Annotated in this window: 66 protein-coding genes (2 of these 66 running past the window's edge); 1 reads left to right on the top strand and 65 read right to left on the bottom strand. The window is 46.6% G+C overall.

The window, feature by feature from the left end; translation table 11 throughout:
• The 60 genes from KNQ02_RS03940 to smc form a co-directional block, all read right to left on the bottom strand.
• Window positions 1-1,024 carry the 5' portion of a 1-deoxy-D-xylulose-5-phosphate reductoisomerase gene (locus tag KNQ02_RS03940; protein ID WP_214765126.1) on the bottom strand. It extends 131 nt beyond the left edge of the window, so only the first 1,024 of its 1,155 coding nucleotides appear in the window; the start codon lies at window positions 1,022-1,024; its stop codon lies off the left edge, out of view.
• A gap of 12 nt (window positions 1,025-1,036) precedes the next feature.
• On the bottom strand, window positions 1,037-1,837 hold the full coding sequence (locus tag KNQ02_RS03935; protein ID WP_214765128.1) for a phosphatidate cytidylyltransferase: 801 nt from the start codon (window positions 1,835-1,837) through the stop codon (window positions 1,037-1,039).
• A gap of 19 nt (window positions 1,838-1,856) precedes the next feature.
• The gene (locus tag KNQ02_RS03930; protein WP_029330752.1) at window positions 1,857-2,594 is read right to left on the bottom strand and encodes an undecaprenyl pyrophosphate synthase; all 738 of its coding nucleotides are present in this window, start codon (window positions 2,592-2,594) and stop codon (window positions 1,857-1,859) included.
• 84 nt (window positions 2,595-2,678) lie between these two features.
• Window positions 2,679-3,236, bottom strand: a complete 558-nt coding sequence (gene frr / locus KNQ02_RS03925) for a ribosome recycling factor (RefSeq protein ID WP_029330759.1) — start codon at window positions 3,234-3,236, stop codon at window positions 2,679-2,681.
• A gap of 1 nt (window position 3,237) precedes the next feature.
• On the bottom strand, window positions 3,238-3,957 hold the full coding sequence (gene pyrH / locus KNQ02_RS03920; RefSeq protein WP_088837351.1) for a UMP kinase: 720 nt from the start codon (window positions 3,955-3,957) through the stop codon (window positions 3,238-3,240).
• 110 nt (window positions 3,958-4,067) lie between these two features.
• The gene (gene tsf / locus KNQ02_RS03915) at window positions 4,068-4,949 is read right to left on the bottom strand and encodes a translation elongation factor Ts (RefSeq protein ID WP_214765130.1); all 882 of its coding nucleotides are present in this window, start codon (window positions 4,947-4,949) and stop codon (window positions 4,068-4,070) included.
• Window positions 4,950-5,031: 82 nt separating this feature from the next.
• Entirely contained in the window at window positions 5,032-5,766 is a 735-nt protein-coding gene (gene rpsB, locus KNQ02_RS03910; RefSeq protein ID WP_012370721.1) for a 30S ribosomal protein S2, read from the bottom strand.
• A gap of 129 nt (window positions 5,767-5,895) precedes the next feature.
• The gene (locus tag KNQ02_RS03905; protein WP_214768583.1) at window positions 5,896-6,327 is read right to left on the bottom strand and encodes a hypothetical protein; all 432 of its coding nucleotides are present in this window, start codon (window positions 6,325-6,327) and stop codon (window positions 5,896-5,898) included.
• 11 nt (window positions 6,328-6,338) lie between these two features.
• Window positions 6,339-7,112, bottom strand: a complete 774-nt coding sequence (locus tag KNQ02_RS03900) for a FliA/WhiG family RNA polymerase sigma factor (RefSeq protein ID WP_029330769.1) — start codon at window positions 7,110-7,112, stop codon at window positions 6,339-6,341.
• A 13-nt stretch (window positions 7,113-7,125) separates the two neighbouring features.
• A complete protein-coding gene (locus tag KNQ02_RS03895) occupies window positions 7,126-7,608 on the bottom strand; it encodes a chemotaxis protein CheD (RefSeq protein WP_029330771.1) in 483 nt (160 codons plus the stop codon).
• Window positions 7,601-8,209 carry a chemotaxis protein CheC gene (locus KNQ02_RS03890; protein ID WP_029330772.1) on the bottom strand — a complete coding sequence of 203 codons (609 nt, stop codon included), beginning with the start codon at window positions 8,207-8,209 and terminating at the stop codon, window positions 7,601-7,603. Before KNQ02_RS03890 ends, KNQ02_RS03895 begins: the two co-directional genes overlap by 8 nt.
• Entirely contained in the window at window positions 8,202-8,630 is a 429-nt protein-coding gene (locus KNQ02_RS03885; RefSeq protein ID WP_029330774.1) for a chemotaxis protein CheW, read from the bottom strand. Before KNQ02_RS03885 ends, KNQ02_RS03890 begins: the two co-directional genes overlap by 8 nt.
• A gap of 11 nt (window positions 8,631-8,641) precedes the next feature.
• Window positions 8,642-10,639: a chemotaxis protein CheA gene (locus KNQ02_RS03880; RefSeq protein ID WP_088837354.1), complete on the bottom strand. Its 1,998-nt coding sequence runs from the start codon at window positions 10,637-10,639 to the stop codon at window positions 8,642-8,644.
• A gap of 21 nt (window positions 10,640-10,660) precedes the next feature.
• Entirely contained in the window at window positions 10,661-11,512 is an 852-nt protein-coding gene (locus KNQ02_RS03875; protein WP_034800809.1) for a MinD/ParA family protein, read from the bottom strand.
• Complete coding sequence (locus KNQ02_RS03870; protein WP_214765138.1) at window positions 11,512-12,558, bottom strand: flagellar biosynthesis protein FlhF; 1,047 nt, start codon at window positions 12,556-12,558, stop codon at window positions 11,512-11,514. The genes KNQ02_RS03875 and KNQ02_RS03870 overlap by 1 nt, the downstream gene beginning before the upstream one ends.
• A gap of 3 nt (window positions 12,559-12,561) precedes the next feature.
• On the bottom strand, window positions 12,562-14,586 hold the full coding sequence (gene flhA / locus KNQ02_RS03865; RefSeq protein WP_214807326.1) for a flagellar biosynthesis protein FlhA: 2,025 nt from the start codon (window positions 14,584-14,586) through the stop codon (window positions 12,562-12,564).
• Between the two features lie 14 nt (window positions 14,587-14,600).
• Window positions 14,601-15,692 (bottom strand): flagellar biosynthesis protein FlhB, encoded by a 1,092-nt coding sequence (gene flhB / locus KNQ02_RS03860; protein ID WP_029330781.1) that lies wholly within the window; start codon window positions 15,690-15,692, stop codon window positions 14,601-14,603.
• A 1-nt stretch (window position 15,693) separates the two neighbouring features.
• Window positions 15,694-16,461 carry a flagellar biosynthetic protein FliR gene (fliR, locus tag KNQ02_RS03855; RefSeq protein ID WP_029330783.1) on the bottom strand — a complete coding sequence of 256 codons (768 nt, stop codon included), beginning with the start codon at window positions 16,459-16,461 and terminating at the stop codon, window positions 15,694-15,696.
• Entirely contained in the window at window positions 16,458-16,730 is a 273-nt protein-coding gene (gene fliQ, locus KNQ02_RS03850) for a flagellar biosynthesis protein FliQ (RefSeq protein WP_012370733.1), read from the bottom strand. Before fliQ ends, fliR begins: the two co-directional genes overlap by 4 nt.
• Before the next feature lie 11 nt (window positions 16,731-16,741).
• Window positions 16,742-17,410, bottom strand: coding sequence for a flagellar type III secretion system pore protein FliP (gene fliP / locus KNQ02_RS03845; RefSeq protein ID WP_029330785.1), 669 nt, complete (start codon window positions 17,408-17,410; stop codon window positions 16,742-16,744).
• Window positions 17,407-17,829 carry a flagellar biosynthetic protein FliO gene (locus tag KNQ02_RS03840; protein WP_239456731.1) on the bottom strand — a complete coding sequence of 141 codons (423 nt, stop codon included), beginning with the start codon at window positions 17,827-17,829 and terminating at the stop codon, window positions 17,407-17,409. The genes fliP and KNQ02_RS03840 overlap by 4 nt, the downstream gene beginning before the upstream one ends.
• 65 nt (window positions 17,830-17,894) lie before the next feature.
• Complete coding sequence (locus tag KNQ02_RS03835) at window positions 17,895-18,260, bottom strand: response regulator (RefSeq protein WP_029330789.1); 366 nt, start codon at window positions 18,258-18,260, stop codon at window positions 17,895-17,897.
• 12 nt (window positions 18,261-18,272) lie between these two features.
• On the bottom strand, window positions 18,273-19,439 hold the full coding sequence (gene fliY, locus KNQ02_RS03830; protein WP_214807325.1) for a flagellar motor switch phosphatase FliY: 1,167 nt from the start codon (window positions 19,437-19,439) through the stop codon (window positions 18,273-18,275).
• Between the two features lies 1 nt (window position 19,440).
• Window positions 19,441-20,424, bottom strand: a complete 984-nt coding sequence (gene fliM, locus KNQ02_RS03825) for a flagellar motor switch protein FliM (protein ID WP_088837358.1) — start codon at window positions 20,422-20,424, stop codon at window positions 19,441-19,443.
• Between the two features lie 9 nt (window positions 20,425-20,433).
• Entirely contained in the window at window positions 20,434-20,883 is a 450-nt protein-coding gene (locus tag KNQ02_RS03820) for a flagellar basal body-associated FliL family protein (RefSeq protein ID WP_029330792.1), read from the bottom strand.
• Window positions 20,858-21,094 carry a flagellar FlbD family protein gene (locus tag KNQ02_RS03815; RefSeq protein WP_088837359.1) on the bottom strand — a complete coding sequence of 79 codons (237 nt, stop codon included), beginning with the start codon at window positions 21,092-21,094 and terminating at the stop codon, window positions 20,858-20,860. The genes KNQ02_RS03820 and KNQ02_RS03815 overlap by 26 nt, the downstream gene beginning before the upstream one ends.
• The gene (gene flgG / locus KNQ02_RS03810) at window positions 21,091-21,987 is read right to left on the bottom strand and encodes a flagellar basal body rod protein FlgG (protein WP_088837360.1); all 897 of its coding nucleotides are present in this window, start codon (window positions 21,985-21,987) and stop codon (window positions 21,091-21,093) included. The genes KNQ02_RS03815 and flgG overlap by 4 nt, the downstream gene beginning before the upstream one ends.
• Window positions 21,987-22,454 (bottom strand): flagellar hook capping FlgD N-terminal domain-containing protein, encoded by a 468-nt coding sequence (locus KNQ02_RS03805; protein ID WP_029330801.1) that lies wholly within the window; start codon window positions 22,452-22,454, stop codon window positions 21,987-21,989. The genes flgG and KNQ02_RS03805 overlap by 1 nt, the downstream gene beginning before the upstream one ends.
• A complete protein-coding gene (locus KNQ02_RS03800) occupies window positions 22,447-23,553 on the bottom strand; it encodes a flagellar hook-length control protein FliK (RefSeq protein ID WP_214807324.1) in 1,107 nt (368 codons plus the stop codon). The genes KNQ02_RS03805 and KNQ02_RS03800 overlap by 8 nt, the downstream gene beginning before the upstream one ends.
• A 15-nt stretch (window positions 23,554-23,568) precedes the next feature.
• Entirely contained in the window at window positions 23,569-24,087 is a 519-nt protein-coding gene (locus tag KNQ02_RS03795; protein WP_239456732.1) for a MotE family protein, read from the bottom strand.
• Window positions 24,088-24,122: 35 nt separating this feature from the next.
• Entirely contained in the window at window positions 24,123-24,557 is a 435-nt protein-coding gene (locus KNQ02_RS03790) for a flagellar export protein FliJ (protein ID WP_088837363.1), read from the bottom strand.
• Between the two features lie 12 nt (window positions 24,558-24,569).
• Window positions 24,570-25,883: a flagellar protein export ATPase FliI gene (gene fliI, locus KNQ02_RS03785; protein ID WP_088837364.1), complete on the bottom strand. Its 1,314-nt coding sequence runs from the start codon at window positions 25,881-25,883 to the stop codon at window positions 24,570-24,572.
• Entirely contained in the window at window positions 25,876-26,601 is a 726-nt protein-coding gene (locus KNQ02_RS03780) for a FliH/SctL family protein (protein WP_204251400.1), read from the bottom strand. Before KNQ02_RS03780 ends, fliI begins: the two co-directional genes overlap by 8 nt.
• Window positions 26,585-27,592 carry a flagellar motor switch protein FliG gene (gene fliG / locus KNQ02_RS03775; RefSeq protein ID WP_029330812.1) on the bottom strand — a complete coding sequence of 336 codons (1,008 nt, stop codon included), beginning with the start codon at window positions 27,590-27,592 and terminating at the stop codon, window positions 26,585-26,587. Before fliG ends, KNQ02_RS03780 begins: the two co-directional genes overlap by 17 nt.
• Before the next feature lie 4 nt (window positions 27,593-27,596).
• The gene (gene fliF, locus KNQ02_RS03770) at window positions 27,597-29,165 is read right to left on the bottom strand and encodes a flagellar basal-body MS-ring/collar protein FliF (protein ID WP_088837366.1); all 1,569 of its coding nucleotides are present in this window, start codon (window positions 29,163-29,165) and stop codon (window positions 27,597-27,599) included.
• A 28-nt stretch (window positions 29,166-29,193) separates the two neighbouring features.
• Window positions 29,194-29,484, bottom strand: coding sequence for a flagellar hook-basal body complex protein FliE (fliE, locus tag KNQ02_RS03765; protein WP_088837367.1), 291 nt, complete (start codon window positions 29,482-29,484; stop codon window positions 29,194-29,196).
• Between the two features lie 15 nt (window positions 29,485-29,499).
• A complete protein-coding gene (flgC, locus tag KNQ02_RS03760; RefSeq protein ID WP_029330818.1) occupies window positions 29,500-29,898 on the bottom strand; it encodes a flagellar basal body rod protein FlgC in 399 nt (132 codons plus the stop codon).
• Window positions 29,899-29,900: 2 nt separating this feature from the next.
• On the bottom strand, window positions 29,901-30,263 hold the full coding sequence (gene flgB / locus KNQ02_RS03755) for a flagellar basal body rod protein FlgB (protein ID WP_088837369.1): 363 nt from the start codon (window positions 30,261-30,263) through the stop codon (window positions 29,901-29,903).
• Window positions 30,264-30,507: 244 nt separating this feature from the next.
• Window positions 30,508-31,287 carry a GTP-sensing pleiotropic transcriptional regulator CodY gene (gene codY, locus KNQ02_RS03750; protein ID WP_029330822.1) on the bottom strand — a complete coding sequence of 260 codons (780 nt, stop codon included), beginning with the start codon at window positions 31,285-31,287 and terminating at the stop codon, window positions 30,508-30,510.
• Window positions 31,288-31,303: 16 nt separating this feature from the next.
• Window positions 31,304-32,683 (bottom strand): ATP-dependent protease ATPase subunit HslU, encoded by a 1,380-nt coding sequence (hslU, locus tag KNQ02_RS03745; RefSeq protein WP_029330824.1) that lies wholly within the window; start codon window positions 32,681-32,683, stop codon window positions 31,304-31,306.
• On the bottom strand, window positions 32,670-33,221 hold the full coding sequence (gene hslV, locus KNQ02_RS03740; RefSeq protein WP_029330826.1) for an ATP-dependent protease subunit HslV: 552 nt from the start codon (window positions 33,219-33,221) through the stop codon (window positions 32,670-32,672). Before hslV ends, hslU begins: the two co-directional genes overlap by 14 nt.
• Window positions 33,222-33,234: 13 nt before the next feature.
• Window positions 33,235-34,113: a tyrosine-type recombinase/integrase gene (locus tag KNQ02_RS03735; protein ID WP_214807323.1), complete on the bottom strand. Its 879-nt coding sequence runs from the start codon at window positions 34,111-34,113 to the stop codon at window positions 33,235-33,237.
• A 171-nt stretch (window positions 34,114-34,284) separates the two neighbouring features.
• Window positions 34,285-35,589, bottom strand: coding sequence for an FADH(2)-oxidizing methylenetetrahydrofolate--tRNA-(uracil(54)-C(5))-methyltransferase TrmFO (gene trmFO, locus KNQ02_RS03730; RefSeq protein WP_088837372.1), 1,305 nt, complete (start codon window positions 35,587-35,589; stop codon window positions 34,285-34,287).
• A 3-nt stretch (window positions 35,590-35,592) separates the two neighbouring features.
• Complete coding sequence (gene topA / locus KNQ02_RS03725; protein WP_088837373.1) at window positions 35,593-37,689, bottom strand: type I DNA topoisomerase; 2,097 nt, start codon at window positions 37,687-37,689, stop codon at window positions 35,593-35,595.
• Between the two features lie 47 nt (window positions 37,690-37,736).
• Entirely contained in the window at window positions 37,737-38,564 is an 828-nt protein-coding gene (gene dprA, locus KNQ02_RS03720) for a DNA-processing protein DprA (protein WP_214768595.1), read from the bottom strand.
• Between the two features lie 64 nt (window positions 38,565-38,628).
• On the bottom strand, window positions 38,629-39,546 hold the full coding sequence (gene sucD / locus KNQ02_RS03715) for a succinate--CoA ligase subunit alpha (RefSeq protein WP_088837375.1): 918 nt from the start codon (window positions 39,544-39,546) through the stop codon (window positions 38,629-38,631).
• A gap of 13 nt (window positions 39,547-39,559) precedes the next feature.
• Window positions 39,560-40,720 (bottom strand): ADP-forming succinate--CoA ligase subunit beta, encoded by a 1,161-nt coding sequence (gene sucC, locus KNQ02_RS03710; protein WP_029330843.1) that lies wholly within the window; start codon window positions 40,718-40,720, stop codon window positions 39,560-39,562.
• A gap of 88 nt (window positions 40,721-40,808) precedes the next feature.
• Entirely contained in the window at window positions 40,809-41,069 is a 261-nt protein-coding gene (locus KNQ02_RS03705; protein WP_088837376.1) for an EscU/YscU/HrcU family type III secretion system export apparatus switch protein, read from the bottom strand.
• Window positions 41,066-41,947, bottom strand: a complete 882-nt coding sequence (locus KNQ02_RS03700) for a flagellar hook-length control protein FliK (protein ID WP_214765157.1) — start codon at window positions 41,945-41,947, stop codon at window positions 41,066-41,068. Before KNQ02_RS03700 ends, KNQ02_RS03705 begins: the two co-directional genes overlap by 4 nt.
• 13 nt (window positions 41,948-41,960) lie before the next feature.
• On the bottom strand, window positions 41,961-42,713 hold the full coding sequence (locus tag KNQ02_RS03695) for a ribonuclease HII (RefSeq protein WP_088837378.1): 753 nt from the start codon (window positions 42,711-42,713) through the stop codon (window positions 41,961-41,963).
• Between the two features lie 61 nt (window positions 42,714-42,774).
• The gene (gene ylqF, locus KNQ02_RS03690; protein ID WP_088837379.1) at window positions 42,775-43,641 is read right to left on the bottom strand and encodes a ribosome biogenesis GTPase YlqF; all 867 of its coding nucleotides are present in this window, start codon (window positions 43,639-43,641) and stop codon (window positions 42,775-42,777) included.
• Window positions 43,642-43,885: 244 nt separating this feature from the next.
• Window positions 43,886-44,425, bottom strand: coding sequence for a signal peptidase I (gene lepB, locus KNQ02_RS03685; protein WP_088837380.1), 540 nt, complete (start codon window positions 44,423-44,425; stop codon window positions 43,886-43,888).
• A gap of 100 nt (window positions 44,426-44,525) precedes the next feature.
• Entirely contained in the window at window positions 44,526-44,879 is a 354-nt protein-coding gene (rplS, locus tag KNQ02_RS03680; RefSeq protein WP_088837381.1) for a 50S ribosomal protein L19, read from the bottom strand.
• A gap of 112 nt (window positions 44,880-44,991) precedes the next feature.
• Window positions 44,992-45,720, bottom strand: coding sequence for a tRNA (guanosine(37)-N1)-methyltransferase TrmD (trmD, locus tag KNQ02_RS03675; RefSeq protein WP_214807322.1), 729 nt, complete (start codon window positions 45,718-45,720; stop codon window positions 44,992-44,994).
• Window positions 45,717-46,226: a ribosome maturation factor RimM gene (gene rimM / locus KNQ02_RS03670; RefSeq protein ID WP_214768599.1), complete on the bottom strand. Its 510-nt coding sequence runs from the start codon at window positions 46,224-46,226 to the stop codon at window positions 45,717-45,719. The genes trmD and rimM overlap by 4 nt, the downstream gene beginning before the upstream one ends.
• Window positions 46,227-46,312: 86 nt before the next feature.
• Window positions 46,313-46,588 (bottom strand): 30S ribosomal protein S16, encoded by a 276-nt coding sequence (gene rpsP / locus KNQ02_RS03665; protein ID WP_012370770.1) that lies wholly within the window; start codon window positions 46,586-46,588, stop codon window positions 46,313-46,315.
• A gap of 93 nt (window positions 46,589-46,681) precedes the next feature.
• A complete protein-coding gene (gene ffh, locus KNQ02_RS03660) occupies window positions 46,682-48,034 on the bottom strand; it encodes a signal recognition particle protein (protein ID WP_214765163.1) in 1,353 nt (450 codons plus the stop codon).
• A gap of 12 nt (window positions 48,035-48,046) precedes the next feature.
• A complete protein-coding gene (locus KNQ02_RS03655) occupies window positions 48,047-48,367 on the bottom strand; it encodes a putative DNA-binding protein (RefSeq protein WP_088837385.1) in 321 nt (106 codons plus the stop codon).
• Window positions 48,368-48,468: 101 nt separating this feature from the next.
• A complete protein-coding gene (gene ftsY / locus KNQ02_RS03650) occupies window positions 48,469-49,473 on the bottom strand; it encodes a signal recognition particle-docking protein FtsY (protein WP_214807320.1) in 1,005 nt (334 codons plus the stop codon).
• Entirely contained in the window at window positions 49,470-53,039 is a 3,570-nt protein-coding gene (gene smc / locus KNQ02_RS03645; protein WP_214807318.1) for a chromosome segregation protein SMC, read from the bottom strand. Before smc ends, ftsY begins: the two co-directional genes overlap by 4 nt.
• A 126-nt stretch (window positions 53,040-53,165) precedes the next feature.
• On the opposite strand from smc, the gene KNQ02_RS03640 reads away from it, so the two are divergent.
• Window positions 53,166-53,366: a DUF1128 family protein gene (locus tag KNQ02_RS03640; RefSeq protein WP_029330856.1), complete on the top strand. Its 201-nt coding sequence runs from the start codon at window positions 53,166-53,168 to the stop codon at window positions 53,364-53,366.
• Between the two features lie 59 nt (window positions 53,367-53,425).
• On the opposite strand, the gene rnc is transcribed toward KNQ02_RS03640, so the two are convergent.
• The 5 genes from rnc to plsX all read right to left on the bottom strand — a co-directional run.
• Window positions 53,426-54,196 (bottom strand): ribonuclease III, encoded by a 771-nt coding sequence (gene rnc, locus KNQ02_RS03635; RefSeq protein WP_088837388.1) that lies wholly within the window; start codon window positions 54,194-54,196, stop codon window positions 53,426-53,428.
• Between the two features lie 57 nt (window positions 54,197-54,253).
• Window positions 54,254-54,493, bottom strand: a complete 240-nt coding sequence (gene acpP, locus KNQ02_RS03630; protein ID WP_012370777.1) for an acyl carrier protein — start codon at window positions 54,491-54,493, stop codon at window positions 54,254-54,256.
• Between the two features lie 68 nt (window positions 54,494-54,561).
• Window positions 54,562-55,293 carry a 3-oxoacyl-[acyl-carrier-protein] reductase gene (gene fabG / locus KNQ02_RS03625; protein ID WP_214807316.1) on the bottom strand — a complete coding sequence of 244 codons (732 nt, stop codon included), beginning with the start codon at window positions 55,291-55,293 and terminating at the stop codon, window positions 54,562-54,564.
• A complete protein-coding gene (fabD, locus tag KNQ02_RS03620) occupies window positions 55,290-56,213 on the bottom strand; it encodes an ACP S-malonyltransferase (protein WP_214768601.1) in 924 nt (307 codons plus the stop codon). The genes fabG and fabD overlap by 4 nt, the downstream gene beginning before the upstream one ends.
• 19 nt (window positions 56,214-56,232) lie before the next feature.
• Window positions 56,233-56,881 carry the 3' portion of a phosphate acyltransferase PlsX gene (plsX, locus tag KNQ02_RS03615; RefSeq protein WP_029330860.1) on the bottom strand. It continues 338 nt past the right edge of the window, so the window shows 649 of its 987 coding nt (coding positions 339-987); its start codon lies off the right edge, out of view — the gene reads right to left on this strand; its stop codon occupies window positions 56,233-56,235.

Here is a 56,881-nt window from a genome sequence, read left to right as displayed (position 1 = left end):
AAAAGCTGATTTCCCCTTTTAAAAAGCGGTCAACGGCTTGTTCGTTCGCGGCATTAAGTACTGAAGGCATCGAACCCCCCGCACTACCCGCTTCAAAAGCGAGGCGTAATAAGGGATAGCGTTCAAATGAAGCTTCAGCAAAGTTCAAGCGTCCGATTTCTTTTAAGTTTAACCGTTCTCCCCCTTTGATTTCAAGGCGGGACGGATATGTAAGGGCATATTGAATCGGTTCACGCATATCCGGCATACCGAGCTGTGCCATGACGGCACCATCATTGAACTCGACCATCGAGTGAATGATTGACTCTCGGTGAATGACGACATCGATTTCTTCATACGCAACATCAAACAACCAGTGGGCTTCAATGACTTCGAACCCTTTATTCATCATCGTTGCAGAATCAATCGTAATTTTCGCCCCCATCGACCAGTTCGGATGATTCAGCGCTTGCTCGACCGTAACATCCGCCAATTGATCGCGCGTCATGTCACGGAAACTACCGCCAGATGCCGTTAAAATAATTTGACGGACATCTTCACGTCGTTCTCCATTCAAACATTGGAAAATCGCTGCATGCTCACTATCGACAGGTAAGATAGCAACACCTTTTTCACGTGCTTTTTTCATGACAAGATGTCCAGCAGTAACCAAGGTTTCTTTATTCGCGAGACCAATCGTTTTTCCTGCTTCAATCGCTGCGAGCGTCGGACGGAGACCGACTGCACCGACGACTGCCGTGATGACAATATCTGCTTCTTCCATTGTTGCGACGTCAATCAAGCCTTGATCGCCCGTCAAAATTGTCGGACGATAGTCGAGTAGCTTTTGCAACTGTCCGCGCGTCACTTCGTCCATGACGGAGACAAGCATCGGACGTAAACGATTCAACCATGGAACTGCAACGTCAATATTTTTCCCGAACGCAAAACTGACGAGTTGAAACTGTTCAGGATTGGCGGCAATGACGTCCAGCGTCTGTGTCCCGATCGAACCTGTTCCCCCAATAATACTGACTTTCTTCATGTAACTTCCTCCTCAACTGAAGATGCCGAGTGTGATCAATACCGTAAAGACGATTAACATGCTATCAAAACGATCAAGAATCCCACCGTGCCCCGGAAGTAAACTTCCGGCATCTTTCACGCCATAATGTCGTTTGTATGCTGATTGTACGAGATCACCCAGTTGACCGACGACAGCCACGATCAGTGCTAATAAAACGACTTCCGCATACCCGATTGTCGGTGTAATCGCTTCAAAAATCACACCAAGAAGTACCGCGAGTAAAATTCCGCCTGCCGCCCCTTCAATCGTCTTATTTGGACTGATTGCCGGCCATAGTTTTGTTTTGCCGAAACGTTTCCCGACAAAATAGGCACCTGAATCTGTGAACCAAATCAAAAGAATGATTAACAGCGATAACGTCAGGCCATTATCCAGTAAACGGATAAACGCGAACGATGCAAAACCAACACCGACATAAACACTCGTTAGTAGCAAAAAAGCCACGTCGTCAAACGTGAACACATTTTTTGAAAATACAGTCCAAAATAGACCGACTAAAATAATCAGCATTCCCCAAGCAAGTGGAGATAATCCGCTTACCACTGTTTGTTCACTCGTTAATTCATAGACACGAATAAAGGGAAGCAATGTCCCAATCCCGAACAAGAGAACGGGAATCGACGAAAAGCTCAGTTGTCTCATCTTGACGAGTTCTGTATAACCGACCACTGTTAAGATTGCCATGAAGGCAAGAAATGGAAGACCACCCAAGTAAAGTAACCCTAAAAAGATGGCACCTGCCCAAATCCCTGTAATAATACGCGTTTTCATAAGCTATGTCCTCGTTTAGTCAGACGCCGCCGAATCGGCGTGTCCGTTGATTGTAATCCTCGATTGCTGTCAAAAATTGTTCCCGTCGAAATTCCGGCCACAAGACATCGGTGAAGTAAAACTCCGCATAGGCTGCTTGCCATAACAAGAAATTCGATAACCGCTGTTCTCCGCTCGTTCGTATGACGAGATCGACATCTGTCATGGAACCCGTCATCAATTCGTGTTCGATGACCTCATTTGTAATCTCAGTCGGAAGCAGTTGTCCGGCTTGTACTTTTTCAGCAATCTTTTGCATGACTTGAACGATTTCATCTCGCCCGCCATAATTTAATGCAAAAATTAACCGTAGTCCAGTATTGTCAACTGTATCCTGTTTCGCTTGTTGAACTGCCTCCCGTGTATAGACGGGTAAACGCGATATTTCACCAGCGACTTCTACTTTGACATTGCGTTCATTCAAGTCTTTTAAATCCGACTCTAAAAATTGAGCCGGTAACTTCATCAAGAAACTGACTTCTTCTTCAGGACGCGTCCAGTTTTCAGTCGAGAAAGCGTATAAGGTCAGACTCTTTACCCCTAACTCATTAGCGACACGGACGACTTCGCGAACTGATTTCATCCCTTCACGATGCCCCATGATGCGGGGAAGTCCTCGTTTTTTTGCCCAACGTCCATTTCCATCCATGATGATCGCGATGTGATCAGGTACGTGTTGTTCGATCACTTCTTTTGTCTGGTTTAACCATTGAAACATGTACTTCTTCCTCCCCTCATTCATTTATAAGAAGAAGGGGACTCTTCGTGTGACAAAGAGTCCCCAACATGACGACGATTCGCGTCATACTTCCATAATTTCTTTTTCTTTATCCGTCGCTGTTTGATCAAGCGCTTTGACGAATTTATCCGTCAATGTTTGGACATCTTCCGTATAACCACGTAAGTCATCCTCTGTTAGCGCTCCATCTTTTTCTTCTTTTTTCAGTTGCTCGTTCGTATCACGGCGAATGTTACGTAATGCAACTTTTCCTTCTTCCGTATACTTCTTGACGAGCTTAACAAGTTCTTTTCGGCGATCTTCCGTAAGTGGCGGAATCGCTAAGCGAATGACCGTACCATCTGAAGATGGGGCTAATCCTAAATCTGCACGCTGGATTGCTTTTTCGATTTCTGTAACCATCGATTTATCCCAAGGTGTGATTAAGATGAGGCGCGCTTCCGGTGTATTCACGTTCGCGACTTGATTAAGTGGTGTCGGTGAACCGTAGTAATCGACATGAACAGGGTCAAGGATTGCAACGTTCGCACGACCCGCACGGAGTGTCGCAAGTTCTTTTTTAAGTGAAAGATGCGCTTTTTCCATCCGATCTTCGGCTTGTTTCATGATTTGCTGTGACATATTATTTCCCCCTTACGAGTGTTCCAATTTCGTCGCCAACGACGACGCGTTTAATATTTCCTTCTTCCATCAATGAGAAAACGATGAGCGGAATATCATTATCCATGCAGAGTGACGTTGCAGTCGAATCCATGACTTGCAAGCCGTCTTTTAATACATCGAGGTAAGACAATGTCTCGAATTTTTTCGCATCCGGATCTACGTTCGGATCGGCCGAATACACACCATCGACATTGTTTTTCGCCATCAAGATGACTTCAGCTTCAATTTCAGCGGCACGAAGCGCTGCTGTCGTATCTGTCGAGAAGTACGGATTTCCCGTTCCGGCCGCAAAAATGACGACCCGACCTTTTTCTAAGTGACGCATCGCACGACGACGAATGTACGGTTCAGCAACTTGTCGCATTTCGATTGAAGTCTGAACGCGCGTTTCAACGCCTACTGACTCTAAGCTATCTTGTAATGCGAGCGAGTTCATGACCGTCGCAAGCATCCCCATATAATCGGCATTTGCCCGGTCCATTCCAAGTTCTGCCCCTGTTTTACCACGCCAAATGTTACCTGCACCTACAACAACGGCAACTTGTACATTCAATTCTACCAATTCGCGAATCTGTTGAGAAATTGAATTGACGATTGCGGGGTTGATTCCGAACCCTTGATCACCTGCGAGCGCTTCTCCGCTCAATTTTAACACAATCCGGTTATATTTCGGTTGCATGACTACGTCCTCCTTGCTAAATTCCGTAAAAAAGGAACACGAACCACTTCCACACGAAAGTGGATTGAAGCATACGTGTTCCTTCTCTTGTCATCAGGAAATCCTGATTCTTATTTTTTAAGTTGGTTCATAACTTCTTCAGCGAAGTTTTCTTCACGTTTTTCCATACCTTCTCCAACTTCGAAGCGTACGAATGAAACGACTTTTCCGCCTTTAGATTCTACGTATTTACCAACTTTGAAGTCTGGGTCTTTAACGAATGTTTGGTCGACGAGGCAAATTTCCTCGAAGTACTTGTTCATACGTCCAGCAATCATTTTTTCAACGATGTTAGCAGGTTTGCCTTCGTTGATTGCTTGCTCTGTCAAGACTTTTTCTTCACGTGCTTTTTCTTCTTCTGTTACAGAAGAACGATCGACGTAAAGTGGGCGTGCCGCTGCGATGTGCATCGAAACATCTTTTGCAACTGCTTCGTCTGTTGTTCCTTCGATGACGACGACAGAACCGATACGTCCACCCATGTGGAGGTAAGAACCGAACGCTGCGTTGTCTTCTTTCGTGAAGAGTGCTACACGGCGGAGTGAAATTTTCTCTCCGATTGTAGAAGCTTCTTCAGAAATATACGTTTCGATTGTTTTACCCGCTTCGTATTCAGAAGCAAGAGCTGCTTCAGCCGTTTCAGAACCGTTACGGAGAACTGCATCCGCGATGTTTTGAACGAGTGATTGGAAACGTTCGTTTTTTGCAACGAAGTCTGTTTCTGAGTTGATTTCGACGAGTGCTGCTTTGTTTCCGTCAACTGCGACTGCTGTCAAACCTTCTGCTGCGATACGATCGCCTTTAGCTGCTGCTTTTGCGATCCCTTTTTCACGCAAGAAATCAACTGCCGCGTTCATATCCCCATCCGTTTCAACGAGCGCTTTTTTGCAGTCGAGCATACCTGCACCTGTTTTTTCACGAAGTTCTTTTACCATTGCTGCTGTAATAGCCATTCGATATTCCTCCTTATAACGTCCTTATTTTCAAAAAAAAGGTGATAAAAGGTCAATTCCCTTTATCACCTGGCATCACGAATTACTCAGCGTCTGCTACTACTTCTTCAGTAGTTTCAGGTGCTACGTTATCTTCGCCTTGTTTAACTTCGAGGATTGCGTCAGCCATTTTACCAGTGAGCAATTTGACTGCACGGATCGCATCGTCGTTCGCTGGGATGACGTAGTCGATTTCGTCTGGATCACAGTTAGTATCAACGATCGCAACGATTGGGATGTTGAGTTTGTGTGCTTCTGCAATCGCGATACGCTCTTTGCGTGGGTCAACGATGAAGAGTGCATCTGGAACGCCTGGCATATCTTTGATACCGCCGAGGAATTTCTCAAGACGAGTCATTTCTTTTTTAAGAATGATGACTTCTTTTTTAGGAAGAACTTCGAACGTACCGTTCTCTTCCATTTTTTCGAGTTGTTTCAAACGGTTAATCCGTTTTTTGATTGTAGAGAAGTTCGTGAGTGTTCCACCTAACCAACGTTCGTTGATGAAGTATTGACCAGCACGGATCGCTTCTTCTTTCACAGTGTCTTGAGCTTGTTTTTTCGTACCAACGAAAAGAACGTTTCCGCCTTCAGACGCTACTTCACGGATGAAGTTGTAAGCTTCGTCTACTTTTTTAACCGTTTTTTGTAGGTCAATGATATAGATTCCGTTACGTTCTGTGAAGATGTATTTTGCCATTTTTGGGTTCCAACGGCGTGTTTGGTGACCGAAGTGTACACCAGCTTCTAACAATTGTTTCATCGAGATTACTGCCATGATGAATTCCTCCTTTTGGGTTTTGGATGTCCTCCGCGATGATCGTTGTCCCAGCTAACCTATTAAAGGCACCGCAGCCGGCGATACATGCGTGCGTAATTAACACCGTAGACTAATATAGCATAAACTTTACCGTCGGGCAACCTTCGTTTTTGAAGAAAGTTTCGCAATCAATGCCACTTCACCCGTTCCTCGATTTAAAGAACGCGCGAGTTGATCCAGATCGGCCCCTGCTGCAAGTTGATCTTTCACATCTGTCAGTACTGGCTGAACGGATTCAGCCGATTCTTCCTGCGCCTGTTCGAACTGTGGGAGTTCTGTTACATCAGGACTGACGACCGTTTCATATGAGGACTGGGTAGGAGCAGCCTCAGCAGTCGGTTGCTCCTCGCGTTCTGCCAATCCGTTCACTTGTTCCATGAAGCGAAGCAAGATTTCTTCCGTCTCTTGTTTTTGACGTTCAAGATCGGTCACACGATCTTTTAACAATGCTTGTTGTTTAAATAGAAGCAACAGACCATAACTAACGACCGCGGCCAGTAAAATATAAAAAATTGTCATAGTAGTTCCTTTCACATCGCGACACGATCAGACAAATAGGCACTTCCTAGCGCTTGCTTTAATTTACGTAACGCCTTCGAGTGGATTTGTGAGATACGTGAAGTCGACAGTCCTAGCACTTCTCCGATTTCCGTTAACGTCAGTTCTTCAAAGTAGAAAAGGGACACAACATATTGCTCTTTTTCCGATAGTTGCTCGACTTCTTCTGCAAGCTTCGAAATCAATTCACGCATCAGTAACGTATCTTCCGGCGTCGCTGCTTCCGGGTCGAGATACGATACGGCCATTGCTTTTCCCTCATCTTGGAGCGTCACCGCCTCGTCGATCGAGAGGACATTCGCAAAGTAACTTTCTGCAAGCGCCGTCTTGACTTCGTCCGGACTCATTTCGACGATGGACGATACTTCATCAAGCGTCGGCGTCCGTTGTAAGCTCTGCTCGAGAATTTCGACGGCCGCCTCGACACGTTTTGATTTTTCACGCAAAGAGCGTGGCAGCCAGTCAATTTTTCTTAATCCATCTAAAATGGCTCCACGAATTCGAAAGGCTGCGTATGTATCGAATTTATTGTTATGATTTTGATCGAACTTTTGCAGTGCGTCGTAAAGACCCATCATACCAAGACTTTTTAACTCATCACGATCGACACTTTTCGGAAGTGTCGCACTAAGACGTTGAACGTGGTATTGAACTAGAGGTTCATAATTCAGAAGTAATAGGTCAGCTACCGCTATATCGCGCGTCGATAGCCATTTATCCCAAAGTTGTTGTAGTTCCTCACGCATGACCATTCCTCCTCTAAATTTCCAGCGTTCCGACGTTGACCGTCCGAATGACGAGACGACCAGAGCTTGAATGGAACTCGATCGTCCGACCGTTCGTTCCACCAACATCTTCCGCGACGAGTGGGATTTTCGCTTGTTGCAATGCTGCTTTAACAGCAGCGATGTTCCGTTCACCGATACGCATCGATTCATGTTCATATTTGAATTGAAACATTTGCGCTCCCCCGGCAATCTTTGCCCGTAACCGAATCGCGCCACCTTGTCGTAAGCGCTTTACAAGCTCAGTTACTGCAGTATCTGCGAATTTCCCGACTTCAACGGTGATATCGCGACTGATTGCCGAGTCTGGAAGCATGACATGTGCCATGCTCGATAGACCACGTTCTTGATCATAAATGATGACGCCGACACAGGAACCTAATCCTGCAGTACGAAGGACGACCGGTTTTCGACTAACGGCATATTCCGCTATTCCAATCCGAATGACTTCATCCATCAACTTCCACACCCAATCGTTGAAAGACCGCTGCAAAAGCATCTGCTTCTGGCAATAATAATAAATGACCGTTTAAGTCGTTGCCTAAACTTGAAAGACGCGTATCGATGTATACTGCCATGTTACCAAATTTTGTCGACTCAAGTAAGGCAACTTCCAAAATTGCTCCAACCATATCAAAAGCGGAGGCAGGAACCGTCACATGAACGGATAAATCCAGCCAGTCAGAAATCGCGCGAGCGTAAGCGCCGATTAAGATATTGCCGATTTCTTCCCAAGCGGAAACACCGATTGCATGATGTTCCGAAAAAAACTGAAACGGCTGTTGCATCAACTGAGAAATCAGTTTTTCCGCATCTTGGAGCGGCATCAAAAAGAGTAGAGACGCCTTGATATCTCCTGTAAAGCGAAGTAAGGCTCCGGCAGTGTAAGCTTCCGCTCCGCCTACACGATCAATAATCGTCGAAAAGTGTTCGAGTTCTGCTGACGGTACTTCAATTTCAACAGGCTGTCCAAGAAGTGTCGATAATGCCGTAGCTGCATGCGCTGCCCCGATGTTTCCGACTTCCTTGAAAATGTCCTGTTCCATCCGATTAAGCATGAACGATGTCCTCGAATAAACGGTTCGGCTCAAGTAAGGAGAACAATTGATCTTCCCCTTTAGCGATTGCTGTCAAATAATTGGTTTCTTCTTGTTTTTGATCAGTCAACGGTTCAATCCGGACATCGATTGCTTCGACGACTTCATTCGCCCGATCGACGATGAACCCGGCATCTCCATGTTCGAGCGTCGCGATGATGATTCGTGTTTCTTCCGTTCCTTCGATTTCCTCAAAACCAAGACGTGTCCGTAAGTCAATCACCGGTGTCACGACCCCGCGCAAATTGATGACGCCTTTTACGTAAGGTGCAGCGTTCGGGATTCGTGTAATCGGAATCACGCGTTCGATGGAGCGGACAGATTGAACATCAATCCCGTAAGCATTTTGTTCCAGTTGAAAAACGACCCATTTTTGTTCCATTATCTATTCCCTCACTTTCGTAGCAGTGCATTGCTATCGATGATTAACGCGACTTGACCGTCCCCAAGAATCGTTGCGCCAGAAATCGCGCGAATTCCTTCCAAATAACTTCCGAGCGGCTTCATGACGATTTCCTGTTGACCAATTAATTCAGTGACCATCAATCCGGCTAATTTTTCACCACTTCGAACGACGACAACTGAGTAGGCTTCTGCTTCTACTTGTGGAAGACCATACACTTCATTCAACGAAATCAATGGAACGAGTTGTCCACGGAAATCAAACACCTTTTCACGATGCGCTTGTAAGATGGCATCTTGTCGAAGCGATGTCGTTTCGATGATTGCCGTCAGCGGAATCGCATACGTTTCTTGACCGAGCTCAACAAGCATCGCGGAAATGATTGAGAGCGTCAATGGAAGACTGATTCTAAAGATTGTCCCTTCGCCACGTTTCGTCTCGACGAAAACTTCGCCACCGAGCGACTCAATCTTCGATTTGACGACGTCAAGACCTACGCCACGTCCCGACAAGTCGGTTACTGTTTCTGCCGTTGAGAAGCCTGGTGCAAATAGTAGCATCGACGCTTCTTCCGGTGTTAAGACAGCAGCTTCTTCTTCCGTTAGCAACTCTTTCTCAATCGCAATCCGTGTGACCCGCTCATGGTTGATTCCTGCCCCGTCATCTTCAATCTCAATGAAGACCCGGTTTCCAGAATGATAAGCACGTAACGACAGATTGCCTTCGACTGGTTTCCCGGCTAAAATTCGATCCGTCTTGCTTTCAATGCCATGATCGACGGCATTACGGATTAAGTGAACGAGGGGATCACCAATCTCGTCAATCACTGTTCGATCAAGCTCCGTCTCTGCACCCGTGATATGCAATTTAATATTTTTACCGACATCTTTTGAAACCGATCGGACCATCCGTGGGAAACGATTGAAGACCTGTTCAATCGGCATCATGCGTAACGTCAAGACCAGCGATTGTAATTCATTCGTGCCGCGTTTAATGCGTTCGACGGTTTCCGTCAATTCAGATGAACCGACTTCGGCAGCAATTCGTTCTAAACGACCACGATCAATGATGAATTCTTCGAATAAGTTCATCAAACGGTCAATTCGTTCCAAGTTGACACGAATCGTTTTCGAGGCGACTGGTGCTGTTACGTCTGTTGTTTCGCTGACGACTTTCGTTTCTGACTCGACTGTTGATTTAGGTTCAACTAACGTGGATGTCGCAACTTCGGCTTCTATCGTTGTTTCAAAAGGCTGAATCGAGACATGTGCCACTTCCGACACTGACTGGATGCCTTCAGTCACTTCTTCCTCTGATTTCATCGTGACGAACAAGACATCGAAGCTTGTTTCAAATTGTTCTTGCTCTAATTCATCTGAAGTCGGATTCGAAAGGATGACATCGCCTAGACTTTGAAGACGGTCGAACACCATGTAGACACGCGCCGCTTTTAAAATGACATCTGCCGATAGTTCGACCGTGATGACGTATGCATGGTAACCGGACGCAATCGATTGTTTAACGACAGACTCTGAATAGACATCACATTCAAAATTACGTTTCGTCGCCACAGCCGTCGCTTCTTCAGTCGTCTCTACAGCAGTTTCTTCTGCTTGAATGAATCGTTTTAATCGTACGACCGTTTCTTTCACGTCGAGCTTTCCGGTTCCACCTTGACTGATGTCCTCAACCATCGTTTCGAGTTGTTCCGCCGCGATGAACAAAACATCAATCAGCTCTTGTGTAGCAGGTTGCGTCTTTGAGCGCACTAAGTCAAGCGCACTCTCCATTTCGTGTGTTAAATCCGCGATGGCATCGTACCCCATCGTACCGGACATTCCTTTTAATGTATGGGCAGAGCGGAAAATCTGATCGATGACGGCTTCATCATCGAGACGCTGTTCAAAAATGAGCAGACTTGAATTGATAGCTTGCAAATGTTCAATCGATTCGTCTAGAAACAATCCTAAATATTCATTTAAATCCATTGGTGATACCCTCCTTCATGATTAGCGCACACGATTGTTTCGATTTTTCAAGCGACTTACCAATCGATCTAAAAATTTCCGTTCCTGCACGCGAAGACCTGTTAATGCGGTGGTAATATGATCGAGTCGCCAGCTAACATCACTCGTCCGATCAAAAAGATAGAACGGTTTTTGTGCTTTGACGGCTCTGACGACTGTTGGGTCATCTGGTAAAAACCCAGCGAATCGTAAAGGTTTGTTCAAAAATTGTTTACTGACCAGTTCGAGACGATCAAATGTTTCGAGTGCCTCTTCACCGTTCATCGCACGATTGACGATGACCCCGATCGGTAACTCCGTTGCATGATGGTGCGACAATTTAACGAACGCATAACCATCCATGATCGATGTTGGCTCTGGTGTAACAACGAGCCAGGCTTCATCGGCACTACTAATGAAATCGAATGTCTGGTGTGTTGCTCCAGCACCCAGGTCGAGGATGACAAAGTCGTATTCATAGAAAAAACGAAATTCTTTCATCATGAACGCAACATCCGGATCCGTTAAATTCGTTAATTCAGTAAAACCACTTCCACCATGGATGAAATGTAAGGTTGGTGAAACTTCAACCACTGCATCTGCCAAGGATTCACGACGCTTGACACAATCCATGAGCGACGTCTTCGATGATTTTCCTAACAGCACCCCGACGTTCGCCATCCCGATATCAAGATCGATGATGAGGACACGTTTTTCTTGAAGCGATAAGGCGACACCCAAGTTTACGGCGACATTCGTTTTTCCAACGCCCCCTTTACCACTGACGATCGCAATCGTTTTTGTTTCTTTGACTGACACTTTTGAACGTAAGACACGCGCTTGATCATCTCGCATCACCTGCCCCCTCTTTCTACAATCATTCGAGACATGTCGGATTGATCGACCCACGTGATATCTTCTGGTACTTCTTGACCCGTCGTGATGCAGAGCACGGGCAGCTTCGCTTCGACGGCTAGACCGTAGATGGACCAAAACTCCGTCGTTTCATCTGCTTTCGTAAAGATAAACCCGTTGAGTGGAACTTGTTCAAAACGTCGTCTAATCTGCTCTAAGTCCCGGTATTTTGCCGTTAAGCTTAAAACAAGAAAAACATCCGTATTTGAAAAATCATGACGTGATTCAAGCTGTGTGATATAACCTGCGTCCAAGAAGTTCCGTCCAGCTGTATCGATCAAAACGATGTCACAATCTGCTAATTGTTCTTTCGCTCGTTCAAACTCTGCTAAATCGTAGGCGATATGTAGCGGAACATCGATGATTTCAGCATAGGTTTGCAACTGTTCGATTGCCGAAATCCGGTACGTATCCGTTGTAATCAATCCAACCGTCTTACCTTCCGTCAATCGGTAGTAAGCAGCAAGTTTAGCGATTGTCGTCGTCTTGCCGACCCCTGTCGGTCCTGTCAACATCACGTAACGTGATGTCACGGTCGTTACTTGTAACTCATGTTCAATCGTTTTGGCGAACGCTTGTTGAACTTGTTCAAGATCGTCTGTTTTGTAATACGTCGATAACAAAACGTCGTGCAATTGCTCCACCCGTGCCTGTAAAGCCGGTTCGGACAAAATCGCTTCATATGCCCCTAACTCTTCCGGTAAACGTCGAGAGGAAAACGAAATGATTTTCGGGACTGGCATTTCAATCGTTTTCTTAAGCTGCGGGGTCCGTTTAGGAGCCGGTTGCTGGACATCTTTTTCATGAATGATTGGATGTTCGTCAACAGAAGCAACGAGTTCGACCTTTTTTTGTGCAAACAATCCGAAGAGTCCACCCACTTTGATATGTCGTGTGTTTAAAATAATCGCCTCTTCGCCTAAATCACGTTTGACAAGTTCCATTGCTTCACTGACTGAATTTGCAATAATTTTTTTAACCATCATGTGTTAAATCACCCCAATGCTCTTGACTTCAATCGTCGGAATTAATTCGTTGTATGACAGGACAGGTACATCTGGGAAATAGCGCTCCGTCAACTGACGAACAAACATCCGAATGCTTGGTGAGGCCAAGATGATCGGTTGTACTCCATAACGTTCGAACTCTGACGACAGTTCATTAAACGACTCGATGAACCGTGTCGCTTTTTCCGGGTCAAGCGCAAGATAATTTCCGAACTCTGTTTTTTGAATCGCGGACTGAATATCGATTTCCATTTCACTCGATACCGTCACGACGTGTAAGACATCCCCTTGCAGCACCTGTTCCGTAATTTGCCGTGATAAGGCTTGGCGGACGTATTCAGCAAGCAATTCGCTATCTTTCGTCACGGCCGCATAATCAGCTAGTGTTTCAAAAATCAATGGCAAATTGCGAATCGATATTTTTTCTTTTAGTAATTGAACGAAGACTTTTTGCAGTTCTCCAATCGTTAAGAGTTGCGGCGTGACTTCATCGACTAAAATTGGATGTGTTTCTTTCAAGTGATCAACGAGTTGCTTCGTCTCTTCTCGTCCCAGCAAGTCTGCAGCATGTTTTTTAAGCAGCTCCGTTAAATGCGTTGCGACGACCGATGGTGGATCGACGACTGTATAACCAGACATTTCTGCCCGACTTCTCGTCTTTTCATCAATCCAAAGCGCCGGCATTCCAAATGCCGGTTCGACCGTTTCGATGCCTTGGATTTCAGGATCATCGACTCCGGGACTCATTGCTAAATAATGATCGAGCAAGAGTTCGCCCGTCGCCATCTCACTGCCGCGAATCTTAATCCGATAATGATTCGGCGGGAGTTGTAAGTGGTCGCGAATCCGAACGGTCGGGAGGACGAAACCAAGTTCCAATGCTAACTGGCGACGAATCATGACGACACGGTCGAGTAAATCGCCACCTTGTGCTTCGTCAGCAAGTGGAATCAATCCATAACCGAATTCAAACTCAATCGTATCGACATTTAAAAGCGAAATGACCGATTCACTTGAGCGTAGGTTTTCCGTCGATTCTTTTTCGACGGCGACTTCTTCCGTGGTCGCTTTTGGCGTCCGTCTCAGTTGCCAAGCAAAGAAGCCGGCTGCTGCTGCGACAGGAATTGTCACATAGTCTGGAATCGCCGTGAACAGACCAAGTAGGAAAATCGCGCCTGCACCAATCATGACGAGCAATGGCGTCCGCGTTAACTGACCGATGATGTCTTCACCTAGATTGCCGTCCGACGTCGAGCGTGTGACGATAATCCCGGTTGCGACAGAAATCAACAGCGCTGGAATCTGACTGACTAATCCATCTCCGACTGTCAAGAGCGTATATAAGTTGATTGATTCTGTCATCGGTAACCCTTGTTGGACGACTCCGATGACCATCCCGAAAATCAAGTTAATGATGACGATGATGATGCCGGCGATTGCGTCTCCTTTTACAAACTTTGACGCCCCATCCATCGCCCCGTAAAAGTCGGCTTCGGATTGAATTTTTTGCCGGCGTGTCCGTGCCTGGAGTTCATCAATCATGCCGGAGTTCAAATCGGCATCAATCGCCATCTGTTTCCCTGGCATCGCATCCAGTGTAAATCGGGCCGATACTTCCGAAACCCGTTCCGACCCCTTTGTAATGACGAGAAACTGGATCAAGACGAGAATCAAGAAGACGACGAACCCGACGAGTGCGTTCCCGCCGACGACGAAGCTCCCAAATGCTTCAATCACTTCGCCCCCATTCCCGTTCGAGAGAATCGAGCGGGTCGTCGAGACATTTAATGCGAGACGAAACAGGGTGACGATTAACAATAAAGTTGGGAAAACTGAAAATTCCAATGCTTCTTTGGCATTCATCGAAACGAGTAAGACCATCAAAGCAATCAAGATGTTGATGATGATTAAAAAGTCGAGTAAAAAGCCTGGCAGTGGAATGACCAGCATGAAGACGATCATGATGACGCCTAGCAGTACGGAAAGATCTCTTGTTGAAATAGTCATGATGCTTCATCCTTTCATTTTGCTTGTTTCATTTGGTAGACAAAGGCGAGTGTTTCAGCGAGTGCCTGATAAAATGATTCATCCACTGCCATACCTATCTCTGATTTTGCGAACAAGGCCCGCGCGAGCGGACGATTTTCGATGATTGGGATGTCAGCTGCTGTCGCCTTCTCCCGAATACGGAATGCGACAGCATCCACACCTTTTGCGACGACGATTGGTGCCGCGTGTTTTCCATCATCGTATTGAATGGCAACTGCATAGTGGGTCGGGTTCGTAATGACGACGTCTGCATTCGGTATTTCTTGCATCATCCGCCGCATCGCCATCTCCCGTTGTTGCTGTTTGATTTTACCTTTGATTTGAGGGTCACCCTCCGTGTTCTTATGTTCGTCTTTTAAGTCCTGTTTACTCATCCGAATCGATTTTTCAAAATCAAACTTTTGATAGGCAAAGTCTAAAACGGCAAGTGCAATCAACGCGATGCTGACCGAGAGACCCAGTAAAAAGGTCAAATGACCAATGATGGCTAACGCATCTCCAATCGGCTCAGACGTCAAGCGTGAGATTTCGACCTTGTTGTTCCATAAGATCGTCCCGCTCGTCATTCCGATGACAAGTAACTTAAAAACAGACTTTAAAAATTCGATCAGTGCTTTCATACTGACGATGCGCTTGACCCCTTGGAGTGGATTGATTCGATCTAACTTTGGTTGAATCGATTCTGCACTGAGTAAAGCACCAATCTGGACGAAGTTTCCTAAAATCCCGATGGTGACAGCCGTTAAAAAAAACGGGGCGACGAGAATCGCCATTTGCCCTAACATCTCAATTAATATCTGCTCGACACGCCCTTCCTCTACTGCAACAAGGACGGTCCTTGCACTCAATCCATTTTCTAAAACCAAGACGAAACGTTTGCCGAGAAACGGTCCAAAGAAAAACAAGACGAGGAACATCGCGAATAACATTAAACTACTCGTTAAATCAGCGGATTTTGCGACTTGCCCTTTTTTTCTTGAATCATCCCGCTTACGCGGTGAGGCTTTCTCTGTTTTTTCACCAGCGAAGTACTGGAGGTCGAGTTTTAAACGATATGTATTCATCTCAACCTCCCAGTAATCGAATGGCATCCGCTAAAACGTCTTGCAGTAGCGGAATGAACTTTGAAATCCCGGTAATCGTCGAACCGGCAAGTAAAAATAAAATCGCATAGCCCATTAGTAATTTGACTGAAAAACCAATCGCAAAAATATTGAATTGCGGTGCTGTCTTTGCTAAAAATCCAAGTGCAAGATCGACCAGGAACAAGGACACGATGAGCGGCATCGCCATTTGAAGTGCCGTTAACATCGCCAGACCGACGACTCGAACGACAAGACTCATACCCGCCTCGCCTGAAACTGCAATCGAACTGCCGGGTGGAAAGATTTGAAAACTGGTGTAAATGCCATCGAGTAAAATCAAATGCATGTCAGAGGCAAGTAACACGAGTAGTGTCAACATGTAATAAAACCGGCCAATGATTGGTGATTGACCACCGAACATCGGATCATAAGCTGATGCCATTGCGAGTCCCATCTGTAAATCGATGATGGAACCGGCGATTTGTGGGGCAAATAAAAGGAAGCTAGCTAACAAGCCAAGCGATAATCCAACAATGACTTCCGTACCCATCCGAAAGAAAAAATTGAAATCATCGACTTCAACGGTCGTTTTGACGGCATAGCTCGCAAAATAGGCAAGACCGGCAGCTAATGCTAATTTATGTTGGGCCGGCAGTTGTTTTGATGAAAACAACGGTGCCGCGACCAAAAATCCGACGATGCGACCAAATACGAGTAAAAATACGCTGACAAAAGACAATAACGTCATTTCCTTGAAACCTCAGCAATCTGTTTAAAGATTTCAATCGTAAACGTTTTTAATTCTTCCATGATCCATGGTCCGAAAAAGACGAGTGCTAAAAATACAGCAACGATTTTCGGGACGAACGAGAGGGTCTGCTCTTGAATTTGTGTCGTCGCTTGTAAAATACTGACGAGCAGACCAACAACGAGTGAGACGAGCAAGAGCGGTGCCGATACCTTTAACAAGGTCCAGACGGCCGAACTCGCTAGTTGAATAATCATTTCCTGCGTCATATCGTTCCTCCCTACTTCATGCTGACAAGCAATGACTCGACAATTAAATGCCAACCATCGACGAGGATGAATAGTAATAATTTAAACGGTAAAGCAATCATGACAGGCGGTAACATCATCATCCCCATCGACATCAACACACTTGAGACGACCATGTCGATGACGAGAAATGGAATGAAAATCATGAACCCAATCTGAAAAGCCGTTTTCAACTCACTGATGGCATAAGCAGGAACTAACGCGACAAGCGGGATGTCTTCGACTTTTTCCGGCTTATCGTAATTTCCATACTTCAAAAATAATTCTAAGTCATTGGTACGTGTATGTTTTGACATAAAACGTTTCATCGTTCCACCTGCTCGATCAAACGCTTCGTCCTGACTAATTTTTTCACCCATGTATGGTTGAAGTGCCGTCGTGTTGAGTTCCGTCAGCACCGGTGACATGACGAATAATGTAATGAATAAGGCAAGACCGACTAGCAACTGGTTCGGTGGTGTCTGTTGCGTCCCGAGCGCCGAACGTACAAAGGATAAGACGACGACAACGCGCGTAAAACATGTCATCAAAATCAATAACGAGGGTGCTAAGGATAATAATGTCAACAAGACAAGTAACTTAACTGATGTCGCTGTTCCTGATGGTGTGTCTAAAGAAATCAGACTTTCAATCGTTGTCATGAACGACCTCGTTTCTTCTGGAATTGATCAAGTTGTTGCTTGAACGACTCCAAGAAAGGCGATTCGCTCGTCGACTGTTTCATATCATGCATCTCTTCAGTCGACCATTCCGTATCCGCTTCGAGCGTGTCGAGTAGCTCAATGTTTTGCCCGACACCGACGACGTAAACTTTATCGTGGACGCGTACGAGTTGCACCGATCGATCTTTTCCGAGCGGCACACCTCCGAGATGGGAAAGTTGATTGGATTGGCGGACACCTCGCGTCCGATCATTGATCAATCGGACAGCCAGGAGAAATCCCCCGATTAAGACCACGAGCGTGACGATGACTTTAATGACCGTCACAATCGTCGACGACCCATCGACCTGTTGAGTTGTTGGTTCACTCTTCTTAGATGGATTCAAATTCTCTTCCACTGTTTCTGCCCCAACTTGTGCTGAGAGCAGAAACAACAGGAGACAGGTCAAAAAGGTCAGTCTTTTCATGACGAAACAGTTTTCGAAACGGCTTCAAGCACACGGTCTGCTTGGAACGGTTTAACGATGAAGTCTTTTGCACCGGCTTGAATCGCATCGATAACCATCGACTGTTGTCCCATTGCCGAACACATGATGACTTTTGCTGCTGGGTTAAAGGCTTTGATTTCTTTTAGTGCTGAAATGCCGTCCATTTCTGGCATCGTGATATCGAGCGTTACGAGATCCGGTGTTAATTCTTTGTATTTCGCTACGGCTTCGCGACCATTTTCTGCTTCACCGACGACGTCATATCCATTCTTCGATAAAATTTCCTTAATCATCATTCGCATGAAAGCTGCATCATCTACGATCAATACTTTTGCACTCATCTTATTTCCTCCTTAGAACATCCGAAGACGTTCTTTTGTATTTACGATTTCTGTAATTCGTACTCCAAAGTTTTCTTCAATGACTACGACTTCACCTGTCGCAATCAATGTATTGTTGACAAAAACATCAACCGGCTCTCCAGCCAACTTATCGAGTTCGATGATTGAACCTTGTGTCAATTCCAATATGTCGCGTACAGAGCGACGTGTTCTGCCAAGTTCGACGGTTACATTCAGTGGTACATCATACAACATCCCGATGTTACCCGGTACGCCTTCTTGTTGCACTTCTTCAAATTGACCAAACTGGACCGGGCTGACACCTACCGGTTCCTTCTTCGGTGCAACAGGCGTTTCATAACGTTGTTCCTGCTGTGGCATTTGTTGCGTTTGTTGCGTTTGTTGCGTTTGTTGCGTTTGTTGCGGTGCTACTTGTGGCGACGGTTGAACCGGTTCATGCGTCGCACCTTTTGCTTCTTCAGTCGTCGTCGTACTTGCGCTGAATAATTTCTGAATCAACTGCTTTGAAAATTCGAGTGGTGCAAGCTGAACGATTTTCGAATCGATCAACGTCCCGATTTTTAAATCGAATTCGATGATGACCATGCTTTCCCATAAAGAAAAGCTGTCGACAATACTTTTCTCTTGCGAAAAGTCGAAAATTTCAACGGCTGGTGGCGAAATATCGATTCGCATCGAGAAGACCGTTGACATCGACGTCGCCGCTGCTCCCATCATTTGGTTCATCGCTTCTTGAACGGCAGAAAGGGCGATTGGCTCCATTTCATGGTCTTCCTCGACCATCCCGTCGCCGCCCATCATCAAGTTCGCGATGACAGATGCGTCACGTTGCGTCAAGATTAAGACGTTTTCACCTTTGAAGCCTTCTGTGTACCCGACGCGCAAAGCAACGTGCGGAATCGGATAGCGACTGCGTAATTCGTCCATCGTGATCATCCGCACATGTGGCGTCGTGATCTCGACCTTTTGGTTGAGTAATGCAGATAACGCTGTTGCTGAATTCCCGAGTGAAATATTCCCTACTTCACCTAAGGCATCAATTTCCATCTCGTCTAATTCTTCTAATCCATCATCCGAACTTGTATCAGTCGGCTCATCATCCGACGGGGTCCCGCGTAATAACGCATCGATTTCATCTTGCGAAAGCATATCGCTCATGTTATTCCTCCTCAATTCGTTGTATGACTTGTAAAGCGAGATGCTTCCCATTCAGACCAGGTCGCGCTTTGAACATTTTCCGATCATCAACAAACAATTCAACCGGGTCGGATGTACGTGTCTTCAGGGACAGGCAGTCGCCTACCTCGAGGTGTAACAATTCTCCAAACGACAATTCCGTTTGGCCGAGCACAGCTTTTAAATCGACGATTGACCCCATCAACTGAGTTTGCATCTGTTCAGATTCTTGGTTATCGACCGCTTTACGTTTTTCTTGTTGCATCCAAAAATGACTCGATAGCTTCGGAATGATCGGTTCGAGTGTGACGAACGGAAGACAGACATTGAGCGTCCCACTGACTTCTCCAACCGTCACATAAATCGAGACGAGGATTACCGTCTCATTCGGCGAAACGAGTTGAAGGAATTGCGGATTGATTTCTAAATCGTCATACTCTGCTTCTAGTTCTGTGATTGACTCCCAAGCTTCGCCATATTGTACGAATGCCCGCTTAAACAATTGTGTCAAAATGCGTGTCTCGATTTCAGTCAAATTTTCAATCTTATTCATCCCTTCGCCAGGACCACCGAGGAGACGATCGAGCATTGCATAGGCGATGTTCGGGTTGACTTCAAAGATAACTTTACCATCAAGCGGTTTCAGGTTAACTAGATTGATTAAGGTCATGTTCGGAATGGAATGGATGAATTCATCGTATGGCAACTGTTCGACCGTATTGACCGTGAACTGGACGTACGTTCTCAGCTGCGCTGAAAAGTGTGTTGTCAGTACACGTGCGAATTGCTCATGAATTCGAGTCAAGTTCCGCATTTGATCTTTTGAGAAACGAAGTGCCCGTTTGAAATCATACACTTTGACACGCCGTTCCTCTTCTTGACTTCGTATCTCCTCGACTTCCATATCTCCGCTCGAAATGGCTGATAGCAAGGCGTCAATTTCATGTTGTGATAATACTTCGCTCATGCTGCCACCTCACTGGATGATTTTTTTCGTCGTATAGACGCGTTGAACATCGCCTTCTTGAAGAAGTTTTTTGAATTGACCACGTAATTTTTCTTCAAGCTTTGCCATATCTTGTTTTGAATCCAAGTCCTGCTTTTTCATCGATGCTAAATCACCAAGAATGATGTTGTTGATTTGAAACTTACGTAGTTCTAACTCTTCCTTCGTTTTCACATCATCCGTGACAATCGTAAACTGAACATTCAAAAACCGTTCGTCTGCGATGTTCGTCGTCAAGTCATCTGTTTGAAAACTTCGTTCTTCGAGCTCGGCACCTGTCGGTTGTTCAACTTTTGCTTCCGTTTCATCTCCGACTAACCAATACTTCGTGAGCATATACCCTGCGCCGATCATCATGAGGGCCACGATAACCATGATCAACGGTATTTTTAACTTACTCTTCTTCTTTTCTTCTGCCATCTTCGAGCCTCCTAATGCTGTTCAAGCCCGCTAGTCCGACTTGTCGGTAAAAATCGATTGTTGCCGCTTTTACCTCTTCTAACGATTCTTTGACGATGTATGTCTGCCCTCCAACGAGTTGAATCGTCGTATCTGGTGTCGATCGAATCGATTCGATTAATATAGCATTCAATACGAGCGGTGCTTGACGTAACGTCGTCAGTGTAATCATCGTTTCAAGTTAACGAGTTCTTCTAAGATTTGGTCGGATGTCGTAATAATCCGTGTATTTGCCTGGAATCCACGTTGCGCGATAATCATTTCCGTAAACTCTTCCGATAAGTCGACGTTCGACATTTCGAGCGTCCCAGACGTCAGTTGCCCAAGTCCGTTCGTGCTTGGCGTCCCTGTTGCTGGAATCCCTGAGTTCTGTGAGGCTGAAAAGAGGTTCACCCCTGATTTTTCAAGTCCACCCGGGTTCGCAAAGTTTGCCATCGAGACGTAACCGACGCGTTGCAACGCACCTGTCGCATCAACGAATGTGACCAATCCATCTTTTCCGATTGCTAAGTTCTGCGCGCCAGTCGGAATTTGGAGTTTCATGTAGCCATCATTCACTTTTGTCGTAATTTGTCCTTGTGCATCGTACTGGTTTGCCGGTAAGTTTGCTTGGTTCGCTGGTGGCTGTCCTGGATTCGCTGGTGGCGGATCAGATAGTCCGACGAGGTAGTTCCCGTCTCCCGTGACGATATTCCCTTGCAAGTCCGTGTAAAAGTTTCCTGAACGCGAGTAACGAACGCCATCTGCTGTAAGCACTTGATAGAACCCTTCGCCTGAAATCCCGACATCGAGTGTTCGTCCCGTGTTTTGAAGTGCGCCTTGGTTGTAGACGTTATCGACCGTCGACATCGATGCCCCGAGTCCGACTTGTTTCGGGTTTGTACCACCGACACCGCCACCTGCTCCTGAAGCTGAACCGACTGATTGGTTAACGAGATCTTTAAAGGTAACCCGCCCTTTTTTGTAACCGAACGTATTGACGTTTGCGATGTTATTCCCGACGACGTCAAGCTTTGTCTGGAAGTTCTTTAACCCACTGATTCCTGAATACATTGAACGTAACATTATTTTTCCTCCTTTGTTTTAATCTCCGTTAATTCATAGACACTGACTTGCTTCCCGTTCGAGAGTTCCGCGATGACGTCAATTCCGTCTCGCTTGACGCTTATGACATTCGCTGTCTCCTTGACCGTCGCGCCCGTCGCCGTTCCCGTCGCATCCTCAACCGTTCCATCTGTTTCGTAACTAACTGATTTCCCGATTAAATTACTGTATGTCAGCAAGGAATTCGCATGTTGATTCAAGACCATCGTGTCCATTCCTTTTCCAATCGCTTGCATTTGTTCAAGGGAAGAAAATTGTGCCATCTGTGAGATGAACTCTTTATCTTCCATCGGTGCAGTCGGATCTTGATTCGATAACTGGGCAATCAAGATTTTCATGAACATGTCTTTGTCCATCGAATTATTCGGCACAGCTGTCGTTTTATCCGGCAACTGGTAGGACGATGCCGCATTAATGGAATCAGTCATCTTCTTCCTCCTCTAACTCCTCATCTTGAGGTTTCGGTTGTTCCTCTTGCGCTGTCTCTTGCCGCTCTTGTGGTGTCGATGTATCAAACTCTTTTACGGTCGAGGCCAGTAATCCCGTCTCGATTTTAACGAGCGGTGCTTGATGTTGCAGCGAACCTTGTAATTTACCTAGCTGTTGCTCAATCAGTTGTTTCGCCTGCTCAGTGCCCGCAAACAACTTCACTGTCAACACACCTTCTTTGCGCTCGAGTTGAACGACGACTTCACCTAGCTGTTCTGGGTATAAACGAATCGACATTCGTGTCGAACCGTCTGCTCCTTTTAAGAACGGGGCTTGCTGGAGTGCTGCTTCGATTCGTTTTGCCAATTGTTCATCGACATTACTTTGCGGAATGAGGGAAGGCATCGTAACGGTACGATCGCTTTTCACAAACAGCGTCGAAGAAAAGGCGAGCGGTAACGCCGTCCCTTCCGAATCAACTGTTCCTTTCAACGGCTCGCTACGCGTCAAGCCTTCGCCTAACTTCATCGAAGCCGGTAAGGTTTGAGCCAGGGCGACTTGTCGTGTCACCGGAAGAACCGTCTGCACGACCCTCCCCGTCTTCAATTCACCTTCCGCTGTCTTAACACCTTTTCCGACGGGCGTATCTGCTACTGGTTGCTGTTGACCTGCTACCGGTTTTGTAACACCAAGAATAGACACGATTGTCGCCGTAATCAATTGACCGACGGACGCCGGTAATTGTTGCAACATCGCCGTCGCTTGTTCCGCATCTCCTTCTTGGATTGTTTTTACGAGTTGTACGAGCTCCGTCATTCCTTTTGGATCCTGCTCTAGTGCTTCTAGTTGCGGATGATCCAGTAAAAGCAAGGCTTGCTCGGGTTGTGCTGTTAGCATCTTCACCAGCTGACCTTCATTTGATTGTGGCATCGTCGTGCTAGGGACGGTGTTCTCAGGAAGAAGACTCGGTTCTGGCGTCGTGAACAGTTGTAGCAAAGAAGCAAAGCTCCCCATGCCTTCAGCCGAAGGAGCACTTTGGCCGACTGATTTCGACGTACCTTTGACTGTTTGATTTTGTTGCACATCTGTCAAATTCATCGTGTTCGCTCACCTCTATTTCGTCGCGAGTAGTTGCGTCAATGCCGCAGCCTTTTTCGCATCCATCTTTGCGATGATGGCTGCTTGTTGTTCCGCATCGATAGTCTCGATGATAGGAACGACCTCTGTCGGACTGAGTTCATTTAAGATTGTCGCTGCTTCCTTAGGCGACATCTCTGCATAAACATCGGTCACACTTGCCGTTTTTGTTGTCTTCTTGTCTTCCTCGGTTGTTTTATCCGGGAAAGGCGTTTGTTTTAATTGATCGCGCTCCGCGATTAATCGCGTAATCTCTTGTTCTTTCACTTTGAGGGTATCCGCTTGTTCCGTCGCTTCATTTCGCAATTTTTTAATTTCTTGATTCGCTATTTTTAATCGATTTTCTAAATCAGACGTTTCCTTACCAGGCGTTCCCGTCGTTTGTTTCGACGTTTCCTCTGTCGAAAACGGGAGTGCAAGCATCGGACGACCGTTAGCATAATTGAGCACGAGATAGGCTGTACCTAAGATTAAGATCAAGGGAATGATCAACAACGGTAAAATCCATTGTTTCGATGATTTTGAATTACTTATGATGTCCGCCCTCTTCCAAACTGTAACAGTGCCAGTTCATCTAATTGATTTTGTTCGAGTAGTGCATTGATTTGCCGTGCTTCTTCTAGTTGATTCGCCTGAAGACGCGTGAACTTCTTTTCCTCAATCATCGCTTCTTTTAAATCGACTTGTGCGCGTTCATACTGATTTTTTGCTTGAGTGACATATAATTGTTGACGTTCGATTTGCTGTTTGACGACGTCACGCGCACGTTCACGGTATTGAGAAGCGAGTAATTCGACGGTACCCGTCTCATTTTGTGCCTTCAAAAATGTTTCGTAACGAACGAGCAGGTGATACAACTTTTCGACTTCAATTTCGTAGCGTTTCTTTTTTTCAGCCGTTTGTTTCGATACACGATCTTTCTCCGCCTCGGCTAAAGGAATGATTCGCTCATATATTGTTTTCATGCCTTTTCCTCCTTAGCGAATCGTCGTGATTAAACGGTTCATGGCTTCTTCAAATTGACTTCCTTCTTCAACACGTTGCTTCAAAAAGCCGATTAATTCCGGATATTTTTCGACGGCACGATCGATTTCAGGGTTTGTCCCACTTTTATATGCACCGATATTGATCAAGTCTTCTGCATCTAAGTATGTCGAGAGCAATTGCCGAAAGACGATCGCACTGTCTTTATGTTCCGTCGATGTGATTTGATTCATAACCCGGCTAATCGAACGTAAAACATGAATCGCCGGATACTGCCCTTTGTTCGCCAAACTTCGATCAAGGACAAAGTGACCATCTAAAATCCCGCGGACTGCATCCGCAATCGGTTCGTTCATGTCGTCTCCATCGACGAGTACGGTATAAAAAGCTGTAATCGACCCGGCTGTCGTCTTTCCGCTTCGTTCGAGTAACTGAGGTAGTAGAGCGAATACACTCGGCGTGTATCCTTTTGAAGCAGGCGGTTCTCCTGTCGCTAGACCGATTTCACGTTGCGCCATCGCGAACCGCGTAACGGAGTCCATCATCAAGACGACATTCTTACCTTGATCCCGAAAGTATTCTGCGATTGCTGTCGCCGTATAGGCTCCTTTTAAACGGACAAGCGGTGGTTGGTCACTCGTCGCGACGACGATGATGGAACGCTTCATCCCTTCTTCGCCCAACTCCGCTTCGATGAACTCTTTCACTTCCCGCCCTCGCTCTCCAATCAAGGCGATCACATTGATGTCAGCAGTCGAACGTTTTGCAATCATTCCGAGCAGTGTTGATTTCCCGACACCAGACCCGGCAAACAAACCGACGCGTTGCCCTTGACCGACTGTCAACAGACCATCAATGGCGCGGATACCTGTCGACAACACTTCATTGATACGTGGTCGTTCAAGTGGACTCGGTGGTTTTCGCACGATTGATGTTGTCCGGAGGTGAGTCAACTCCTCACCATCAAGTGCTCGACCTAATCCATCTAATACTTTCCCGATCAGTTCCTCACCGACGGGTACGTGAAGTGGTTTTCCTGTTGCGATGACGATTGATCCTGGTGCAATTGCCGTCGTTTCACCGTAAGGCATCAATAAGACGTGCCCTTCTCGGAAGCCGACAACCTCTGCTTCGATTTCTTGACCTCGGTGCAGTTGAATCAAACACCGTTCCCCGATTGCGACTGCCGTCGGTCCTCGTGATTCAATCATTAAACCGATTACTTGCACGACTTTACCGGAATGCCGGACTAAGTCATCCGTCCGAATATCTCGAACGGCCGCTTGCAACTGCTTCACGTTATACATCTTGTAGCACCTCAGTCACCTGGTTAATCAATGCCTCATAACTAGAAGTAAGCCCGCCCGTAATCGCTCCATTTTCTGAATCGATACGGAAATCGCGAGGCGCGAGTTCCGGATCAATTCGTAAGCTGATTGTCGCAGCACCACCTAAAATCGTATGTAGACGTTCATCCAGTAATACAACCCGTTCAAAATCTTCTGCAGACGTGTAAACAATGATCTTTTCACGGTCACGGAACTGAATAATCAATTGGTGAATCGATTGATAGAGTGCTTCCTCATCTGTATCATGTAATTTTTCTAAAAAATGATGGGTCACTTGCAGTGACAATGCACATAATTCATCTTCCATCGCTAACAAGCGGTCCGTCTGCATCTGCTCAAGACGCATTGCAAATTGATTCGTTTCCTCGAGTTTTCGTGCATAAGCGTCTAGTCCGTCTTGCTGCCCTCGCTCATAACCCGCTTGATAGCCTTGTTCCTTCGCTTCCTGTAAAGCCATTTCACGTTCCTGTTCAAAAGCCTGTCGACGCGCTTCTTCTTGTTGACGCATCAGCTGAAGTTGCTCGTCGAGCTCATTTTGACCTTTTGCCATCAACGCCTCATAAGAAATACTCGGCTCGGCATCCAGTTCAATCGCTCGCTCTTCTTGATGAAGAATTGTGCGCTGATGACCTTCGATGACAATTTGTCGTTTAATGACGTTAGACAACGATATCATCTCCTCCACCACGTGCGACGACGATTTCACCCATATCCTCTAGGCGACGAATGATTCCGACGATTCGGCTTTGAGCTTCTTCGACATCGCGCAATCTGACGGGTCCCATGAATTCCATATCTTCTTTGAACGATTCGACCATTCGCTGAGACATGTTTCGGTACACCATTTCTTTGACATCGTCCGACGAGACTTTAAGCGCAAGCAACAAATCTTCGTTTGAAACTTCGCGGATGATTCGTTGGATTGCTCGTGCATCGAGTGTGACAATATCTTCGAAGACAAACATTCGTTTTTTGATTTCTTCGGCGAGTTCCGGATCCTGAATTTCGAGCGTATCGAGGATTGTCCGTTCCGTCGTCCGATCGACACCGTTCAATACTTGAACGACTGCCTCGATACCACCAGACTGCGCATAATCTTGCATACCGGCTTGAGATAAGTTCCGCTCAAGAATCTGTTCGACTTCGCTGATGATTTCCGGGTTCATTCGGTCCATCGTTGCAATTCGTCGTGCTACATCCGATTGCGCCTCAGCTGGAAGCTCCGAAAGAATCTGACCGGACTTTCCCGGGTCGAGATGTGCCAAGACGAGTGCAATCGTCTGTGGATGTTCGTTTTGAATGAAGTTCAGTAATTGCTTCGGATCTGCTTTACGGGCAAACTCGAACGGCCGGACTTGCAAGGTCGAAGTTAATCGATGAATCAATTCCATCGCTTTTTCTTCACCTAATGCTTTTTCAAGCACATTTTTCGCAAAGCCGATACCACCTTGCGTAATGTAGTTTTGCGCCGTTGCCAACTCATGAAATTCTTCGAGTACTTCTAGTTTTTCTTCAGGATCAATTCGTTTCATGCTCGAAATTTGGAGTGTCAACCATTCCATTTCTTCTTCAGTCAAATGTTTGTAGACGTTCGCCGCCACTTCTGGACCTAACGAAATCATCAAGATCGCTGCTTTCTCACGACTATTCATATCTAGTTTCTTCATCTCATCAATCCTCCGCTAACCATGTGCGTAATAACTTCGCAAATTCATCTGGATTTGAGGATGCTAATTTTTCAAGCTGTTTCCGTTTGACTGCTCCGCCACTCGTATCTTCTGTCGATAGTTCTGGAATCTCTGTTTCGATTGGTGTCCATTCTTCTAACTCTTCGACTTCCGTCGTACGACGTCGTCGCATCATCATGAAGATGGCGCCGATGACGATCAGTGCTGCTGCACCAAGCGCGAACCAAACCCACATCGGCGTGACTGTAGTCGTCGCTTTTTGTGTTGGTGTTTCAGCGAACGGTCGGGACATGACGACGACCTTGTTCGTCAATTCGGCATCCGTCAACGTCGCTTTTGCATCCGTTTTCGTGATGGACGTCCGAATAATCGAGTAGAGCATCGTTTGAAGGTCCGTTTGAAGTTGCGGATCGATTTGAGCTTGACCTTTTGGTGGTTCAACGATGACTTGAATACCTAAATCACGTATTTCATAAGGTGCTCCCGTAATCTGTTTCGTAATCCGGTTTACTTCATAATTGATGATATCGTGCGTTTTCTCACTCGTATCACCTGTCGTTCCTGTACCGGCCGGGAAGTTGATGGTCTCATTTTCACCAGTACCGGCTGTTCCTTCATTCGCTGCACCCGTGTAGGCTTCGGCAACCTTTTCTGCCGAAGTTACAATCCCCTCGATTTTATCAGGGTCAACGGGTTCGACTAGTTTTTGTTCTTCTTGGCGCTGTGTGACATCGACGTCTGCCGTGACTGACACGAGCGCTTTTTGTGGTCCGAGAACGACGGATAACATTTGCTGGATTTGTTTTCGTAAATCATTTTCCGTTGTTTTCTTTAATTGCATCGGATCTGCGCCCCCAGCCGTCTGTGTTCCCTGGCCCGGTTCGTAGTACGTAAAGTACTGATCCATGATTGTAATATTTTCTTCTTTCAAATTAGGAATACTTTTTGCGATTAAGTGGTAAAGACCTTGTACAGTCTGTTGATTCAAATCACTCCCAGCGCTTGACGTTAACACAACCGATACGGTTGACGTCTCTTCGGCGTCTGATAAAAAGACGCTTTTTTCAGGAAGTGTAATCATTACCTTCGCTGCATCAATCCCGTTTACTTGAGTAATCAAGTTCTCAAGTTCAGTCTGCATCGTATCGCGCTCTAAAATATTCATTTCCTTGTCAGTCGTACCAAATCCGGCATTTTCACTGAAGAATGAATAATCGATTTGACCGGACTTCGGTATGCCAGCAGTAGCCAACTCTACTTTCAAATTTTCCGCATTCGCCTCCGGCACAAGAATCGTCACTCCGTCTGAAGCTGTCACAACTTCCGAACGAACGCCATCTTCATTTAATTTTTCAGTGACTTGTCCAGCCTCTTGCGGTGATAGTTTTGAATACAAGGGCGTCATTGTCGGTGTCGACAACCAAATGATGGCAGCAATAAGAGCCGATAAAATGATTAAGGTAATACCGATGATGGTCGCCTTTTTTGTGAGTGACCATTCGTTCCATGTCGTGTTGATTGCGCTAAAACGCGCCTTTAGCCGTTCGTTCATCAAACATCTCCCACGCTTTCCTTAGCAGTCACAGTTGCATACGCATCATTTCTTGGTATGCCTCAATCCCCTTATTCCGGACTTCAATGGCGAGTTGCATAGAAAGCGATGCTTCTTCTGTTTTAATCATGATGTTATGTAGATCTGTTGTCTTCCCTGTCGCAAGGTCCACACGTGCTTGTGAGGATGCTTGTTGCGCGTCGTTCAAGCCGTTAATAGCTTGGCTTAGCACATCGCTAAAATCTCCTGGGGACGCCTTAGCGACTGATTGTGATGGTAAGACCATTTGTTGCATCCCTTGAATAGGTTGAATTGCCATGATGTCATCTCCTCGTTATTTACCGATTTCCATCGCTTTTACTAACATCGCCTTTGTCGCATTCAGCGCCGTGACGTTTGCTTCATACGAGCGGGTCGCGCCCATCATATCGACCATTTCCTTCAATAAATCCACGTTCGGCATTTTTACATAGCCAAGTTCGTCTGCATCTGGGTGGTTTGGATTGTACTCTAATTTAAACGGCTCTTGATCCTTCCGGATTTCACTGACTGTGACGCCGTTACCTGTTTCTTTTAATACGGCTAATTTTCGTGCATACGGTTGCCATTCTCCATTCACGAGTTCGCCTCGTGTCGTTTGAGCATTGGCGATGTTTGCTGATACCGTATCGAGTCGGAGCCGCTGCGCTGTTAATCCTGTAGCGGATGTATGAAATCCTGAGAACATCGTCATCTTTATCGCCCTCCTCGAATAACAGATTGAATGCCAGAGAATTTACGATTCAATTGTTCGACTAGCGCTTCATATTCAATTTGATTGCGTGATAATTCAGACATCTCAAGGTCAATATCGACGCCATTTCCATCATTTCGCATCGATGTGCTTTGTTCGACGACCGTTCCTGAAGTATTAATCGTCGCATGTCGTTGTAAACTCATTTTCATCTCTGAATTCAATACATCACCAAAAACGAGGCGTTTTGCTTTGTATCCGGGTGTATCCACATTCGCAATATTCGTTGAGATTACTTTTTGAGCTGCAACCGTCCGATCGACGGCTTGTGTCATGAGTGAATAATCTGAGCCTAACCAATTCATCCCTTAACCTCCACTTGATTTTATATCGAGTATTTAGTTTTTTTGTAATCATTAGTAACACTTCTGAAATAATTGAAACAAATAGGTCAATGTTTGGAAAGAACTTTTTTGAAAATCAGGGTAATGAGATGTTAAATTCCTGTTTTTTATTACCTTTTCTTATAAAAATGATAAATAATACCTATATAAGAAAAGAAGACCTAGTATTTACTAGGTCTTCTTGATCGATTCCAGTTTTCGTTGTTTAGTTTGATTTAATCCGTTCTAATTCATAGAGGAAATTATCGTTTAAGATTTTGATATACGTCCCTTTCATACCGAGTGAACGCGATTCGATGACACCCGCACTTTCAAGCTTGCGCAGTGCATTGACGATGACGGAACGTGTAATCCCGACACGGTCTGCAATTTTTGATGCGACGAGTAATCCTTCATTGCCGTCGAGTTCTTCAAAAATATGCTCGATTGCTTCAAGCTCTGAATATGATAACGAGTTGATTGCCATTTGGACGACAGCTTTTTTACGCGCTTTATCCTCAGCTTCATGTGCCTTCTCTCGAAGAATCTCCATACCGACTACCGTCGCTCCATATTCAGCTAGGACGAGATCTTCTTCGTCGAAATCATCGACCATTCGTCCGAGGACGAGTGTCCCTAAGCGTTCGCCGCCTCCGATGATTGGAACGATTGTTGTTTTAGATGATTCGAACGTATCACGATTATCAATCGGGAATGCCGTATGTTCACTATCAATCGTAATATTCGCTGTCGTTTCCATGACGTTAAATAAACGTTTTGTGTAGTCTTCTGGGAATTGACGTTCTTCGAGGAATCCACGGATTCGTGCATTCTCAATTTGTTGCTTGATGGCAATACCGAGTAATTTCCCACGGCGGCTAACGATGAATGTATTCGACTCCATGACTTCACTTAACCGTTCCGCCATAATTTTAAAGTCTACATGTGTACTAGCTTCCTGTTGTAACATCGTATTAAGCTTTCGTGTTTTTGCCAATAAATTCATGATTTTCTTCCTCCACTTATAAGATGAACTGACTTAAGTCACGATCATCTGCTACTTTTCCAACTCGGTCCATTACATATTGTGGTGTGATCGTAACATCCGACTCTGGCATATCTGCCGCTTCAAAGGATAGTTCCTCTAACACCCGTTCCATGATTGTATATAAACGTCGTGCACCGATATTATCAGTTTCATCATTGACCTGAGCAGCAATCCGCGCGATTTGACGAATCGCATCCTCGGTAAAGGTGACGTGGACCTGTTCTGCTCCAAGCAACGCTTTGTATTGTTTCAGTAACGCTTGATTCGGTTCTGTCAAAATCTTGACGAAGTCTTCTTCCGTTAAACTATCCAACTCGACTCGAATCGGGAAACGTCCTTGTAACTCTGGAATGAGATCAGACGGCTTCGCCATATGGAACGCTCCTGCGGCGATAAACAACATATGGTCCGTTTTGACCGAGCCGTATTTCGTCACGACGGTCGAGCCTTCGACGATTGGTAAGATATCTCGCTGGACACCTTCGCGTGAAACGCCGGCGCTATCTTGACCTTTCGTTGCAATTTTATCGATTTCATCGACGAAGATGATCCCCATCTGCTCCGCACGTCGAACGGCTTCGTCATGGACTTCGTTTAAGTCAAGTAAACGTTCCGCTTCTTCAGCAGTCAAAATCGGTCGTGCTTCTTTGACGGTCAGTTGTCTTTTTTTCGTTTTCTTCGGCATGACTTGACCTAGCATATCTTGTAAGTTTGATAAGCCTTCCATCCCTTGTTGTCCCGAAAATAAATCCATTTGGCGCTCTTCGACGTCGACATCAATCATGCGGTCTTCTAGTTGACCACTGATTAATTGTTGACGAATGACTGAGCGGTCCGCCGTATCATTCGCTGTTTCTTGTTCAGGTTGTGCTTGATTACCACCAAACAACATTTCGAATGGATTACTTCCACCACCAAGACCCGACGTCGATTTTTTCCCGACTAACGCATCCACGATCCGTTCGTTCGCAACGGCTTCTGCTCGATCTTTTAAGGCTTCTTTCTTCTCATCTTTGACAAGTCGGAGTGAAGCTTCGACTAAATCACGAACCATTGATTCAACGTCACGACCGACGTATCCGACTTCTGTGAATTTTGTCGCTTCGATCTTAACGAATGGTGCGCGAACGAGTTTCGCTAGACGTCTTGCGATTTCCGTCTTTCCGACTCCAGTCGGTCCAATCATCAAAATATTTTTAGGTGTTACTTCGTCGCGTAATGCCGGGTCGAGTAATTGGCGACGGTACCGATTACGAAGTGCGATTGCGACGGCGCGTTTCGCATCCGATTGTCCAACGACGTGCTCATCTAATTTGGCTACGATTTGTTTTGGTGTCAATTCATGCATCTGCACTTCCTCCAATCGTCTCTAAAACAATTTGATCATTCGTGAACACGCAGAGCTCTCCGGCTGTTTCAAGAGCGGCTCGTGCGATTTCTTCTGCTGACATCTGTCCAGCGTGACGTGCCAATGCTCGACCAGCAGCAAGCGCGTAATTACCGCCTGAACCGATTGCAAGAATTCCATCATCCGGTTCGATGACTTCACCATTTCCGGAAACGAGCAGTAAATGTGTCCCGTCCATGACGAGTAGCAATGCTTCGAGTTGACGTAACATTTTGTCGCCGCGCCATTCTTTTGCTAGCTCGACTGCGGCACGTTGGAGATTACCATTATACATCTCTAGCTTCGCTTCAAACTTCTCAAACAGCGTAAAGGCATCTGCTACACTTCCAGCAAATCCTGCAATCACTTTTCCCCCATAAAGGCGTCTTACTTTCTTTGCACTTTTCTTCATGATGACTTGATTACCAAATGTCACCTGACCATCTCCACTCATCGCGGATTGACCATTATGTTGAATCGCAAAAATCGTCGTTGCATGAAACATTACGTTTCCTCCCTTAGGCACGCGGATGCGCTTGCTGATAAACATGACGCAACCGCTCCGTCGTTACATGAGTATATTGTCCCGTCGTCGATAGAGAGGCATGACCTAAGAGTTCCTGAACCGCCCGAAGGTCCGCCCCTCTCTCTAACAGGTCTGTCGCGAAGCTATGTCGAAGTGCGTGCGGCGTCACATGTTTCGAAAGCAAATGATCGCCTTTTTTTAAGATTTTACGAATACCGTCTGTCGTCAGTCGTCGTCCCGATTTCGAAACGAACACAGCCTGTTCCTTTTCATCTTTTCCTCGACGCTCTTGCAAGTAAACCTGCAACGTCCGTCTAGCGAAAGAACCAATCGGCGTGATGCGTTCCTTACGACCTTTTCCATATACATGGACATACTCTAAGTCTTGATCTAAATCTTGAAGATTTAGTCCTGCCAACTCACTGACACGCATCCCGGTCGCATAGAGCAGTTCAATCATTGCGACATTTCGGTTGCCTAGTGTATCTTCCGTTCGAAAGGCTTCTAAAAATCGTTCGTATTCAGATGGAACTAAAAAGGTCGGTAACGATTGGGCACGTTTGGGCGCTTTCAATCCTTCAAACGGGTTGACTGCATCCGTGTCGCGCGTCAAAAAGCGACCAAATTGCTTCAAGCATGATACTTTTTGGGCAATTGTCGATTTTGAAGCTTGTTGCTCGTAGAGTGCATACAAATAACGCCGTGCAGTTGCCAATTCAATCGATCGTAGTTGATAATCGAGGCAAAAAGCGGCGTATTGTCGAAGGGTTTGATCATATGAGCGACCCGTATTCGGAGATAGTTGACGTTCGATATGCACGTACCGCAAAAAGTCTTTCCGCAGCCGCTCAAACTCTGAGTCTAATCCCATTTCCGAGCCTCCTCCTGACCATGTGTTCTCGAATCGACCTTAGCATAGCACACCGCAAGTAGTCTGACAATAGACCAAAAACCGAAAAAATGACGAAATTATCACGCTTTTATGAAAAATTAAGAAATGGGGGAAAAGTCCGCTGTTTCTGCGGCTTTTCCCCCATCCTCTTTACATATCGGTAAAGTCTTTGATGGCTTCTAACGCTCGTTCTGCGAGGAGCGCATATTTCTCAGGTTTCTTCATTCGGACTGGATGACCGACGAGCCCTGGCACAAGTCCAAAGTTCGCGTTCATCGGTTGGAAGTTCTTTCCTTCCGTCGTCGTGATGTAGTGCGCCATCGCCCCCATCATCGTCTCTTTCGGGAACGCGATTGGTTCTACTTCATTCACTAACCGTGCCGCATTGATCCCTGCCGTCAAACCGGATGCTGCTGACTCGACATATCCTTCGACCCCTGTCATTTGACCAGCAAAGAATAAATCATGTCGTGTCCGTGTTTGATACGTCGCTTGCAATAAGTTCGGTGAATTGACGAACGTATTCCGGTGCATGACACCATATCGGACGATTTCGGCATTTTCTAAACCAGGAATCAAACGGATGATCCGCTTTTGCTCGCCCCACTTCAAGTGCGTTTGGAAACCGACGAGGTTGAAGAGTGTTCCAGCCGAGTTATCTTGACGAAGCTGAACGACTGCGTAAGGACGTTCGCCTGTTTTCGGGTCTTCAAGACCGACCGGTTTCATTGGTCCGAACAACAATGTTTTTGGTCCGCGTGAAGCGAGTACTTCAAATGGCATACAGCCCTCGAAGTAAATTTCTTTTTCAAATTCTTTCAGCGGAACGACTTCTGCCGCAATCAGCTCATTATGAAAATGCGTAAACTCTTCTTTTGTCATCGGACAGTTCAAGTACGCGGCTTCTCCTTTATCGTAGCGTGACTTGAGGTAGACCTTGTCTCGATCAATCGTATCCCCATCGAGAATCGGTGCTGCCGCATCGAAGAAATACAGATAATCTTCTCCCGTGAACTGTTTGAGTGATTCAGATAACGCAGCACTCGTAAGTGGTCCAGTTGCAACGATCGTCGGACCATCCGGAATCGCTTCAAGCTCTTCATGATGGACCGTGACGTTCGGATGATTCTTCAGTGTTTCTGTCACATAGCCTGCGAAGTCATGCCGATCGACAGCGAGTGCGCCCCCTGCAGGGACACTCGCTAAATCAGCCGCTTTCATGATGAGAGAGTCTAATTGACGCATCTCTTCTTTTAATACACCAACTGCATTCGTCAATTGATTCGCACGTAAGGAATTCGAACAGACGAGCTCTGCAAATTGATCGGTATGGTGAGCAGGGGTCTGCTTCACCGGTCGCATTTCATATAAATCTACTTGGACGCCTCGCTTCGCAAGCTGCCATGCTGCTTCAGAACCTGCGAGCCCGGCGCCAATTACCGTTACTCGTTTCAACGGTCATTCCTCCTCTTGCTCTTGATCGATGCGTGTTTCATGATGTCCACAAGATGTACATTCTACTTTTACACCGTTCTTGATTTTCTTTTGTACCATCATACTGCTACAGACGGGACACGGCTCTTCGACCGGCTTATCCCATGAGACGAATTCGCACTCTGGATAATTTGAACACCCATAGAACAACCGGCCTTTTTTACTACGACGTTCGACGATGTCCCCTGTACCACATGTCGGACACTTGACCCCAATCTCGACTTGGATCGGCTTCGTGTTTCGGCATTCCGGGAAGTTTGAGCACGCCATGAACTTGCCGTACCGTCCCATCTTGATGACCATCGCATGACCGCATACTTCGCAATCTTCTCCGGCTGGTTCATCTTTGATTTCAATTTTCTCGATTTCTGCTTCCGCCCGCGTCAAACGTTTCGCGAATGATTTATAAATCGGATCGACGACTTCCGTCCACTGCATGTCGCCTTTTTCAATCGCATCAAGCAACGCTTCCATGTCTGCCGTGAATTGAACCGTGATGAATTCTTGGAAATAATCACTAATCATATCAATGACGAGCTCTCCGAGTTCAGTCGGTAAGAATTTCTTTTCTTCGAGCGTCACGTACCCTCGTTTTTGAATCGTGTCGAGTGTTGGAGCATATGTCGAAGGACGACCAATCCCGAGTTCTTCCATCGCTCGTACTAAACGTGCCTCTGTATAGCGTGGCGGTGGCTGCGTGAAGTGTTGTTTCGGGTCAATCGATTCCTGTTGCAAGACTTCACCGTCCTCGAGTGGTGGTAAGAGTCCTTCTTTGACGTCCGTCACTGCTTCATCATCTGTATCCTCGATGTAGACTTTCATGAAACCAGGGAACTTGACGGTCGAACCGTTCGCCCGGAACATGACATCGTTCGAATTCAAATCAACTTTGACCGTGTCTAAAATCGCCGGTGCCATTTGACTGGCGACGAATCGTTCCCAAATGAGTTTATACAGTCGGAACTGGTCTCGCGACAAATACGATTTAACGAGTTGTGGGTCACGCATCGTTGACGTCGGACGAACTGCTTCGTGAGCATCCTGTGAATTGGCCGCTTTTTTCTCTTTACGTTTTTCACTGGCGATGTATTCTTTTCCGTACGCATTTTCGATGAAACCATGCGCTTCGAGGTTCGCTGTTTCAGACGTTCGTGTCGAATCGGTACGCATATACGTAATCAAACCGATTGTCCCTTCTTTCCCTAACTCGATTCCCTCGTAGAGTTGTTGGGCAATCATCATCGTTTTCTTCGCCCGGAAATTAAGCTTACGTGCCGCTTCTTGCTGGAGCGAACTTGTTGTAAACGGTAACGCTGGATTACGTTTGCGCTCTTTCTTCGTTACCGAGTCGACCGTAAAGGATTCTGAAAGTTTTGCCAACACCTCGTTGACATCTTCTTCAGAATGGAGTTCACGTTTTTTACCGTCGACGCCATAAAAGTTTGCTTCGAGTTTTTCACCGTTCGCATCAAGCTCAAGTTTAATCGTCCAGTACTCTTCTGGTAAAAAGGCATTGATTTCTTGTTCCCGATCAATAATCATCTTCACGGCAACCGATTGAACACGTCCCGCAGACAATCCTTTTTTAATTTTCTTCCAAAGTAACGGACTCATGCTGTACCCAACAAGACGGTCCAAAATACGCCGCGCTTGTTGCGCGTCGACAAGATCATAGTTGATCTTGCGGGGTTTCTTGAACGAATCCTTGATGGCATCTTTTGTGATTTCATTGAAGACGACCCGACACTCTGTCGATTCATCGACACCGAGGGCTTTCGCTAAATGCCAAGCGATCGCTTCCCCTTCACGGTCAGGGTCGGCCGCGAGATAGATTTTTTGTGCTTTTTTAGCAGCAGTTTTCAATTCTTTCAAGACCGGACCTTTACCACGAATCGTAATATATTTTGGTTCATAGTCATGTTCGACGTCGACACCCATTTGGCTTTTTGGCAAATCGATGACATGCCCCATCGATGCTTTCACGGTATAGTTCGAACCGAGATAACGTTTGATGGTTTTTGCCTTTGCAGGTGATTCGACGATTACTAAATATTTTGCCATTGCAATCGCTCCCTATTAGAGGCGTACTCGTATTTTAATCTCACTTATCATAGTAGTCTCGATTCCCATTTGTCAACGTCCATCAAGATACTTTTTGAAACTTCTTCCGGATTCAGGAGCGGAATCGCCCCTTCCGCAATCAATTGATTCGTTCCACAAAACATTTTTTCAGTCGGACAACCCGGCAAGCAATAGACGTCTTTCCCTTGGTCGAGAGCGTGTCCTGCCGTGTTCATCGTTCCGCTTTTCAACGCTGCTTCGACGATGACGAGGGCTGATGATAATCCAGCAATGATGCGATTACGTTCTAAAAATTGGAATTTTTGAATGGGGGTCTCGGGAGGGTACTCGGAGAGCAACAGACCAGCTTGTGCGATGCGATTAAAGAGGGCCGCGTGTTGCTTCGGATAAAGAGAATCGAGTCCTGTTGCCATGACGGCGATGGTTGGTTGGTCATACTTCAAGGAAAGGCGATGGACGAGGGAATCAATCCCGTAAGCTCCACCAGAGACAGTGACGAAAGGGGAATTAAAAAACGGGCGTAAGAACGATAGACGTTCTTTATGGGACGGGGATGGGGTTCGGCTACCGATGATGCTGATTAAAGGGTGACGCAGAAGCGACGGGTCACCTACGTAATACAGACCGTAAATCGGTCGTGGTATGTGTAGTAACTGTTGCGGGAACTCGGGATCGGTCGGGACAAGTAACTGAGACGGGAGGTGTTCGAGCGAAAGAGCTGCTTGATATCGCTTTTTACTCTCGGCATTTGTCGGAAGATCAGCGACCGATAAAATACCGTATTGTTCTACTAAGGCGACGATTGGATAAGGAACACGACAGGCTGCAAATCGGACATACCATTCTCGCTCCATTAACATACACTCCTTTTATATAGAAGAAAGCCGTCCTGAATCTTCAGGACAGCTCTCGACGTTTTTATTTGACCGTTGAACCCGTGACACATTGATCGTAGATACCAGCATCTTTGATGACACGAATTAACGTTTCACCAATGACTGCCGGAGAGTCTGCGACTTCGATACCATTTGCACGAAGTGTCTTGATTTTTTCCGATGCCGTACCTTTACCACCTGAGATGATGGCACCCGCATGACCCATACGTTTTCCCTCAGGAGCAGTTTGTCCACCGATGAATCCGATGACCGGCTTCGTCATGTTGGCTTTGACCCACTCAGCCGCTTCTTCTTCTGCCGTACCACCGATTTCACCAAGCATGATGACCGCTTTTGTTTCAGGATCTTCATTGAACGCTTTGAGCGTGTCGATGAAGTCTGTCCCATTGACAGGATCACCACCGATACCGACAGCAGTCGATTGACCGATTCCAGCCGTCGTCAATTGGTGCACCGCTTCATACGTCAATGTCCCAGAACGTGAAACGATTCCGACATGACCTGGTGTGTGGATGTAACCAGGCATGATGCCAAGTTTCGCGACACCCGGTGTGATAACGCCAGGACAGTTCGGACCAATCAAACGAACTGGTTTTCCGTCAAGATAACGTTTTACTTTTACCATATCAAGAACTGGAATTCCTTCTGTGATACAGATGATGAGAGCGATGTCTGAATCCGCTGCTTCCATGATTGCATCCGCAGCGAATGCTGGTGGTACATAGATAATCGATGCATTTGCCCCTGTTTTAGCGACTGCTTGCGCAACCGTATCAAAGACAGGCACGCCACCGAGCACTTCTGTTCCGCCTTTACCTGGTGTAACACCACCGACGAGGTTCGTTCCGTAATCAATCATTTGTTCACCGTGGAACATCCCTTGATTACCTGTAATTCCTTGAATGATCACTTTTGTTGATTCGTTTACCCAAATACTCATCCTTAGCTCCCCCTTACTTCACGAGCGCAGCGATTTTTTCTGCGCCGTCTGCCATTGATGTAGCTGCTGTAATCGCTAGACCTGAATCTTTGAGAATTTGTTTCCCTGCGTCAACATTTGTTCCTTCAAGACGAACGACGAGTGGTAACTCTAAGCCGACTTCTTTTGTTGCTGCAACGATCCCTTCCGCGATGACATCACACTTCATGATGCCGCCGAAGATGTTGACAAAAATTCCTTTGACGTTATCATCTGAGAGAATCAATTTGAACGCTTCCGTTACTTTCTCTTTCGTCGCGCCGCCACCTACATCGAGGAAGTTGGCCGGATCGCCACTGAAGTGTTTGATGATGTCCATCGTTGCCATCGCAAGACCTGCGCCATTAACGAGACAGCCGATATTCCCATCAAGCGCGATGTAGTTCAAATCGCTTTTTGAAGCTTCGACTTCACGTGGATCTTCTTCCGTTTCATCACGGAGTGCGACGATGTCCGCATGACGATACAACGCATTCGAATCGAAGTTCAACTTCGCGTCAAGTGCAACGACATCACCGTCTTTTGTTGTAACGAGTGGATTGATTTCAGCGATTGAGCAATCCTTTTCAACGAAGAACGTGTAGAGTTTCGTCACCATACCAACGAATTTGTTAACGAGTTTAACGGGTACACCCATTGCGAACGCTAATTTACGTGCTTGGAAAGCTTGAAGTCCGACTGCTGGATCAACGATTTCCTTGATGATTTTTTCAGGAGTCGCTTCTGCCACTTCTTCAATGTCCATTCCGCCTTCACTTGAACCCATGATGACGACACGACCTGTCACACGATCAAGGACAATCCCGAGATAGTATTCCTTATCGATCGCACAACCTTCTTCGACGAGAAGACGTTGAACGACTTTACCTTCTGGTCCTGTTTGATGCGTGACGAGCGTTTTGCCGAGTAACTCCGTCGCGAATTCTTTTACTTCTTCTTGCGATTTTGCTAGTTTGACACCACCGGCTTTACCGCGTCCCCCTGCGTGAATCTGTGCTTTGACAACTTTAATTGGGCCTGACAATTGTTCTGCTGCATCGACAGCCTCTTCGACCGTAAATGCTGCGATTCCGTTCGGTACAGGTACACCGTATGAACGAAGTAACTCTTTTGCCTGATATTCATGTACATTCATGAAAAAATCCCCCTTAACCCCTTTAGTTTCGGCTCTTTCATTGTAGTTAAAATTGGAAGCGCTGTCTATCGTTATCGACCGAAAGCATTTATTTTTTCGTGATTCCCTCATGATCGAGCTGATACAAAAAGGCAAACAGCTCGGCGATGACCCCGTATAACTCCGGCGGAACTTGCTCAGATACCTCGATTGCATCAAGTAATGTTACCAATGTCTGATCTTGCCGAATCGGAATGTTGTGTCGGATCGCTTCTTCTAAAATCCGCTCGGCGACGATTTCGGAACCTTTGGCGACGACTTTTGGAGCTGCCATTTGTTCTTCATAAGATAAAGCAATCGCTTTTTTCATGCTTGATAATCCACCCTCCCACTCCGACGTGTCAAATCGATAGGCACCCGCTCTTTCGTTTGTTCGACCAATTCAAAACGAATCAACTCATATCCCTGCTCCTTTAAGCGTTGTTCCATCATCGGTTGATAAGCGTCCATGAATGCGCTAATCCGTTGATCCGGATGAAAGACGGAAACAGCCATCTTTCGATCAGTGATTAATAAGTCAATCGCAATTTCGCCCAACTGAGGCAGTTTGAGATAAAAAGCGATTCGGGCATGGTCCGGATTGAATTCTTTTTTGTCGAACGGTGCTTCCATCGTCACATCGACATCTTCAAAGGGACCAAACTGTGGCAGTTGCAACATAAAGATGCCGCGTCCCGGTTCATTCGTCGCTTGAACGAGTTGTTGCGTCAAGATTTGATCACTCGTCTTTCGGTCAAGGGACCCTTGCCCATCTGCCTCTGCAGTACGCGCTAACTGAATGAGCTCAACAATTGTCTGTTTGAGTACTTGACCCGATCCTTCCATCGCGCGTTGGCCAAGTTGTTGTAACAGCGCACGTGTCGTCTGCGGTACTCCCTCTGACGCTGGTCGCAAGAGACTTTCAAGCATCGAAGGCAGGATTTGTTTCGCCGCAGTTTGTGGAGCTTCCGATAAAATCTTCAGCACCGGTTGCCCTTCCGTGCTCGTCACGACGAATCGGTACGACATTCCTTCTTTTAAATCAGCCGTTGTTCCAGCCGTTAGGACCCGTTGTCCGACTTGCAACTCCATTAACCCGTCCGGCAATAATTTCAATACTTTCCCGACGACATTTGCCCCTTCGCGTAACGGCATGTTGGCTTGATCAATAATCTTAAAGGGAAGTAAGGCCCGATGTTCGATTTGCACACGCATTCACCTCCTAGAGTCGATCAAGAACCGGTTTGAACGTTTTGCGATGAATCGGTGTCACACCGTATGTATCGAGTGCCTGCAAATGCTGTGCTGTCCCGTACCCTGCATGTTGCTCAAACCCGTATCCCGGATACTGTTTCGCATAGTCCTCCATCATCGCATCACGCGTTTCCTTCGCAATGACGCTCGCCGCTGCGATTGAGATGCTACGCGCATCCCCTTTAATCAGTGACGTTTGAGGTAGATTGAGATCAAGCTCCATCGCATCGACGAGCAATGCCTCGGCAGACACGCCATTCACCGCTTGTAACATCGCCTGTTTCGAGGCTTGGTAAATATTGATCCGGTCAATTTCTGCTGGTTCGATGATGCCGATGGCGACCTCTGCGACTTTACGAATATGCTGATACGCCAGTTGCCGTTGTTTTTTTGACATTTGTTTTGAGTCCGTCAACGCGGGGTGATAAAAATCTTTTGGTAAGATGACTGCTGCCGCGACGACAGGTCCAGCAAGCGGACCTCGCCCGACCTCATCGACACCAGCAATCTTCTCCCACCCCTGTGCCCGGTAAGCTTCTTCGAACTGCGAGCGTTCAATAAAACTGAGGCGCAATTGTTCTTCGAGATCGAGGCGACGGCTTGTTTGTTTCAATAACAGCCTGATCCCTTTTCGTTCATCATGCATCAGATCCTGTTCGATGGCTGCGAATTGTTCGCGTGAAATCCCTTTGAGACGTTCTCTTAAGTCTTGAATCTTCATCTGACATTCACTCCTATTTCGAAAAAAGCTTGGACCTTCTAGAGAAGGTTCCAAGCTCGTCTTATTCTGCTGTTGTTGCCCATTCTTCGACTGTTTCAAGTGTCACACGTCCGACTTTTTCCGTCCGTAGCTCATGTAACAACATCTCGCTCGTCCGTTCGAAATCGACGTATCCACCTGAATTGAACCCTCGTTTGTTCCCGATTGCTTCTAGTACATCAACGGCTTCACCGGACACATCGTCTAAGCGATAGCGTTCCATCAATTGCTCCGGATAACGCGATTTGAGCTCACGGATGGCAAACAGCGCGATGTCATCGATGTTTAAGATATCATCTTTGATTGCACCTGTTGCTGCTAGACGATAGCCAACCAACTGATCGTCGAACTTCGGCCAGAGAATACCTGGTGTATCGAGCAACTCCATCTCACCCGTCTTCATTTTGATCCATTGCTGACGTTTCGTCACACCCGGGCGGTCACCCGTGATGGCAATGTTTCGTCCGGCAAGGCGATTGATTAATGTTGATTTCCCGACGTTCGGGATGCCGATGATCAACGCTCGAATCGCACTCGGATTTCGTCCCTTTTCACGCATGCGATCATGTTTTTCTTTCATCAGGCGTAATGCACCTTCATGAATTTGTCCAAGACCCTTATTGTGTTTCGCATCGACAGCGATGACATCGACTCCGTCCTTACGAAGGGCCTTCATCCAGCGCTCCGTCAAACGCGCATCAGCCATATCGGCTTTGTTCAAGACGATTAACCGCGGTTTTCCTGCCGTAATTTGCTCGACCATCGGATTGCGACTCGACATCGGGAGACGTGCATCGACCAATTCGATGACGACGTCGATTAATTTTAATTTTTCCTGGACTTCACGACGTGCTTTCGCCATGTGACCAGGGAACCATTGTATCGTCATATATTCCACCTCAACTCATCATATTACTGGACTGCTAACTTCATGTTGTGTGACGCGGTAAGACCTGCTTCAGTTACCGTCACTTCGTTCTCAAGAAACGATCCATCCCTTAGTATACGCAAAAAAAGCCAAGAAAAGAAGTAGTGTCGTGCGGACACTACTCAATTCCTGACCTTGTTCCATCAAACGCACGGTTGATGGAGCTGTTTCTGCTAGACTCACCTTACTACGCGCCCATGATTTTTTAATCAACTGATCGTAAATCACCGAACGGATAAAAGACGAAATTTGTCGTTCCGACGATTTGATCTTCATCGACGAACCCGATGTCACGGCTATCTTTCGAGTTTTGACGGTTGTCCCCCATGACGAATACTTTACCGGCGGGTACTTTCGTTTCGCCGGTCCGTTCTTCTAATGTAAAGTCTTCCGTCAAAGGAACACCATTCATTTGCGCTTTAAATTCTTTTAAATATGGTTCTTCCACTTTTTTATCGTTGATATACAGCATATCATCCTTGTAGTACAGCGTATCGCCTGGGACAGCGATGACACGTTTAATATAGTCACGTGTTTCCGTCGCATGGAAGACGACGATATCGCCACGCTCTGGTTCATTAAAGTAATAGGGAACCTTATTGACGACCATCCGGTCTGAATTGTGCAGTGTCGGCATCATCGACTCGCCGTCCACGATGACCGGGACGAATAGAAACGTTCGGATGATGAACGCAATCACGAGCGCTACGACAAGCGCCTTTACCCAACTAAATAACTCCTTCACGCGTTCCACTCCTTTGATTAAATCTTTAACCTAGACTTAGTATACGCATAAACGATAAAAAAAAGAAGCTTGTCCGAGGACAAGCCACTTTTTCACATGATTAACGACGAACTTCTTTAATACGCGCCGCTTTACCACGAAGGTTACGGAGGTAGTAAAGTTTCGCACGACGGACTTTACCGTAACGAACGACTTCGACTTGTGCAACACGTGGTGAGTGGAGCGGGAAAGCACGCTCTACGCCAACTCCGTAAGAAATCTTACGGACTGTGAAAGTTTCACTGATGCCGCCACCGTGACGTTTGATGACTACGCCTTCGAAAAGCTGGATCCGCTCACGCGTACCCTCGACGACTTTAACGTGTACACGGACTGTATCCCCAGGACGGAACGAAGGGACGTCTGACTTGATTTGTTCTTGTGTAATTTCACGGAACAATTGTTGTGTGTTCATGAATGATTTCTCCTTTTTTCACCAATGTTCTTATCTTCATTTGCTTATTGCATCCAACAGCGGAACATCGTTAATAGGTGGCTTTTGCCACATGTTTTAACTTATCACAATTTCATTCTTTTGACAATCCTGAAATTGACTGAAGGTACTTTAAATCACTTGCGGACAGCTCGGCTGTCTCGAGTAAATCAGGACGTCGCTCGAGCGTCCGCTTCAAGGCTTGCTGTCTTCGCCACTGCTCGATTTTTGCATGATTCCCGGATAATAAGACGTCCGGTACCCTTAATCCGTTATAGTCGGCAGGACGGGTATAATGGGGGTATTCGAGCAATCCGGTCGAAAATGAATCGTCTTCATGACTGGCCGACTTGCCGAGGACATCAGGTAACAAACGGACGACGGCATCAATCATCGTCATCGCAGCTAATTCCCCTCCCGTCAAAACGAAGTCTCCAAGCGAAACTTCATCCGTCACCAGTTCGTCATGAATCCGTTGATCAAATCCTTCATAATGTCCACATAAGAAAACAAGTTCCGATTCCTGCGCCCATTCTTCCGCTACTGCTTGATTAAACCGCTGTCCTGTCGGTGTCATCGCAACGATGCGACGGTTCGCTTTCGGCAAGGCCGCAACAGCGTCAAAAACAGGTTGCGGCGTCAACAACATCCCAGCACCACCCCCGTAAGGAGAATCATCGACACGCCCATGTCGATTCGTCGAATAGTCTCGGAAGTTAATGTACTCGAGATGTATCCGCGCATCTTCTTGTGCCCGTCCGACGATTGAATGATCGAGTGCTGTGAACATGTCCGGAAAAAGCGTCAAGACTTTGATGTTCATCCTTCAATCAATCCAGGTAATGGTGTGATTTGAATCCGCTTTTCTTGCACATCGATCGACGCGACGACTTGTTCGATGTACGGAATCAAGACGTCTTTTTTTCCCGGACGTTTAATCGTCCAGACATCGTTTGCTCCGGTCTCTAAGATTTCCGAGACGACCCCGATTTTCTCATCTCCGTCATAGACGTCGCAACCGATGATTTCGTGGTAGTAGTATTCATTTTCTCCGAGCTCTTGTAAGACTTCCGGCTGCACGAAAAGTTTCATCCCTTTATACTTTTCGACGTCGTTGATGTGATGCATTCCTTTGAAGGTCACCATGACGAATTGTTTATGTTTCCGGTAACTGCTCACCGTCAGCGGTACATACGTCCCCTCCATCTCGAGAAATACGTCATTTCCGACTTTAAAGCGTTCTTCCGGAAAATCTGTACTCGCAAGTAACTTCAATTCTCCCTTTAGACCGTGTGTATTCGCGATTTTCGCGACTTCTAACCATTGCATCTTCTTCACTTCCTTCCTTTAAAATCGTCATTCTTCTATTTTTCTGCAACAAAAAGGAGGTAAGCTTTCGCTCACCTCCAAATGTCTTACTTCGCGAGTTTCGCGTTGTGGAATTTCTCCATGATACCAGCTTTTGAGAAGAGGTTACGAACTGTGTCTGATGGTTTAGCACCTTCAGCGAGCCATTTAAGAGCGAGCTCTTCGTTAAGTTTTACTTCTGCTTCTGGTTTAGCAACCGGGTTGTAGTATCCGATTTGCTCGATGAAACGACCATCACGTGGTGCACGTGAGTCTGCTACTACCACACGGTAGAAAGGTGATTTGTTTGCGCCCATGCGCTTAAGACGAATTTTAACTGCCATTCGTAAGTCCCTCCAGATATTAAATAGTTTTTTGGTTTAGTCAAATTGACAACTTCACTAGTATACAACGTTACAGCAAAAGAGAAAAGACTTTTAGAAGAATGGGAGGCCAAAGCCGCCTTTCTTTTTCCCTTTGCCCATTTGGCCGGAGAATTGTTTCATCATCTTCCGCATGTCTTCAAATTGCTTGATCAACCGGTTCACTTCTTGAATGCTACGACCACTGCCGCGCGCAATCCGTTTCCGACGACTCGCATTGAGGATTTCCGGTTCAGTCCGCTCCCGTTTTGTCATCGATTGAATAATCGCTTCGACATAAACAAGTTGCTTCTCATCGATTTGAGCATTTTTCAAGCCCTTCATCTTTCCTTTACCGGCACCCGGAATCATTCCTAACAACTCATCCAAAGGACCCATCTGTTTCACTTGCTGCAACTGCTCGATGAAATCGTCAAACGTGAACGATGCATCGCGCATTTTGCCTTCGAGCTCCTTGGCGCGTGTTGCGTCCATTTGGAACTCTGCTTTTTCAATCAGCGTTAACATATCTCCCATACCGAGAATCCGTGACGCCATCCGCTCTGGGTAGAATGGCTCGATTGCGTCTAGCTTCTCTCCAAGACCGACGAACTTAATCGGTGCTCCGGTGACTGCCTTGATGGAGAGTGCTGCTCCGCCTCGAGTATCTCCGTCGAGTTTCGTCAGGACGACCCCTGTCACGCCGAGCTTTTCATTAAAGCTTTGTGCGACATTGACCGCATCCTGACCCGTCATCGAGTCGACGACAAGGAAGATTTCGTTAGGCTTGGCGATTTCCTTCACATCGACAAGTTCCTGCATGAGGTCCTCATCGACATGTAAGCGTCCCGCCGTATCGATCAACACGATATCGTGGTGATGCTCTTTTGCATAGTCGAGCGCGCCGGTTACGATTTCTTGTGGACTTACCTGATCTCCCATCGAGAAGACCGGTAATTCAAGTTGTTTTCCTAGCGTCTCAAGTTGTTTAATCGCAGCCGGACGGTAAATATCCGCTGCGACGAGCAGTGGACTGCGATTGTGTTTTTTTCGTAAATGATTGGCGAGTTTTCCGGTTGTCGTCGTCTTACCTGCCCCTTGAAGACCAGTCATCATAATGACTGTCGGCGGACGGTTAGCGAGCGTCAACGGAGATACTTCTTCCCCCATCAATTTCGTCAATTCGTCATGGACGATTTTGACGACTTGTTGACCGGGTGTTAGAGACGTCATCACGTCTTGACCGACGGCGCGCTCCTTCACATCATTTACGAACTGTTTCACTACTTTGAAGTTGACGTCGGCTTCTAATAACGCGAGGCGGACCTCACGCATCATTTCCTTTACGTCCGCTTCAGAAATCTTACCTTTACCTCGCATTTTGGCGAGACTGGCTTGAAGCCGTTCCGATAATCCTTCGAATGCCATTGATGATGCCTCCTACTCTAATTGCTCCAGTGATTCAATCGTCACCAGTGCCTCGCTTGGAAGGTCGAGCTGCTTCAGTTCATCAAGAAGGATCTTTCGCTGCTCATATTTTTGAAACAAGGAAAGTCGTTCTTCATATTGCTCAAGCATCGCTTCCGTACGTTTTATGTTGTCGTAGACTGCTTGTCGGCTGACTTCAAACTCATCGGCGATTTCACCTAACGAAAAATCATCTAAATAATAGAGTGACATATAATTTCGTTGTTTCGGCGTCAAAAGCTCCTGATAAAAGTCAATCAGATAATTCATCCGGTTCGTTTTATCAAGTGTCATCCGAGCACCTCCACGGTTGTTAAGTGAAATTCCTTTACAGATAGTATAGTACAGCCCTCACAGTGTGTTGTCAAGTTTTTTTCTTTACAAGCAAACCTAGCTTATTCCTCTTCCGGTGCCTCGTCCGTCGTTTGCTTTTCTTCGAATACGTCACCGAAGAGACCGTGGACGAATTGCTCGGCATTAAACGGTTGGAGATCGTCAATCTTTTCACCTAATCCAACGAACTTCACGGGGAGATCCAGTTCATTCTTAATCGCGAGAACGATGCCACCTTTTGCTGTCCCGTCAAGCTTCGTCAAGACGATGCCGCTGACATTCGTCGCTTGTTTGAACGCTTTGGCTTGCACCATCGCATTTTGTCCGGTCGTCGCGTCGAGCGCAAGGAGGACTTCATGCGGGGCCCCCGGGATTTCACGTTCAATGACCCGTTTGACTTTTTCGAGTTCATTCATCAAATTGACTTTGTTTTGCAGACGTCCTGCCGTATCACAAATCAAGACATCGACTTTCCGCGCTTTTGCCGCTTGAACAGCATCGAAGACGACGGCAGCAGGATCCGATCCTTCTCCCTGACGGATGACCGGTACACCGGAGCGCTCGCCCCAGACTTGCAACTGATCGATGGCGCCTGCTCGGAATGTATCCCCTGCTGCGAGCATGACGGTTTTTCCTTCGTTCTTCAATCGATTCGCGAGCTTCCCGATTGTCGTCGTTTTCCCGACACCGTTGACACCCACGAATAAGATGACACTGAGGTCGTGGTCTAAATCAAGTTCCGTTTCTTCTTCTTCAATCAACATGTTGGCGACGACTTCGACGAGTACATCACGGACTTCTTTTGTATCTTTAACATTTTTTCGTTTGACTTCAATCTTTAATTTTTCGACCAAATCCATCGTCGTCGTCACACCGACGTCAGCTTGAATCAGCACTTCTTCTAACTCTTCAAAAAATTCTTCATCGACTTCCCGGAAACGGTAGACGAGATCATTGACGGCACTCGCAAGCCCGTCACGCGTCTTCGACAACCCTTCCGTAAACTTAGACGTGACTTCTTGTGTCGACGTCGTCAACCGGTCTTTTAGTTTCTTAAAAAAACTCATTGTTTTAGCTCCTTTGATTCTACTTCTTCAGTCAATGTTCGCCGTGCCTCTTCTAGTTTAACGGATAACACTTCCGAAATACCGTTTTGTTGCATCGTCACGCCGTATAAAACATCCGCTGACTCCATCGTACCTTTCCGGTGTGTGATGATGATGAATTGTGTATCACGCGCCAACTGATGAACGAACTCACCGAACCGGGCAACGTTCGCTTCGTCAAGAGCTGCTTCGACCTCATCAAGTACACAAAACGGGACGGGACGCGTCTTCAAAATCGCGAACAACAAGGCAATCGCCGTCAACGCGCGTTCCCCACCAGATAAGAGTGACAAGTTCTGTAGTTTTTTACCCGGTGGTTTCGCGACGATGTCGATCCCGCTCGTCAAGAGGTCGCTCGGATCGACAAGAATCAAGTCCGCTTCTCCTCCACCGAACAATTCGCGGAATGTCTCACGGAAGTGTTCACGTACAGCCGTGAACGTCTCTTTAAAGAGTCGGACGACTTCACGATCCATCTCATCGATGACGGCATATAAATCCGTTTTCGCCGTCACTAAGTCATCACGTTGCGTCGAGAGGAACGTAAACCGTTGATCGACTTCAGCGAACTCTTCAATCGCACCGATATTAACAACTCCGATTTCTTCTAATTGACGCTTGAGCAGGTGTACTTCCTCTTTCGCCTCTTCGAATGGAATCGTCAGCGGTTCAATCAATTCGAGAATCAGCCCCATCTCGTCGAGCATTTCTTGACGTGTTTCAAGACGTGTACTGATTCTGCCGTGGTTGAGGCGCGCTTGATCGACTTGTTGTTTCGCCGACTGTTGCTCCTCTTTCAGCTTCGCTTCACGGATCCGTAGAAGTCGTAAACTTTCGCCGTCACGTTGGATTTGGTCCGTGATTGCTTTCAATTCTTGTTCAACCGTTGTTTGTTCTTTAAGCATCTGTGCCTGCTCTGCATGTAATGCTTCGATTTGACCTTCACCAAACCCTTCGAGCACATGTTTTAAATCACGCCGCTTATGACTCCGTTCGAGTTTCGCATGATTCAACGATTCTTCGATTCGTTCGACTTCACGATTGACTTGATCTAACTTCAAGATCATTGTCCGTTCTTCGAGCAAGGCATCTGCTTGTTGTTGTTTCAAGTCTTCGATTGTCACAGCACCACGGGCCTGTGCCTCTTTTAGCTGATCGAGATCACGTCTGAGTTCTTGTTGCCGCTTCGTCAAGTTCGCGATATCGTGCTCAGCTTGTTCAATCGTCGTCTTCGCTTCCCGTTCTTGCTCCGCCAACCGTTGCAACTGGCCATCTTGGACGGACAGTTCCGAAGCTGTGATTGCGAGACCATGTTTCGCCTCCGTCAATTCATCCCGAAGTGATTCAAGTGTCGTTCGCGTCGTTTTCATTTCTTGCGCAAGCGTCTCAAGCGTAACGTTCAATTGTTCATCTACTACTTTCATCTCCGCGAGGCGGCGCTCTTGTTCACGAATGACCGCCTGTCCTTGCGTCAGCCCTTCGCGGAGTTCGTCTAACTCCCGTGACTGACTAAAGAGTGGCGTCCCTTTTTTTCGGCTCCCCCCTGTCATCGAACCACCGACGTTGACGACATCTCCGTCGAGCGTCACGAGCCGATACCGATGTCCCGTTGCACGGGCAATCGCGTTCGCTTGTTCAAGCGATTCGACGACAAGCGTCGTCCCGAGCAAGTTCTGTTTTAATTTCGTCAGCTCATCGGTCGTCGTCACGAGTTCACTCGCAACGCCGATGTATCCTTGCATCGCAGATAGTTGATTGCGAACCGATTGATTCAAATCGCGCCGTTGAATCGAACTGAGCGGCATGAACGTCGCCCGTCCCGCATTTAGACGGCGTAATTCCTGAATCAACGTCCGCCCCGTCGCGTCTGTATCGACGACGACGTTTTGCATCGCTCCACCAAGTGCCGTTTCGATCGCCGCTTCATATCGGGCCGGTACGGAAATCAATTCGGCAACCGCTCCATATATGCCTGAAATGTGATCACGCTGTTTCAAAATCGTTTTGACGGCACCGAAATAACCACTGTAATCTGCCTTGACGGACTCCAAAAATTCAATCCGGTCCTCTGTTTTATCACGCCGGCGATGGAGATCGACGATGGATCGTTCGACTTGCGTCATCATCGTTCGCTGTTCGTGTTGTTTCGTTTCAACTTGCGTCTCTTCCGCTACTAAAGCATCGAGCTGTTGCCGCACGTTGAAAGAGCTCGCTTCTAGTCGGTCGACCTCGGCCGCATAAGCTGTTTGCGCCGATTGTTTCGACCCTGTCCCTTCCGCGAACGTCCGGCGTAACTCTTCCGCACTCTGTAAATCTTGTTTTGCTCGGTTATAGGCGTTATTCGTCGCCGCCAGCCGACTCGCTACTTCAAACGCTTCAGACCGTAGTTGCTCTGCTTCTTTTTCAAAATCACGTTCCGAATACGTTAATGCGGCATCTGCTTGTTCACGACGTTTGACAGTTCCCTCGTATGTTTGCTTCGTTTCGTCTCGTAAGCGAACTGCTTTTTTCGCCTCATCCTCAATTAGGGAAACACGCGCTTCAAGTGTCGCCACTTCTTGTTCTAAACGCTCTTTCATTTGCGTCCCATGTTTCTCACGTTCTTTTGCCAAGTTCAGCGAACCTTGAATTTCAACGAGCGTCGTCGAGACGGTTCGTAACCGTTCCTGCATCTCTGTCTCTGTCCGGCGAATGTTTTCAAGCATTGTTTCTTGTTCTTCTCTCGAGGTTTGCGTTTTCTCAAGACGTGCCTGTTCATTTGACAACTCACGCTCAAACGTTTCGATTTCCGTCGTCAATCGGGCAATTTGTTCCATATAGTTTTGAATTTCTTCTGCAATGATGCCACGTTCTAAAAAGTCGAACCGGTCGCGGGCAATCAGATACTCTTTTGCAAGCGCTGCTTGTTCTCGTAACGGTTCGATTCGTCCACCGAGTTCAAATAAAATATCATCGACACGTGAGAGATTCGTTTCCGTGTCACTCAACTTCCGCTCCGCTTGTTTTTTCCGGTGCCGGTATTTTAAGACACCCGCCGCCTCTTCGATGACGGACCGCCGCTCTTCCGGTTTCCCGGAGATGACTTGTTCGACACGTCCTTGACCAATGATTGCGAAGGCATCACGGGACAGTCCCGTATCCATGAAGAGATCAAGGACGTCCTTCAAGCGACATGGTTTTTTATTAAGAAAATAATCACTGTCTCCATTTCGACTGACGCGTCGCGTCACGCTCAACTCTTGGTAAGGTAACGCAACCGTTCCCGACTCATTATCGAGGACAAGCGTTACTTCTGCGAACTGCTTTCGATGTTCTGACATACTGCCGGCGAAGATGACATCTTCCATCTTCGCGCCGCGTAATGATTTAGCCGATTGCTCACCGAGCACCCAGCGCACTGCATCCGATATATTCGACTTCCCACTACCGTTCGGTCCGACGACTGCCGTCACTCCCGGTAGGAAGTCAAGTTCTGTCCGGCTCGCAAAAGATTTGAAGCCGTTGATTTCAATTCGTTTTAAGTACATCTTTACCACCCGTATGTTTAAATTTCTTTTAATTTTCTTTTAGTTTACCATAGCCGAAAGGTCTACAAAATGGTAGGTTTTATGGTAATGTTAACGGTAAAGACGTGAAGAGGAGAATTCAACGATATGACAATTGAACAAATGATTGAAGCAATCTTGGATAAATTAAATATTATTAATAAAGGCGTCATCAAAGCCGAGCAGTTCGACGGCACGAAAAATGACGACTTAAAAGAAATTTATGAGTTCGTCATGATGCGTGAATCGTTATCACTCGCTGAGGTCGATGCAATCGTCGATGAACTAAAATCACTGAAGACGGTGTAAGAAACCATATAAAAAAAGGCGTTCCCAATCGGGCGCCTTTTTTTATATGGTTTTTTTACTTAAAATTGTTTTTTCAGCTCAAGCAAGGCTTGTTTCGCTGCTTGCTGTTCTGCTTCTTTTTTCGAACGACCGGTCCCGATTCCTTCAAGCTTATCCGGGACTTGAACACGCGAGATGAATTCCCGGCTATGTGCGGGACCACGTTCTTCGATGATCTCGTATTCAATTTGTCCGAGTCCGACCCGTTGAATCGCTTCTTGTAATTGGCTCTTGAAGTCTGTCTGCTCTTCGAAGAAACCAGATGCCACTTTCGGAAAAACCGCTTCGGCGAGGAATCGCTCTGCTGCTTCAATGCCTTGGTCAAGATAAAGTGCACCGATAAACGCTTCAAATACGTCAGCAAGTAATGCTGGCCGATTTCGTCCGCCTGTCAGTTCTTCCCCTTTACCTAGCAAAATCATGTCAGAGAATTCATAATGATTGGCAAACTGGACGAGCGATGGTTCACACACGATAGCTGCTCGCAGTTTTGTTAATTCCCCCTCGGAACGTTCCGGGTAGTGTTCAAATAAATATCTTGAGACCGTCAATTCTAAGACCGCATCCCCTAAAAATTCAAGTCGTTCGTTATCGCCATCCGATTCACGTTGTTCATTGACGAACGAAGAATGGGTAAACGCTTGCTTCAACAATTCGACATTTGAAAAATGAATCGAAAGGCGCGTTTGTAACTCTTCGAATTTTTGCTCGATTTGAGCAAACGTCCGCGCATCTTTTCGACGTTTTACGTAAGGTCCTTTTCGGACACGACGTCCTTTTTGATTCGTCATAATTCCTCCTAAACAGCTAAATCCCACCGCAAAAGAGCGGTGGGTCAGCGTCAATGATTAGACTTGTGTTTCGATGTAGCTGACGACATCGCCGACAGTCTTCAAGTTTTCTGCTTGATCGTCTTCGATTGTGATTTCGAATTTATCTTCGAGATCCATAACGAGTTCCATTACTTCAAGTGAATCTGCACCGAGATCGTCTTTGAACGATTTATCGAGTGTGATTTCACTTTGCTCTTTACCTAATTTTTCTGCGATTGCCTCTTGTACGTCTACTAAAATTTGTTCTTTTGTCATTTGAAATCCCTCCATGAGTTGAGTATATAAGATGATTGCCGATTTGGCAAAGTACTACCGGTGTTCAGTTACATTGTCATGCCGCCATCAACTGCGAGCGTTTGCCCTGTGATGTAACGGGCTTCATCCGAAGCGATGAAGCTGACGAGTGTTGCGATGTCTTGCGTTTGCCCAAACCGTTTCAATGGAATTTGTCCAAGTGACAGATTCCGTTGATCGTCCGTCAATTCATCGGTCATATCTGTTTCGATGAATCCTGGGCAAATCGCATTCGCTGTGACCCCTTTACTTGCGAGTTCACGGGCGACCGATTTCGTCAACCCAATCAAACCGGCTTTCGCGGCCACATAGTTCGCTTGCCCCGGATTACCCGTGATGCCGACGACCGAAGCGATATTGATGATGCGACCACCCGTCTTCATCAACGGGCGTGACGCCGCTTGTGTGACGAGGAACGCCCCTTTTAGGTTCGTATCAACGACAGCATCAAAATCGGCTTCTTTCATACGCATCAACAAACCGTCGCGTGTGATACCGGCGTTGTTGACGACACAATCCAGTTGACCGAATGCATCGACAGTCTGTTTAACCAACGCCTTGACTTGATCAGCGTTCGCAACGTCGGCTTGGATGGCGATTGCCTCACCACCAGTCGCGATGATATCCGCGACGATGGCCTCTGCTTTTTCAGTGCTACCGGCATAGTTGACGACAACTTTAAAACCATCTGCCGCGAGACGTGTTGCGATCGCCGCACCGATTCCTCGTGAGGCGCCTGTTACGAGTGCTACCTTACTCATCCACGAATTCCCTCCGCTTCTAGTTGTTCAAGTGTCGTGATACTAATGATTTTAACGTCTTTTTTGATACGTTTGACAAGCCCACTAAGTGGTGAAGACGGTCCGAATTCGATGAAGGTATCAACACCCTCTTCAATCAATTGCTCAACACACGCCTCAAAGCGAACAGGTGAATACAATTGTTGAACGAGCAGACGTTTCAAGTCGTCCGGTTGATCGTGAAACGATCCGTCCACGTTTGAGATAAACTTCGCTTGCGCCGCTTCGAATGGTGAAGAAGCAAGGAAATCTTCGAACCGTGGTGCGAACGGTGTCATTAAAGAGGAGTGGAACGCACCGGAGACATCGAGTGGTAAGACACGCTTTGCACCGAGCTCTTTTAATTTCGTTGTCGCCGATTCGACGGCTGCGACGTGCCCTGAGATGACAAATTGGCCGGGACAGTTGTAGTTCGCGATTTGCACGATTTCACCTGTCGCCGCAATCGATTCGACGGCATGGTGTGCCGCTTCGACATCGTTTAATCCGATGACGGCAGCCATCGTTCCACCTGAAACCTGGTTCATCAACTTACCACGTTCATGGACAAGATAAACGGCTTCACTCGGCGTAAGGACCGATGCTGCGACAAGCGCGCTGTACTCCCCGACGCTATGCCCAAGGACATAGTCCGGTTTGTTACCGAGTGCCGCATAACGAGTGGCGAGAAGTGTACTATGTGCGACGATTGCGGGTTGAGCAAGCTCCGTCGCCTTTAGTTCTTCTTTTGTACCCGTCGTTAACAGCGTTGTTAAATCTAGGCCGATTCGTGTTCCGAGATCGACTAACGTTTGTTTAGTTTCTTCCTCACTGACAAGTGTCTGTCCCATACCGGGCATTTGTGACCCTTGCCCCGGAAACATCCATACCGTTTTCCCCATCTCGCTCACTCCTTTAGCTCTATTTTGTCTTCGCTTCAATGATTTTCGCAACGACGTGTTGCTCGACCATCATTTCAGCCTGTGCCAGCGCACGACTGAAGGCATAAGCATTGCTCGAGCCGTGTGCTTTGATGACAGGTGCCGCAATTCCGAACAACCCGGCCCCACCATATTCTTCGTACGCGAGCAATTGCTTCATTTTTTTAAGTTTCGGCTTTAAAATTAACGCCGCGATTTTCGAACTGAATGAACTCATGAACTGTTCCTTCATGACACCCATAATCATGCTTGCAGCACCTTCCGTACTTTTCAACAACGTATTCCCTGCAAATCCTTCTGTGACGATCACGTCCACATCACCACTCATCGCTTCTCTCGCCTCGACATTCCCAATAAAATGAATAGGGGCAGTCTCAAGTAAGGGATATGTTTCCTTCGTCAGTGCATTGCCTTTACCAGCTTCTGAGCCGATATTGAGCAGACCAACTTTCGGTTGTTTGATACCACGAACTTGTTCTGCGTAGACTGATCCCATGATGGCATAATCAAGCAAATGTTCTGCTTTTGCATCCGGATTAGCACCGACATCTAAGATGACGACACCTTTTCCGTTTCTTGTCGGGAAAGTCGGGGCCAGCGCAGGACGGTCAACCCCTTCGATTCGACCA

The sequence above is a fragment of the Exiguobacterium sp. s102 genome (genome assembly GCF_018618635.1).
Taxonomy (GTDB): domain Bacteria; phylum Bacillota; class Bacilli; order Exiguobacteriales; family Exiguobacteriaceae; genus Exiguobacterium_A; species Exiguobacterium_A oxidotolerans.
This window is presented reverse-complemented; position numbering and strand designations above follow the sequence as displayed.

Bases quoted from the DNA above. Each gene is read 5' to 3' on its own strand.
- KNQ02_RS03935 (WP_214765128.1), bottom strand. From the start codon at position 1,837: ATGAAAACGCGTATTATTACAGGGATTTGGGCAGGTGCCATCTTTTTA.
- KNQ02_RS03930 (WP_029330752.1), bottom strand. From the start codon at position 2,594: ATGTTTCAATGGTTAAACCAGACAAAAGAAGTGATCGAACAACACGTA.
- frr (WP_029330759.1), bottom strand. From the start codon at position 3,236: ATGTCACAGCAAATCATGAAACAAGCCGAAGATCGGATGGAAAAAGCG.
- pyrH (WP_088837351.1), bottom strand. From the start codon at position 3,957: ATGCAACCGAAATATAACCGGATTGTGTTAAAATTGAGCGGAGAAGCG.
- tsf (WP_214765130.1), bottom strand. From the start codon at position 4,949: ATGGCTATTACAGCAGCAATGGTAAAAGAACTTCGTGAAAAAACAGGT.
- rpsB (WP_012370721.1), bottom strand. From the start codon at position 5,766: ATGGCAGTAATCTCGATGAAACAATTGTTAGAAGCTGGTGTACACTTC.
- KNQ02_RS03905 (WP_214768583.1), bottom strand. From the start codon at position 6,327: ATGACAATTTTTTATATTTTACTGGCCGCGGTCGTTAGTTATGGTCTG.
- KNQ02_RS03900 (WP_029330769.1), bottom strand. From the start codon at position 7,112: ATGCGTGAGGAACTACAACAACTTTGGGATAAATGGCTATCGACGCGC.
- KNQ02_RS03895 (WP_029330771.1), bottom strand. From the start codon at position 7,608: ATGGATGAAGTCATTCGGATTGGAATAGCGGAATATGCCGTTAGTCGA.
- KNQ02_RS03890 (WP_029330772.1), bottom strand. From the start codon at position 8,209: ATGCTTAATCGGATGGAACAGGACATTTTCAAGGAAGTCGGAAACATC.
- KNQ02_RS03885 (WP_029330774.1), bottom strand. From the start codon at position 8,630: ATGGAACAAAAATGGGTCGTTTTTCAACTGGAACAAAATGCTTACGGG.
- KNQ02_RS03880 (WP_088837354.1), bottom strand. From the start codon at position 10,639: ATGGATTTAAATGAATATTTAGGATTGTTTCTAGACGAATCGATTGAA.
- KNQ02_RS03875 (WP_034800809.1), bottom strand. From the start codon at position 11,512: ATGCGAGATGATCAAGCGCGTGTCTTACGTTCAAAAGTGTCAGTCAAA.
- KNQ02_RS03870 (WP_214765138.1), bottom strand. From the start codon at position 12,558: ATGATGGTTAAAAAAATTATTGCAAATTCAGTCAGTGAAGCAATGGAA.
- flhA (WP_214807326.1), bottom strand. From the start codon at position 14,586: ATGACTATTTCAACAAGAGATCTTTCCGTACTGCTAGGCGTCATCATG.
- flhB (WP_029330781.1), bottom strand. From the start codon at position 15,692: ATGAATACATATCGTTTAAAACTCGACCTCCAGTACTTCGCTGGTGAA.
- fliR (WP_029330783.1), bottom strand. From the start codon at position 16,461: ATGACGTTATTGTCTTTTGTCAGCGTATTTTTACTCGTATTTGGTCGC.
- fliQ (WP_012370733.1), bottom strand. From the start codon at position 16,730: ATGACGCAGGAAATGATTATTCAACTAGCGAGTTCGGCCGTCTGGACC.
- fliP (WP_029330785.1), bottom strand. From the start codon at position 17,410: ATGACAACGATTGAAAGTCTGATTTCTTTAGACACACCATCAGGAACA.
- KNQ02_RS03835 (WP_029330789.1), bottom strand. From the start codon at position 18,260: ATGAGTGCAAAAGTATTGATCGTAGATGATGCAGCTTTCATGCGAATG.
- fliY (WP_214807325.1), bottom strand. From the start codon at position 19,439: ATGAGCGATATGCTTTCGCAAGATGAAATCGATGCGTTATTACGCGGG.
- fliM (WP_088837358.1), bottom strand. From the start codon at position 20,424: ATGAGCGAAGTATTATCACAACATGAAATTGACGCCTTGCTATCAGCC.
- KNQ02_RS03820 (WP_029330792.1), bottom strand. From the start codon at position 20,883: ATGGCAGAAGAAAAGAAGAAGAGTAAGTTAAAAATACCGTTGATCATG.
- KNQ02_RS03815 (WP_088837359.1), bottom strand. From the start codon at position 21,094: ATGATTACACTGACGACGTTACGTCAAGCACCGCTCGTATTGAATGCT.
- flgG (WP_088837360.1), bottom strand. From the start codon at position 21,987: ATGTTACGTTCAATGTATTCAGGAATCAGTGGGTTAAAGAACTTCCAG.
- KNQ02_RS03805 (WP_029330801.1), bottom strand. From the start codon at position 22,454: ATGACTGATTCCATTAATGCGGCATCGTCCTACCAGTTGCCGGATAAA.
- KNQ02_RS03800 (WP_214807324.1), bottom strand. From the start codon at position 23,553: ATGAATTTGACAGATGTGCAACAAAATCAAACAGTCAAAGGTACGTCG.
- KNQ02_RS03790 (WP_088837363.1), bottom strand. From the start codon at position 24,557: ATGAAAACAATATATGAGCGAATCATTCCTTTAGCCGAGGCGGAGAAA.
- fliI (WP_088837364.1), bottom strand. From the start codon at position 25,883: ATGTATAACGTGAAGCAGTTGCAAGCGGCCGTTCGAGATATTCGGACG.
- KNQ02_RS03780 (WP_204251400.1), bottom strand. From the start codon at position 26,601: ATGATATCGTTGTCTAACGTCATTAAACGACAAATTGTCATCGAAGGT.
- fliG (WP_029330812.1), bottom strand. From the start codon at position 27,592: ATGAAGAAACTAGATATGAATAGTCGTGAGAAAGCAGCGATCTTGATG.
- fliF (WP_088837366.1), bottom strand. From the start codon at position 29,165: ATGAACGAACGGCTAAAGGCGCGTTTTAGCGCAATCAACACGACATGG.
- fliE (WP_088837367.1), bottom strand. From the start codon at position 29,484: ATGGCAATTCAACCTATTCAAGGGATGCAACAAATGGTCTTACCATCA.
- flgC (WP_029330818.1), bottom strand. From the start codon at position 29,898: ATGACGATGTTCTCAGGATTTCATACATCCGCTACAGGATTAACAGCG.
- flgB (WP_088837369.1), bottom strand. From the start codon at position 30,263: ATGAATTGGTTAGGCTCAGATTATTCACTCATGACACAAGCCGTCGAT.
- codY (WP_029330822.1), bottom strand. From the start codon at position 31,287: ATGAATTTATTGGCAAAAACACGAAAGCTTAATACGATGTTACAACAG.
- hslV (WP_029330826.1), bottom strand. From the start codon at position 33,221: ATGTTTCATGCAACGACGATTTTTGCGATTCAACATAATGGTCAATCC.
- KNQ02_RS03735 (WP_214807323.1), bottom strand. From the start codon at position 34,113: ATGGGATTAGACTCAGAGTTTGAGCGGCTGCGGAAAGACTTTTTGCGG.
- topA (WP_088837373.1), bottom strand. From the start codon at position 37,689: ATGGCAAAATATTTAGTAATCGTCGAATCACCTGCAAAGGCAAAAACC.
- dprA (WP_214768595.1), bottom strand. From the start codon at position 38,564: ATGGAGCGAGAATGGTATGTCCGATTTGCAGCCTGTCGTGTTCCTTAT.
- sucD (WP_088837375.1), bottom strand. From the start codon at position 39,546: ATGAGTATTTGGGTAAACGAATCAACAAAAGTGATCATTCAAGGAATT.
- sucC (WP_029330843.1), bottom strand. From the start codon at position 40,720: ATGAATGTACATGAATATCAGGCAAAAGAGTTACTTCGTTCATACGGT.
- KNQ02_RS03705 (WP_088837376.1), bottom strand. From the start codon at position 41,069: ATGAAAAAAGCGATTGCTTTATCTTATGAAGAACAAATGGCAGCTCCA.
- KNQ02_RS03695 (WP_088837378.1), bottom strand. From the start codon at position 42,713: ATGAAGATTCAAGACTTAAGAGAACGTCTCAAAGGGATTTCACGCGAA.
- ylqF (WP_088837379.1), bottom strand. From the start codon at position 43,641: ATGACGATACAATGGTTCCCTGGTCACATGGCGAAAGCACGTCGTGAA.
- rplS (WP_088837381.1), bottom strand. From the start codon at position 44,879: ATGAACACACAACAATTGTTCCGTGAAATTACACAAGAACAAATCAAG.
- trmD (WP_214807322.1), bottom strand. From the start codon at position 45,720: ATGAACATCAAAGTCTTGACGCTTTTTCCGGACATGTTCACAGCACTC.
- rimM (WP_214768599.1), bottom strand. From the start codon at position 46,226: ATGCAATGGTTAGAAGTCGCGAAAATCGCGAATACACACGGTCTAAAG.
- rpsP (WP_012370770.1), bottom strand. From the start codon at position 46,588: ATGGCAGTTAAAATTCGTCTTAAGCGCATGGGCGCAAACAAATCACCT.
- ffh (WP_214765163.1), bottom strand. From the start codon at position 48,034: ATGGCATTCGAAGGATTATCGGAACGGCTTCAAGCCAGTCTCGCCAAA.
- KNQ02_RS03655 (WP_088837385.1), bottom strand. From the start codon at position 48,367: ATGACACTTGATAAAACGAACCGGATGAATTATCTGATTGACTTTTAT.
- ftsY (WP_214807320.1), bottom strand. From the start codon at position 49,473: ATGAGTTTTTTTAAGAAACTAAAAGACCGGTTGACGACGTCGACACAA.
- smc (WP_214807318.1), bottom strand. From the start codon at position 53,039: ATGTACTTAAAACGAATTGAAATCAACGGCTTCAAATCTTTTGCGAGC.
- KNQ02_RS03640 (WP_029330856.1), top strand. From the start codon at position 53,166: ATGACAATTGAACAAATGATTGAAGCAATCTTGGATAAATTAAATATT.
- rnc (WP_088837388.1), bottom strand. From the start codon at position 54,196: ATGACGAATCAAAAAGGACGTCGTGTCCGAAAAGGACCTTACGTAAAA.
- acpP (WP_012370777.1), bottom strand. From the start codon at position 54,493: ATGACAAAAGAACAAATTTTAGTAGACGTACAAGAGGCAATCGCAGAA.
- fabG (WP_214807316.1), bottom strand. From the start codon at position 55,293: ATGAGTAAGGTAGCACTCGTAACAGGCGCCTCACGAGGAATCGGTGCG.
- fabD (WP_214768601.1), bottom strand. From the start codon at position 56,213: ATGGGGAAAACGGTATGGATGTTTCCGGGGCAAGGGTCACAAATGCCC.